43 protein-coding genes (1 of these 43 only partly in view) are annotated in these 57,671 nt (G+C 45.1%); 25 read left to right on the top strand and 18 right to left on the bottom strand.

The features are described from left to right. The first annotated feature begins 118 nt into the window (after nt 1-118). Both ACWPOD_RS04430 and ACWPOD_RS04425 read left to right on the top strand, forming a co-directional pair. Nucleotides 119-1,222 (top strand): NADH:flavin oxidoreductase, encoded by a 1,104-nt coding sequence (locus tag ACWPOD_RS04430; protein ID WP_456231587.1) that lies wholly within the window; start codon nt 119-121, stop codon nt 1,220-1,222. Between the two features lie 527 nt (nt 1,223-1,749). Beyond that, entirely contained in the window at nt 1,750-3,135 is a 1,386-nt protein-coding gene (locus ACWPOD_RS04425) for an FAD-binding oxidoreductase (RefSeq protein ID WP_301657436.1), read from the top strand. Nucleotides 3,136-3,240: 105 nt separating this feature from the next. Here the strand turns inward: ACWPOD_RS04425 and ACWPOD_RS04420 are convergent, their stop codons facing one another. Continuing rightward, nucleotides 3,241-4,131, bottom strand: coding sequence for a LysR family transcriptional regulator (locus ACWPOD_RS04420; protein ID WP_005390962.1), 891 nt, complete (start codon nt 4,129-4,131; stop codon nt 3,241-3,243). Nucleotides 4,132-4,286: 155 nt separating this feature from the next. On the opposite strand from ACWPOD_RS04420, the gene ACWPOD_RS04415 reads away from it, so the two are divergent. From ACWPOD_RS04415 to ACWPOD_RS04385, 7 genes are all read left to right on the top strand, one after another. Beyond that, nucleotides 4,287-4,685, top strand: a complete 399-nt coding sequence (locus ACWPOD_RS04415) for a RidA family protein (RefSeq protein WP_012842492.1) — start codon at nt 4,287-4,289, stop codon at nt 4,683-4,685. 72 nt (nt 4,686-4,757) lie between these two features. Beyond that, nucleotides 4,758-6,218 carry an aldehyde dehydrogenase family protein gene (locus tag ACWPOD_RS04410; RefSeq protein WP_456231586.1) on the top strand — a complete coding sequence of 487 codons (1,461 nt, stop codon included), beginning with the start codon at nt 4,758-4,760 and terminating at the stop codon, nt 6,216-6,218. 69 nt (nt 6,219-6,287) lie between these two features. Further along, complete coding sequence (locus ACWPOD_RS04405) at nt 6,288-7,277, top strand: membrane dipeptidase (protein WP_150918022.1); 990 nt, start codon at nt 6,288-6,290, stop codon at nt 7,275-7,277. Between the two features lie 109 nt (nt 7,278-7,386). Then, complete coding sequence (locus ACWPOD_RS04400) at nt 7,387-8,988, top strand: BCCT family transporter (RefSeq protein WP_145535298.1); 1,602 nt, start codon at nt 7,387-7,389, stop codon at nt 8,986-8,988. 101 nt (nt 8,989-9,089) lie between these two features. Next, entirely contained in the window at nt 9,090-10,826 is a 1,737-nt protein-coding gene (locus tag ACWPOD_RS04395) for a hypothetical protein (protein WP_258505126.1), read from the top strand. Next, the gene (locus ACWPOD_RS04390) at nt 10,823-11,554 is read left to right on the top strand and encodes a DUF3726 domain-containing protein (protein ID WP_085343646.1); all 732 of its coding nucleotides are present in this window, start codon (nt 10,823-10,825) and stop codon (nt 11,552-11,554) included. The genes ACWPOD_RS04395 and ACWPOD_RS04390 overlap by 4 nt, the downstream gene beginning before the upstream one ends. Nucleotides 11,555-11,698: 144 nt before the next feature. Then, complete coding sequence (locus ACWPOD_RS04385) at nt 11,699-12,076, top strand: nuclear transport factor 2 family protein (protein WP_048625191.1); 378 nt, start codon at nt 11,699-11,701, stop codon at nt 12,074-12,076. An 82-nt stretch (nt 12,077-12,158) separates the two neighbouring features. Here the strand turns inward: ACWPOD_RS04385 and ACWPOD_RS04380 are convergent, their stop codons facing one another. Further along, nucleotides 12,159-13,154 carry an ABC transporter substrate-binding protein gene (locus ACWPOD_RS04380; RefSeq protein ID WP_456231585.1) on the bottom strand — a complete coding sequence of 332 codons (996 nt, stop codon included), beginning with the start codon at nt 13,152-13,154 and terminating at the stop codon, nt 12,159-12,161. A gap of 141 nt (nt 13,155-13,295) precedes the next feature. After that, the gene (locus ACWPOD_RS04375; protein WP_167427587.1) at nt 13,296-15,530 is read right to left on the bottom strand and encodes a hypothetical protein; all 2,235 of its coding nucleotides are present in this window, start codon (nt 15,528-15,530) and stop codon (nt 13,296-13,298) included. Between the two features lie 426 nt (nt 15,531-15,956). Here ACWPOD_RS04375 and artP point away from each other — a divergent pair, with 426 nt between their 5' ends. The 5 genes from artP to ACWPOD_RS04350 all read left to right on the top strand — a co-directional run bounded on the left by artP (nt 15,957) and on the right by ACWPOD_RS04350 (nt 19,584). Beyond that, nucleotides 15,957-16,685, top strand: coding sequence for an arginine ABC transporter ATP-binding protein ArtP (gene artP / locus ACWPOD_RS04370; RefSeq protein WP_104970792.1), 729 nt, complete (start codon nt 15,957-15,959; stop codon nt 16,683-16,685). An 88-nt stretch (nt 16,686-16,773) separates the two neighbouring features. Then, nucleotides 16,774-17,517, top strand: a complete 744-nt coding sequence (locus ACWPOD_RS04365) for an arginine ABC transporter substrate-binding protein (protein WP_005390934.1) — start codon at nt 16,774-16,776, stop codon at nt 17,515-17,517. 1 nt (nt 17,518) lies between these two features. Beyond that, nucleotides 17,519-18,208, top strand: a complete 690-nt coding sequence (artQ, locus tag ACWPOD_RS04360) for an arginine ABC transporter permease ArtQ (protein ID WP_005388570.1) — start codon at nt 17,519-17,521, stop codon at nt 18,206-18,208. Beyond that, nucleotides 18,205-18,873 (top strand): arginine ABC transporter permease ArtM, encoded by a 669-nt coding sequence (gene artM / locus ACWPOD_RS04355; protein WP_167427585.1) that lies wholly within the window; start codon nt 18,205-18,207, stop codon nt 18,871-18,873. Before artQ ends, artM begins: the two co-directional genes overlap by 4 nt. Before the next feature lie 138 nt (nt 18,874-19,011). Further along, nucleotides 19,012-19,584, top strand: a complete 573-nt coding sequence (locus tag ACWPOD_RS04350) for a protocatechuate 3,4-dioxygenase (protein WP_167427584.1) — start codon at nt 19,012-19,014, stop codon at nt 19,582-19,584. Between the two features lie 74 nt (nt 19,585-19,658). On the opposite strand, the gene ACWPOD_RS04345 is transcribed toward ACWPOD_RS04350, so the two are convergent. The 3 genes from ACWPOD_RS04345 to ACWPOD_RS04335 all read right to left on the bottom strand — a co-directional run bounded on the left by ACWPOD_RS04345 (nt 19,659) and on the right by ACWPOD_RS04335 (nt 23,580). Then, the gene (locus tag ACWPOD_RS04345; RefSeq protein ID WP_167427583.1) at nt 19,659-21,314 is read right to left on the bottom strand and encodes an ABC transporter substrate-binding protein; all 1,656 of its coding nucleotides are present in this window, start codon (nt 21,312-21,314) and stop codon (nt 19,659-19,661) included. A gap of 329 nt (nt 21,315-21,643) precedes the next feature. Further along, complete coding sequence (locus tag ACWPOD_RS04340; protein ID WP_167427582.1) at nt 21,644-22,261, bottom strand: OmpA family protein; 618 nt, start codon at nt 22,259-22,261, stop codon at nt 21,644-21,646. Between the two features lie 5 nt (nt 22,262-22,266). Then, on the bottom strand, nt 22,267-23,580 hold the full coding sequence (locus ACWPOD_RS04335) for a TolC family outer membrane protein (RefSeq protein ID WP_005390923.1): 1,314 nt from the start codon (nt 23,578-23,580) through the stop codon (nt 22,267-22,269). 353 nt (nt 23,581-23,933) lie between these two features. On the opposite strand from ACWPOD_RS04335, the gene ACWPOD_RS04330 reads away from it, so the two are divergent. Beyond that, nucleotides 23,934-32,180 (top strand): VCBS domain-containing protein, encoded by an 8,247-nt coding sequence (locus tag ACWPOD_RS04330; protein WP_456231584.1) that lies wholly within the window; start codon nt 23,934-23,936, stop codon nt 32,178-32,180. 160 nt (nt 32,181-32,340) lie between these two features. Here ACWPOD_RS04330 and ACWPOD_RS04325 read toward each other — a convergent pair whose 3' ends face one another. Next, a complete protein-coding gene (locus tag ACWPOD_RS04325) occupies nt 32,341-34,002 on the bottom strand; it encodes an electron transfer flavoprotein-ubiquinone oxidoreductase (RefSeq protein WP_456231583.1) in 1,662 nt (553 codons plus the stop codon). Nucleotides 34,003-34,140: 138 nt separating this feature from the next. Between ACWPOD_RS04325 and ACWPOD_RS04320 the strand changes: the two genes are divergently transcribed. Further along, nucleotides 34,141-35,106: an electron transfer flavoprotein subunit alpha/FixB family protein gene (locus tag ACWPOD_RS04320; protein WP_167427579.1), complete on the top strand. Its 966-nt coding sequence runs from the start codon at nt 34,141-34,143 to the stop codon at nt 35,104-35,106. A 66-nt stretch (nt 35,107-35,172) separates the two neighbouring features. Here ACWPOD_RS04320 and ACWPOD_RS04315 read toward each other — a convergent pair whose 3' ends face one another. Genes ACWPOD_RS04315 through pdhA form a run of 3 tightly spaced genes read right to left on the bottom strand, consistent with a single transcriptional unit; the run spans nt 35,173 to nt 38,388 of the window. Then, a complete protein-coding gene (locus ACWPOD_RS04315; RefSeq protein WP_203342424.1) occupies nt 35,173-36,321 on the bottom strand; it encodes a dihydrolipoamide acetyltransferase family protein in 1,149 nt (382 codons plus the stop codon). Beyond that, nucleotides 36,318-37,301, bottom strand: coding sequence for an alpha-ketoacid dehydrogenase subunit beta (locus ACWPOD_RS04310; protein ID WP_005395620.1), 984 nt, complete (start codon nt 37,299-37,301; stop codon nt 36,318-36,320). The genes ACWPOD_RS04315 and ACWPOD_RS04310 overlap by 4 nt, the downstream gene beginning before the upstream one ends. Next, nucleotides 37,294-38,388, bottom strand: a complete 1,095-nt coding sequence (gene pdhA / locus ACWPOD_RS04305) for a pyruvate dehydrogenase (acetyl-transferring) E1 component subunit alpha (protein WP_256964636.1) — start codon at nt 38,386-38,388, stop codon at nt 37,294-37,296. Before pdhA ends, ACWPOD_RS04310 begins: the two co-directional genes overlap by 8 nt. 657 nt (nt 38,389-39,045) lie before the next feature. On the opposite strand from pdhA, the gene ACWPOD_RS04300 reads away from it, so the two are divergent. The 3 genes from ACWPOD_RS04300 to yegD all read left to right on the top strand — a co-directional run bounded on the left by ACWPOD_RS04300 (nt 39,046) and on the right by yegD (nt 41,780). Continuing rightward, a complete protein-coding gene (locus ACWPOD_RS04300) occupies nt 39,046-39,366 on the top strand; it encodes a DOPA 4,5-dioxygenase family protein (protein ID WP_005375836.1) in 321 nt (106 codons plus the stop codon). A gap of 325 nt (nt 39,367-39,691) precedes the next feature. Beyond that, complete coding sequence (locus ACWPOD_RS04295; protein ID WP_005395624.1) at nt 39,692-40,315, top strand: hypothetical protein; 624 nt, start codon at nt 39,692-39,694, stop codon at nt 40,313-40,315. A gap of 112 nt (nt 40,316-40,427) precedes the next feature. Beyond that, nucleotides 40,428-41,780 carry a molecular chaperone gene (gene yegD / locus ACWPOD_RS04290; protein WP_395197363.1) on the top strand — a complete coding sequence of 451 codons (1,353 nt, stop codon included), beginning with the start codon at nt 40,428-40,430 and terminating at the stop codon, nt 41,778-41,780. 166 nt (nt 41,781-41,946) lie between these two features. On the opposite strand, the gene ACWPOD_RS04285 is transcribed toward yegD, so the two are convergent. Together ACWPOD_RS04285 and ACWPOD_RS04280 are read right to left on the bottom strand one after the other, a co-directional pair. Further along, complete coding sequence (locus ACWPOD_RS04285; protein WP_167427575.1) at nt 41,947-42,420, bottom strand: copper chaperone PCu(A)C; 474 nt, start codon at nt 42,418-42,420, stop codon at nt 41,947-41,949. 93 nt (nt 42,421-42,513) lie between these two features. After that, complete coding sequence (locus ACWPOD_RS04280; RefSeq protein ID WP_167427574.1) at nt 42,514-42,975, bottom strand: hypothetical protein; 462 nt, start codon at nt 42,973-42,975, stop codon at nt 42,514-42,516. A gap of 485 nt (nt 42,976-43,460) precedes the next feature. Here ACWPOD_RS04280 and ACWPOD_RS04275 point away from each other — a divergent pair, with 485 nt between their 5' ends. Further along, nucleotides 43,461-44,510 (top strand): hypothetical protein, encoded by a 1,050-nt coding sequence (locus tag ACWPOD_RS04275; RefSeq protein ID WP_047009268.1) that lies wholly within the window; start codon nt 43,461-43,463, stop codon nt 44,508-44,510. A gap of 157 nt (nt 44,511-44,667) precedes the next feature. On the opposite strand, the gene ACWPOD_RS04270 is transcribed toward ACWPOD_RS04275, so the two are convergent. Further along, on the bottom strand, nt 44,668-45,867 hold the full coding sequence (locus ACWPOD_RS04270; RefSeq protein WP_167427573.1) for a DUF5666 domain-containing protein: 1,200 nt from the start codon (nt 45,865-45,867) through the stop codon (nt 44,668-44,670). A 101-nt stretch (nt 45,868-45,968) separates the two neighbouring features. On the opposite strand from ACWPOD_RS04270, the gene ACWPOD_RS04265 reads away from it, so the two are divergent. The 3 genes from ACWPOD_RS04265 (at nt 45,969) to ACWPOD_RS04255 (ending at nt 48,868) form a co-directional block, all read left to right on the top strand. Next, nucleotides 45,969-46,637 (top strand): response regulator transcription factor, encoded by a 669-nt coding sequence (locus ACWPOD_RS04265; RefSeq protein WP_005395631.1) that lies wholly within the window; start codon nt 45,969-45,971, stop codon nt 46,635-46,637. Beyond that, nucleotides 46,609-47,850: a sensor histidine kinase gene (locus ACWPOD_RS04260; protein WP_109169044.1), complete on the top strand. Its 1,242-nt coding sequence runs from the start codon at nt 46,609-46,611 to the stop codon at nt 47,848-47,850. The genes ACWPOD_RS04265 and ACWPOD_RS04260 overlap by 29 nt, the downstream gene beginning before the upstream one ends. An 88-nt stretch (nt 47,851-47,938) precedes the next feature. Beyond that, nucleotides 47,939-48,868 (top strand): SRPBCC family protein, encoded by a 930-nt coding sequence (locus ACWPOD_RS04255; RefSeq protein ID WP_167427572.1) that lies wholly within the window; start codon nt 47,939-47,941, stop codon nt 48,866-48,868. A gap of 147 nt (nt 48,869-49,015) precedes the next feature. Here the strand turns inward: ACWPOD_RS04255 and ACWPOD_RS04250 are convergent, their stop codons facing one another. The 5 genes from ACWPOD_RS04250 to ACWPOD_RS04230 form a co-directional block, all read right to left on the bottom strand. Next, on the bottom strand, nt 49,016-49,471 hold the full coding sequence (locus ACWPOD_RS04250; RefSeq protein ID WP_012842506.1) for a hypothetical protein: 456 nt from the start codon (nt 49,469-49,471) through the stop codon (nt 49,016-49,018). Between the two features lie 12 nt (nt 49,472-49,483). Then, complete coding sequence (locus tag ACWPOD_RS04245) at nt 49,484-51,262, bottom strand: S8 family peptidase (protein WP_167427571.1); 1,779 nt, start codon at nt 51,260-51,262, stop codon at nt 49,484-49,486. A 249-nt stretch (nt 51,263-51,511) separates the two neighbouring features. Next, a complete protein-coding gene (locus ACWPOD_RS04240; RefSeq protein WP_012842508.1) occupies nt 51,512-51,853 on the bottom strand; it encodes a hypothetical protein in 342 nt (113 codons plus the stop codon). 7 nt (nt 51,854-51,860) lie between these two features. Further along, the gene (locus ACWPOD_RS04235; RefSeq protein WP_084742268.1) at nt 51,861-53,774 is read right to left on the bottom strand and encodes a tetratricopeptide repeat-containing diguanylate cyclase; all 1,914 of its coding nucleotides are present in this window, start codon (nt 53,772-53,774) and stop codon (nt 51,861-51,863) included. A gap of 616 nt (nt 53,775-54,390) precedes the next feature. Further along, nucleotides 54,391-55,647, bottom strand: coding sequence for an aromatic amino acid transport family protein (locus ACWPOD_RS04230; RefSeq protein WP_167427570.1), 1,257 nt, complete (start codon nt 55,645-55,647; stop codon nt 54,391-54,393). Nucleotides 55,648-56,028: 381 nt separating this feature from the next. Between ACWPOD_RS04230 and ACWPOD_RS04225 the strand changes: the two genes are divergently transcribed. Beyond that, nucleotides 56,029-56,463 carry a GNAT family N-acetyltransferase gene (locus ACWPOD_RS04225; RefSeq protein WP_005395641.1) on the top strand — a complete coding sequence of 145 codons (435 nt, stop codon included), beginning with the start codon at nt 56,029-56,031 and terminating at the stop codon, nt 56,461-56,463. Nucleotides 56,464-56,755: 292 nt separating this feature from the next. Further along, on the top strand, nt 56,756-57,671 hold the 5' portion of the coding sequence (locus tag ACWPOD_RS04220) for a molybdopterin-dependent oxidoreductase (RefSeq protein ID WP_456231582.1). 1,730 nt of this gene lie beyond the right edge of the window; 916 of the gene's 2,646 nt are visible here — the first part of the coding sequence; its start codon is at nt 56,756-56,758; its stop codon lies beyond the right edge, outside the window.

Below are 57,671 nucleotides of genomic sequence, written 5' to 3'. Positions count from 1 at the left end.
TGCAGGTCTCACGGATTCAGAGAAGGAACAGCCATACGTTGTGTATCGCTGTTCCTTTTTTGTTCTTGGTTACTTGGGAAAAGATAGAACCATAAAGACAACATTAAGAGGACTGGTTTTGAGCATTTTGTTTTCCGAAGCCCGCATTGGCAACATGACCATAAAGAACCGTTTTGTGCGCAGCGCAACGTGGGAAAACATGGCGACTGAAAATGGCCACATGACGGATAAGCTTTACGATATTTACGAAGAGTTGGCGAAAGGTGAAGTGGGTTTAATTGTTACTGGTTATGCCAATATCGTGGAAGAAGAGAAACCCAACGCTGGGATGATGGGGATCTACAACGACTCTTTTATTGAAGAATACAAAAAGCTAACAGAGCTAGTACATCAACACGATTCTAAAATCGTAATGCAAATTGCTTACGGTGGAACCAAAACCACATACAACGTCGGTGAGCGTGTCATCTTTGCTCCGAGTGACGTGCCTGAGCGTGGCACGAATACGCAAGGCAAAGTGATGACTACGGACGAAATCGACTACATCGTAAAGGCATTCGCATTGGCGAGTAAACGTGCTCAAGACGCTGGTTTTGACGGCGTAGAGATTCATGCGGCGCACACTTATTTAATTAACCAGTTTTTAAGCCCGTACTATAATCGTCGCGAAGACGAATACGGTGGTGGCTTAGAAAATCGCATGCGTTTCCTTTTAGAAATTTTTTCTGAAACCAGAAAGGTGGTTGGGAATACTTTCCCAATCCTTGTGAAGCTTACCGCGACAGAATTCTTTGACGGCGGTTTAACGTTCGATGAAACTCGCGTCGTTTGTAAGAAACTCGAAGAAGTGGGCGTTGATGCGATCATCGTGTCTGGCAATATTCACGGCAAAGCAAACGAGCTTGTTGGTGAAACGTTCGATGGTTACACACTACAAGAAGAAGGCTATTTTCACGAATATGGGCATGTGATCAGTCAAGATGTGAGCATCCCGGTGATTACTGTCGGCGGATTGAGTGACATTGATGCGATCGAGAAAATTGCAGAAAACACAGATATCCAATTTTTCGCTGTGTCACGTCCTTTATTGGCTGAGCCTCAGTTAATAAAGCGCTGGAAAGAGGGTAATCGAGCGCCAGTGGATTGCGAGCGCTGCTCAAAATGCCGAACCAAACGTGGTAACTTTTGCGTGGTGTATAAGAACCGAAATCGTCGTAAATAACTCACCTTAAGTGGCGGTATATCATTGATAAATAGCGCAATAGTCTTCTAAAACACTAAGAAGGCTATTCAATTTAATTCAATATCACTGCCTCTAACGGCTATTCACTATTCGCAGTCCGAAATATTTTTATAATCCTATTTAATTGATAAATAAAGGTAATATAATTAATTATTAAAAATATTAATTATAAGACAAAGTTTCATATCTGAAACTAAATTGCATTCTAAACTTACAATGAACTTATTAATAATTAGGTGCGAGTGTCACACAGGGTAAAGAATACAGAAGGTGTTTTGAGGTGCGGTATTATTGCGATAACTATCTGATTTTTATAACTGTGTTTCAGCTTTATCGAACCCAAGAGAGTAAGGGAATTTGTGACCCTACGGTATAGTTAATGTGGGGCCTTGTTTATTTTCTGAAAATAGCTACTCAAACGTCACGTTTAATTGTGAGGGACTTGTATTAGCTTGTCGTTGCATTGTGCTTTGCAAGCCTCATGTAAAACGTGAGAGGCAACTAATATGAATAGTCTAGAAAATGCAACCATTGAACACTTCAAAAATCAATTTCAGGGTGATGTTGTTTTGCCCGGAGATCCTACGTACGACGAAGTTCGTCAAATCTGGAATGGCATGATAGATCGCAGTCCCGGTGTTATCGCTCGCTGCAAGTCTGCTGATGATGTCGTGATGGCGGTTAACTTTGCTCGGGATAACAATCAGCTACTTTCGGTCAGAGGTGGTGGGCATAATATTGCGGGTAATGCGGTTTGCGATCATGGTGTGATGATCGACTTGTCGCTTTTGAATCATGTTCAAGTGGATGAAAGCGAAAGAAGGGCTTTCGTTGAACCTGGCTGTACGTTGGCTGATGTCGATGAGGCCACACAAAAATATGGATTAGCAACGCCTGTCGGCATTAATTCAACCACGGGAATTTCGGGGTTAACGCTTGGTGGTGGTTTTGGTTGGTTGAGCCGAAAATATGGTATGACGATAGACAACTTGGTCTCTGCAAATGTCGTAACTGCAGATGGTCGTCAACTGCTCGCGAATGAGACAGAAAATGCCGATTTGTTCTGGGCGTTACGTGGGGGCGGCGGTAACTTTGGTATCGTTACGCGTTTTGAATTCCAGCTACATCCTGTCGGTCCAGAGGTGTTAAGTGGTCTCATTGTCTTTCCATTTGAGCAAGCGAAATCCATTATCACCCAGTTTGCGAAATTCACTGAGTCGGCCCCTGATGATCTAAGTGTCTGGATGGTGAGTCGGAAAGCGCCGCCACTCCCATTCTTACCTGAAAGCGTTCACGGAAAAGAAGTGGTTGTACTCGCGATATGTTATGCGGGTGACCCGGCTGAAGGTGAGAAGTTAATTGCACCGTTGAGAGAGTTTGGTGATGCACATGGTGAGCATGTTGGTGTACAGCCATTTGCGGCGTGGCAGCAAGCGTTTGATCCATTGCTTACTCCGGGCGCACGTAACTATTGGAAATCGCACAATTTTAATTCGCTAAGCGAAGGTGTGATTGATGCAGCGATAGAATACGCAGGTAAGTTACCATCGCCTCAGTGTGAGATTTTTATCGCCTCTCTTGGCTGCGCTGCTTCTAGACCTGAGCCTGAGTCTATGGCTTATTCTAGCCGTGATGCAAACTATGTATTAAATGTGCATGGAAGATGGGACTCCGCAGAAGATGACCAAGCTTGTATCGCTTGGGCGAGAGACTTTTTTGCCAAAACCAAACCGTATGCCAGTGGAGGTGCGTATATCAACTTCCTTACACAAGACGAAGCTGAACGTACAGAGTCTGCCTACGGTCCAACCTTTGCGCGTTTACAAGAAGTGAAGAAGAAGTTTGATCCAAATAATTTGTTCAGAATGAATCAGAATATCAAGCCAGAATAAGTGCAATAAGAGCGTCGTCATTTCATATGACCGGATCTGTCACTTAATATCAAATAACAGTGGCTCTAAAATCTAATGGAGCCACTGTTAGCTAAAACCTTCGAACTACGTTTCTTCATCTTGATAGTTTAGATAACGTACACACAAATCATGAAACGCTTTAGCTTGAGGCGAGATCGTGCGGTCGGTCAACGTAAAGATACCAATTTGCCTTTCAAGCGGTGGATCGATAAGTGGGATCCAAACCAAGCGTGTTTCATTGGTTGGGAAAGCAAGCTTAGGTAGGGTCGTGACACCAATCCCAAGTTCTAAGACAGAAAACAGCGAAGTGATATTCTCGACCGAATAGAGCGCTTGCTCACTCAGTGCTCTGGCTGGGGTTGGATCGAGAAGCGTACAGGTGCCGTTACGAATAAAAGGTTGTTCGAGCAAAGTTTGCCACTCGATTCCCTCTGTTTTATTGGCAATCGGGTTATCTTTTAAACACACCACGCCAATGGGGTCGGACAACAGCGGCGTAAAGTCAATGCCGCCCTCATCGAGGTGAGAGGGGTTACCGAGCGCTAAGTCAACCTCACCGGAGAGTAGGCGAGCCTCGACGCCCGCCGCGTTATCATCGATTAAGCTTACTTCTACATTTGGATACTGCTCGCAAAAGGCACCCAACACGCTCGGGATGAGTTTCGCTGCAACAGAAGGAACGCTCGCAATTCGCACTCTCCCTTGCTGTCCGGCCGCGGCAGCTTTGAGATCGTTGTCCAGCGCACTGTAGATATTGAGAAACTGAACCACCTTGGGCAAACAAATCTCACCAAAAGGCGTTAATTTGGTTTTGTTGCCGGGCTCAAACAGCGTTTGTCCTAGCATTTTCTCTAGCTCTTTTATCGACGTGGAGAGCGCAGCCTGAGATCGATTTGCACGATGTGAAGCGGCTCGAAAGCCCCCTTCCTCGACTACCATCACAAAATGCATTAATTGTTGAAGCTTAATACTCATCCCTAATGCCTCTTAATCCCTTTATTTACGTTATTCTCAATGAGGTGATAAGTTTTATTTATCAAATGTAAAAAATTTACCGTTAGATTTATCGCCTGTCAATGTGCATCATTTAACTGTATTGAAACAAAGTTGTTACAAAGGTTGAAAGGCACGTGAATACTTCTACTAAAAAACATCCAGTAAAAACCAGTCTATTTGCTTCTAAAGCGCCGCTTGAATGGGCGATTGTTAACAATGGAACTCTGTATACAGCACAAATTCCTATTGATGATACAGGCGCGGTTGTTGAAGGTGGCATCGAAGCACAAACACGTCAAACCTTTAACAATCTCATTCACACCCTGGAGTGTGCAGGGGAGTCTTTGGACTCTGTATTGCAGGTCCTGATTTACGTGACCGACAGAGAATACTTAAAAACCGTTAACCAAGTGTACGCGGAATATTTTGAAGCGCCGTACCCAAATCGCGCCGCCATGGTGGTTGCAGGGTTAGCACGAGAAGAAATGTTGGTGGAGTTTGTCGTCTACGCGTCGGCAAGCCAACCAGAATAAATCCAACAAGAATAATTGAGATCAGTGAGTGGGTGGCTTGCCATCACAAATCGGAAGAACAAGGAAAGAACCATGACTTTTATTAACAATGTTCAAGCAGAAAAATCCCTCTACATAGCAGGTGAATGGCAATCGGGCATGGACACCATCGCCAATATTAACCCTTCTGATATCAGCGAAAACATAGGCGATTTCGCACAAGCGAGTGTGTCGCAAGTAGAGCAAGCGATTCAAGCGGCTAAATCAGCGCAGCCAGATTGGGAAAAAACACCAATCGAGCGTAAACAAGCAGTGCTGCAAGCGATTGGTGATGAGCTCATTGCACGATGTGACGAATTGGGCACCTTGCTTTCGCGTGAAGAAGGCAAGCCATTTGCTGAAGGTCGAGGTGAGATTTACCGTGCTGGCCAATTCTTCCAATATTTTGCTGCTGAGGTACTGCGTCAAATTGGCGATAACGCTGCTTCCGTCCGTCCAGGTGTCTCCGTTGAAGTTACTCGCGAAGCCGTCGGCGTTATCGCCATTATCTCTCCTTGGAACTTCCCAACAGCAACAGCGGCTTGGAAAATCGCGCCAGCACTTGCGTTTGGCAACAGTGTCGTCTGGAAGCCTGCCAACCTAACTCCAGCAAGTGCCGTTGCACTGACTGAGATTATCCATCGCCAAGGTTTACCTGCTGGCACGTTTAACCTCGTTTTGGGTAGCGGTTCGCAAGTAGGTAATACCCTTATCAATTCGAAAGACGTGAACGGCGTGAGCTTCACTGGTTCTGTGGACACTGGCCGTAAAGTTGCAGCGGCTACGGCACCAAACTTTGTGCGTTGTCAGCTAGAGATGGGTAGTAAAAACGCGCTCGTAGTGGCAGATGATGCAGATATTCAAATTGCGGTCGAAGCAACAATCGCAGGCTCATTCTCGGGTGCAGGTCAAAAATGTACCGCGTCTTCTCGTCTTGTGGTTATGGACGGAATTCACGACGCGTATGTTGAAGCGCTAATCAAACGCATGAGCGAATTAAAAGTGGGTCACGCACTGGAAGAGGGCGTATTCATGGGCCCTGTTGTTGATGGTAACCAGCTGAATGCGAACTTTGAGTGGATTGAAAACGCTCGCCAAGCGGGCGCAGAGCTGGCTTTTGGTGGCGAGCGTCTGAGCCTAGAGCATGACGGGTACTACATGTCACCAACCCTGTTCTTGAACACACAAAACAGCTGGGAAGTGAACCAAGAAGAAGTCTTTGCACCAATGGCAAGCGTGATTCGCGTTTCTGATCTGGATGAGGCGATTGCGGTCGCGAACGATACGCGCTTTGGCCTGACAGGCGGCATTATCACGCGAAGCCTGCGCAATAGCGCGATCTTCAAACAGCAAGTCCAAACGGGCTGCGTCATGGTGAACTTGCCAACTGCGGGTACAGATTATCACGTCCCATTTGGTGGCCGTAAAGAATCTAGCTTTGGTCCTCGTGAGCAAGGTCAGTACGCCAAAGAGTTCTACACCGTGGTGAAAACCGCTTATCAGCGCCCTTACTAAGAACAGCAGGGTAGCTGATGGTGTCAGCTACCCGCACTGAAAGGCTAAGAAATTGTTTAAGGAGTGGTTATGTACCAACAACGGATTGTGATTGACGGATTGCAGTACTGCAATTGGGATCGAGAGTACTTCCAAACACTCAAGGCGAGTGGCATTACCGCCGTTCATGCCACCATCGTCTACCACGAAACTGCGCGCGAAACCTTAACGCGTTTTGCTGAGTGGAACTTGCGCTTCGAGCAAAATGCGGACCTCATCATGCCTATTTATTCAATGGCAGATGTAGAAAAAGCCAAAGCAGAAGGCAAAGTCGGCATCTTTTTCGGCGCGCAAAATTGCTCACCAATCGATGATGAAATTGGCCTGATTGAAGTGATGCGCCGCCAAGGTCTGCTGATCATGCAACTGACCTACAACAACCAAAGCTTACTAGCGACAGGTTGTTACGAACAAACCGACTCTGGCGTAACTCGCTTTGGTAAGCAAGCGATTGAAGAGATGAACCGAGTCGGGATGATCATTGATATGTCCCACAGCGCAGAGCGTTCAACGTTGGAAGCTATTGATCTTTCTTCGCGTCCAATTTGTATCAGCCATGCTAACCCGACATTTGCGCATGACGCACTGCGTAACAAGTCCAACACCGTGATCAAAGCGCTGACGGAGCGCGGTGGTTTAATTGGATTCAGTTTATATCCATTCCATTTGCCAAATGGCAGCCAGTGCACGCTGGATGATTTCTGCCAGATGGTTGCGAAAACCGCAGACATGTTTGGCGTTGACCATTTAGGTATCGGTAGCGATTTGTGCCTAAATCAGCCGCAACAAGTGTTGGAGTGGATGCGCAACGGTCGTTGGTCAAAAGCGATGGATTACGGCGAAGGTTCGGCAAGTAACTCGGGATGGCCAGATGCGCTGCCATGGTTCTGCGGCAGTGCAGGGATGGAGAACATCTACAACGGATTAATGCGTCACGGATTCAGTGAATCTGAGGCGGGAAAAATATTGGGTGAAAACTGGTTTAACTTCCTCAAAGAAGGATTAGAGCCTATTTCATAGTACTCCCAAAATTAGGAACTGCCTGCCTACATAACAACAATACGGCAGGCGTAAAACTCACATTTGTAGCCAGTCTTTGGCAGCTGCAAAGAACCTCTGGAGCCAGAGTATGTCTGATTTAACCAATAGCATGAAAGCTTCCACGATGAGCGTGTCATCGGGCAAGTCAAAAGCAACACACAACACATCAACAACAGAAAACACGACGGACAAATTAGGACTGAATAACCCGGCCTTTTGGTATAGCGGTGGTTTTATCGCGTTGTTCGTTGCTATTGCACTTTATGACGGCGAGCTATTATCTTCGATCGTTAACGCCGGATTTGGCTGGGCTGTGCAGGTGTTTGGTCCTTACTGGCAGTTACTGCTGCTTCTCACTTTTCTTATTGGTCTTGGCTTGGCTGCAGGGCGAACAGGCAAGGTGATGTTGGGCGGGATTGCTAAACCAGAAATGGATTCTTTCCGCTGGATGGCGATTATTTTCTGTACCTTATTGGCTGGTGGTGGTGTTTTCTGGGCCGCGGCTGAGCCTATCGCGCATTACGTTAGCCCACCCCCGTTGTACGGCGCGCAAGATAACCCGCAGCAAGGTGCGGTGAATGCGTTGTCGCAATCCTTTATGCACTGGGGCTTTCTGGCTTGGGCGATTGTAGGTAGCTTAACTTCCATCGTGGTGATGCACCTGCATTACGACAAAGGCTTACCGCTAAAACCCCGTATTTTGCTTTATCCAGTGTTGGGCGAACGAGCGCTTAAAGGCCAGCTCGGTGCATTGATTGACGCGTGCTGCATCATTGCGGTAGCCGCGGGCACCATAGGGCCAATTGGGTTTCTAGGCTTGCAGGTTAGCTACGCGTTAAATGCGCTGTTTGATATTCCTGATGGCTTTACCACTCAGCTTATCATCATCTTGTTTGCGATTGCGCTTTACACCTTGTCTGCACTCAGTGGATTAAGCCGAGGCATGCAACTGCTTAGTCGTTACAACGTGATTTTGGCAATGGCATTGATGGTTTACATCCTGTTTTTTGGCCCTACGAATTTTATCTTTAACGGATACATTCAAGGTGTAGGGAGCATGCTGGATAACTTTATCCCAATGGCGACCTATCGCGGTGACGAAGGTTGGCTAAGCTGGTGGACTGTATTTTTCTGGGGCTGGTTCCTTGGTTATGGTCCGATGATGGCAATCTTTATTGCGCGTATTTCTCGTGGTCGCACTATTCGCCAAGTTATTTCAACCATCAGTATTGTGGCTCCGCTCACCACCTGTTTTTGGTTCACGATTGTAGGCGGCTCTGGCCTAGCGTTTGAAATTGCTGAGCCGGGTAGTGTGAGTGCGGCGTTTGAAGGCTTTAACTTGCCAGGTGCTTTGCTTGCGGTGACTCAGCAACTACCAATGCCAATGCTGACTTCAATTCTATTTCTGATTTTAACCACGATCTTCATCGTCACGACGGGCGACTCAATGACCTACACAATCAGTGTCGTGATCAGTGGTGAAACGGAGCCGAATGCGATCATCCGTACCTTCTGGGGCGTAATGATGGGTGTGACAGCTCTGATCCTGATTTCGCTTGGCTCTGGTGGCATCTCTGCACTGCAATCTTTCATTGTGATTACCGCGGTTCCGGTTTCTCTGATTCTGTTGCCGTCACTTTGGAATGCACCGCAAATCGCAATCAAAATGGCGAAAGAGCAAGGGCTATAACAATTATCTAATTCAAACAACGTGGAGCTTGTGCGGGTGTTTTCCTCCTGCATCCGCACAAACCCTAGTATTCTTACAATAACAAATAGGTGGTGAGCAAAATGGATGCACATCGTTCTACTTATACGGAAGCAACTATGCGCGACGCAGCGATTGTCATGGCAGCCGAAAGGCTTGGCGCAATGCACCAAAACCGAATCAGCTTTGTTCGTAGTCTGATTCGTAATATGGCAAGCCAAAACTGGCAAGTAACCAAGCATGAGTGGCAACTTTGTCCGCGTGGTTATGGTCACGTTATTTACAAGTTGACCACGCCAGAGCACGTTTATCATTTGGTGGTGTTCTGTGATGAAATTGCTGATGACGAGCGTAATGACCGCGTCATTGCTGAAAAGTGGGACGTCACATTCGCACTGGTTCAAGGCGATGTTGATGTTACTTTGTTGGAAAGATTGCGAGCAAATGTACCGCTGCAAGAAGCGGGACGTAATCCAAACAACGTACTTGTTCTGGCTCGCGCAAACAAAAGCGTGCGCGTGTTTGAGCACATTGTTAGCGCTCTTTCTCAAGGCAAGCAGCCCGAGCCAAAAGAGCTGGCGGAAGTGGGTTATATCCTGCGCACCACAGCTGTTTATGGTAACGGAAAGTTTGGTATCGCCGATTTCAAACTGTTAGAGAATAACCCAGATTTCAGCCAGTCTTTTAGTGCGCAAATGTGTGCCGTATATATGTTGCGTGAATTCAGCCTGGATTGGGTGCACTACCTAGCACTTCAGCAAGGAGGCGACAACGCGGTGGCTTTGCATCGTGGCTTGCAGCGCTACCTTGGTGTCGGCAATGCTACTGGCTTAGGCATGGCTCCATACTTGATTAATCACCCGTGCATCGTTGACCAATGGATGACCTCTCGCGAGCGTGCGGTAGCGCGAGTCTTTGCGATGCCGTGTGAAGCGTCATTCCATGCTCCTTTGCAAGGATTACTACAAAAAGCACAGCGCCATCTAGAGCAAGTCATCACCATCAATGAACATCAAGACAGGCTCAATCATCAAGCGATAGCAGACATCAAACAACTGCTATCGGAGCTAACAACATTAATGGCATCACATCCTAACTGGGCGAGTTTGGTCGAGCAAAAGAAAACAATGAGTGTGGAAGCCCAAGAAATCCTCACCTCTTGCTTGATCGAACTGTACCCATCTTTGGTGGATGAATTTGCTAGCCAAATGAATACGGATGAAACGTTATCGATTCCGGGCGGGAAAAAGATCCAAGATTTACTTGAGGTGTTGCAAAGCAAATACCGCTGGGCGATTGATGCGGATTACTCACTAGCCGAGAACAACTACTGGTTCTGGTATCGTTCACAAGACAAAGAAGAACCAAGGCTTGGTGTTCGTGGTGAGGAAGCAGGAGAAGAAAAAGAGCTGCCGCTTGATATCGGCAGACAAGTGAATCGCTTGTACCATGCCTTGCTTGGTTGTGATGAAGAAATGTCCGTAGCAGAGTTTCTGTTGCAAAATCCGACTTACCGTTCGATCACACGTCGCGTATGGACGTTAGGCAACCGAGCAATGGGTGATATTCAAATGAACGTGCTGCGTAAAGATGCGTTACCAATGCACTTATTGCGCTGTAAGTTGGCGATCTTTGGTGCGACTAAGTTTGATCCGCGCTCGGATCGTTGGGTTCGAGTTACTTTCTTCCAAGGTGCGCCGCTGTTAGATGAAATTCACGATCCTAAACTGGCGGACACATGGATTTTCCCGAGCATGCCGGAACGAGAAGAAATTGCGCAAAGTGACAATCAAAAAATCAACGGAGGATTTGCATTATGATCGTCTCTCACAACGAATTGGTGGCCGCGGTTAATAAGGCATTTCTTGGCATGCGCCGTCACTGTGGTGAGGCGGATGTCATTGCGAACATGGTGGCGGACTTGCAAATGGTTGGCTTGCACGGGGTGCGTCACTTTAATAACGCCAGCCTGTTTCTTGGGTTAGATTCGGACTGCGCCGTATCGGTGACCAACAGCACGCCATCGAGTATCGAGATGGATTTGCACAATGGCAGTGTGGCGTGCCACTTACCCGCCGTGTTGGATTTCGCACTTGAGAAAATGATCAACAGCAAGTCGATTAATATCACATTGAAACAGTGCCATAACCGTTGGCTAGGTTTTAGTGAGTTGTTGAAGCTCTCTGCAAAAGGCATCGCGTGCCGTGCACAATGGGTCAATGGCTCTAGTCCAAAACGAACGCTTTATGTGTTAAACCGTGGACGAATCGCGCCAGAAGTCTTTTTCTCGGATCAGTTTGATGGGCATGATACGAATTTGCATAGTATGGTTATCGAACTCTCTGTGAACGATTTCGATATCGAGAAAAGCGCACAGGGATACACCATTCACATTGAAGGCGATGAGTTAAGCAACACGCAACAAGCCTCTTGGCAAAATGGTATTTTTGTCGAAGACCAAGAGTGGGAAACATTGAAACAAACCGCAACCGCGTTGCTGGTGGAGAACAGTGAGCGTTCCATGCAGGGCGCTGGTGGTGTGGTTTAAGCTCTGAAGGGACAGTGATTCCAAGTTTCAAGTGATGAAGGCTGCGGTTTAGCGGCCTTTTTTGTGCGCGATGTTCGGTCACTTCTTAGGTTCTAAGGCTATGATTATCGTTAAATACCAAGTAGAGCGACATAGGGAAGAAAAATGGACCTGCAAGAGAACAAAAGAAATGCCATTGCGTTTTACGAAACCGCCTATCGAGGTAATCCAAAAAAGGCAGTTGAAGACTACGTTGGCGATGAGTACATTCAGCACAATCCATTAGTTGGAAATGGCCCCGAGGCTTTTATCGAGTATTTTGAGCGGATGCAAAACGAGTATCCCAATAAAGACATTACGTTTGTGCGAGCCATTGCTGAGGGGAATTTGGTGGCACTACACACTCACCAAACATGGCCTAATGATATTGAATACGTGACGATGGATTTCTTTCGTTTTGATCATAATGGGAAAATCGTCGAACATTGGGACGCTCTGCAAGAGATTCCTAAAGAAACATTGAATGGTCACACCATGTATTAACGAATCGTTGATTAGTCTCCCATGCCGTTTATTCAAACGGTATGGGAGGTTAAATGATTTGTGGCACTTTAAGTATTAATCATCAAAGCGCTTTTTCGATTCTCACCGCTACGTCTTCAGATACCCAACCTTTCCATAAGTCAGGATAGGTATTAAAGAAGTAAAACATCGCTTCTTCACCATCTGCGTAGTTATCTTCCATCCAGGCCAGCATTTCACTCATTTGCTCGTTGGTAAATCCGCGTTTCTGCAAGTACGCGAATGCTTGGGGTTCTTTGTTCGCAAATGCCTCAGTTGTTACTGTGCGAACTGGAGAAGGTGGGTACATTGTTACTTTTGGTGAAGCACAATCAGGCTGGGTGGTACAGTTGCGATACTCTTCCAGATCCGTTCCGCTACCAAAATCCACTTTGACCATATCATACTTGCCCAATACGGGTGTTGGTGACCAGTAGTAACCAAACCAAGGCATTTTGCGATCATAGGCTTTGGCGATGGTGCCAGCTAATGCTGCGCCAGAGCCTGGGTCAACCATCTCAAAGCCGTGCTCACTTAACCCTAATGCATTAAACAAGTGACCGGAGGTGATTTGGCATGTCCAACCAGCAGGGCAGCTATAAAAGGCGAACTTGTCATCATCCTCAGGGTGTTCAAACAGCTTGGCGTGTTTAATGACGCCTTCTATCGTCGCGAGCTCTGGATACTGTTTTACCAGATAGGCGGGAACCCAAAAGCCTTCTTCACCGCCATTGACAAGCGACTCACCAGCGATGCGCAAGCGTTTATCCGCAATCCCTTTATCAAGTGCTTCTTTAATACCGTTTGTCCATAACTCTGGCGCAACGTCAGGCTGCCCCTTTTCAATCATAGAGGTGCCCGTAGGAACGCTATCACCAGGGATCAATTCCGCATCGCACTGGTAGCCTTCATTTAAGACAAATTGGTCGATGTGCGCCATTAAGCTGGCCGAATTCCAATTCATATCCGCGATGGTTATTTTTCCACATTCATCCGCATTTGCATGAGTTGATAATGCTGAGAGCAGCAGAACAGAGAGCATTGAAAGTGTCGTCTTCATGTGACTGAATTTCCTTGTCGTTGTCATTTACTTCAGTATATACATCGGTTTATAAAGATTCAGTGAACAAGGTTTTTTCAGTGACGTTAAGCATAAAAACGGCGATTTATGAAGCGTTTAGTGAGAGTGGTTGAAAGGGAGTTAATACAGCAAGAACACCCCTTCGTAGCCGCCGATCTCAATGTGAGAAACATAGTCGCCGATGTTACCGTCTTGATCTACAGGTCGCATAGGCTCTGGAAGTGCGATAGTTATCTTCGGTGAGGAGAAGTAATCGATATTCTTGCCAAAGAAATCAGTCCGATACAGCACTCGGCCTTTGGTGAATTCTCGGGCTAACACCATCTCCGTAGGGCCATGCATCACTACCGTATCTTCTGAGCGATACGCAAAGTACGTATGGGTTGGTAACAATTCGATAGCGCCATTAGGCAAGTCAGGATGAGCCACTTTGCTCATAGAAGCATCTCCAATCACCGTGTAATCGGCGGAATAGGGCGTGCTGGTGGACATCATTACCGGAGTCGCCTGATACCCCTCTGGGGTTTGATTGGCTGGTGTACCTAAATCAACGGCAAGCAAGGTGCTAGGTTGATAAGCAATATTCTTTGGTACGCCTGCCTTCCAGAAGTTGTCACCTGTTGTGTTATTACTTCCATATAAGTAGCCATTGTTCCACTGATTAAAGTAACTGCGCTCAGGGTGATAGTTTAAGTAGAACACCGCTAGTGCAGAGTATTGGTCCTGTTTCCAATTGTCTTCTGTGTTACCAAAGTATTGAACGCGACCATAACGCGTTGTCGCTTGATAAATCACTTTCTGGCCAACTTTGGCGAGAGCAGAGTTATCCCAAAACTTAGCCAAGCCAGCATAGCCACTAAAGCCAGTGGAAGGGAAAAGGTAGTGCTCGCGCAAGTACAAGGAGCCAGCATCAACCAAGTGGTTTTGGCCGTTACGACCGAATAAGTTGGCCGTGCCTATGTTGAGGCCAATTAACGCATCCGCATCCAGCGTCGCCAATTTGTTTAAGAACGCCGAGAATTGCGCTTTGTATGCATCATCAGCGGCTTGGCTTCCCGCCAACAAACCAAGCTCATCCACCCCACCACCGGAATAAACGTAGAACTGATTTTCTCCGAGTAACTTATTCGTATCGTCGTTGTACGCACCGTTTAAACCTTGTTTCGCCCATTCAGCTTGATAATAGTGGCGCATTGTATTGGCAAAATCGGGATTGCCGAGATTAGTCAATGCCCAAGAAGAGGTTTGATTCCACATGCGACCAAATGGAATAACGCGTGACTCCCAACGAAATCGTGCTGTTGCATTCTTATTTGAGCGGTTCTTGAACTCTTGCCAAGAAAGATAATTATCTTGGTTTCGATCAGCTGATTCGTCAAAACCTCGAATTTGTCGCCAGCGCTGAATGGTTTGACCTTCAGGTGTCTCCGTTGGTGCTCCTAAGACATTGACGACAGGGAAGCTATCTTTGAGTTGAATGTTTTCGAGGCGTGGGCGGTTTTCTATGTTGTCGTCATGCCAAGTAATTTTCGCAACGTAAAGGCGGCCGCCGTCGCGTAAAAAAGTGGACCCAAAATACTGACCGCCACCATAGGTTTGTCCGCTACCATCGTGTGTCGTAGCGCGAACCCAATCCGAAGGAACAGACCAGTTTACCGTTTGGTTTTTAGTCATGTTCTCAGTCTTGTCTTTTTTAATTGCGAAGCTTTTCCATTCTGTTACCAGACCGAATGAATCGATGGCAGAAGGGTATTCAATTATGAAGTTGCCACCTTGAGCAAACTGGGAAAACGTAAGGGTTAAGCGGTCGAACTTCTCTGAGTGATAAACATAGAGGGCACCACCATTATTCGTCTGACCGAATACATCAGCATCCCATGGCGGTGGTTGATATAGCCAAAAACCGGCGTGGTCAGCACTAGCCGTATAACCAACAATCATCGGTTTTCGATTGAGTAGAGTATTCTCGCCATGGCTTGAGTCGACTTCAGCTAGGATAGTGTCTTCCGAAAAATGAAGAAAAAAGTCCTCATAATCGATGTTATTTATTTCTGCTTGGTTACGTATATCGTTTTCCAGCCAACCTGAGTTAAGTTCCAGCTTTTGGTTGTACATGTAACCAAGCGCTTTTACACGCTCGTTATCACTCTTATTTTCGTAAGCTCCAAACACGATATCGGCATTATCCAACTCCCATTCAAGTGCAGCCGCAGCAGAGATAGGCTTATCTTGAAGATCAATACCCTGTTCATGCAATCCAGGTAACACGATTGCTGTTCTACTCCAAACGCCGGGTATAGAAAGCAAGCTCAGAGAAGCGAGTGTAACGAGAGAAAAACAATGCGACTTCAACATGGAGTTATCCCATTAATACTTAGATGACTCAAATTAAGAGTCAGATACAAAGAGAAATTATAGTCCATTCGCGAAGTCGTAATCAGGCCCCTACCATAGAGGACTTTACAGGAAAACTAACAGGGGATGCTGTGCAAAAATGAGCGGGTGTACTTGGAATAGATCATCCTCATAGACTCAAAACTTCCTCTACACGTCAGCACAAAAATAACCACCATTTTAACCTTGTTTCGGTCGTCACCATGTTGTTGGGTTTTCTTCAACAAATTCAGTTAAAACTAACTCTTCAAACCAGTCAGATACTCTGTCTTGGTGGTTGCAGATCATACAAAAAATTAACAAATTAAATTTTTATACATTTTTATTGCATAAAAAGTCCAGTTGAGTAATATAAATACCAAGTGACAATTAATGCGGTATGTCAGCATGACTATTCAGGTAAGCGGAATCAATAAATCCTACGGTGAGACACAAGTGCTTCACGATGTCAGCTTTAAGTGTGAAAGCGGGGAAACACTGGTGTTACTTGGTCCAAGTGGCGCAGGTAAGAGCTCTCTACTGCGTGTTCTTAACCTTCTTGAAGGGGCGGATAACGGCAAGCTAAACATCGCAAATGATGTTTTTGATTTCTCTACTGAAATCAAAGAGAAACAAGGTTTAGCACTTCGTCGTAAAGTAGGCATGGTGTTCCAGCAGTACAACTTATGGCCGCATATGACAGTAATGGAGAACCTGATTGAGGCTCCGGTAAAAGTATCTGGCATGGATAAAGAAGAAGCGAAGAACCAAGCAATGCAAATTCTCGCAACACTGCATTTGGCAGACAAAGCGGATGCATGGCCGATGCAGCTTTCTGGTGGTCAGCAACAACGTGTGGCGATTGCTCGTGCATTGATGATGAAACCGGAAGTCTTGCTTTTTGATGAACCGACCGCAGCGCTTGATCCGGAAATTACTAACCAAGTCGTTAAGATTATTAAAGATTTAAGCGAAACTGGCATCACCCAAGTCGTAGTAACGCATGAGGTCGATTTTGCTAAGAAAATCGCTAGCCACGTACTGTATCTAGAAAAAGGACACATCGTCGAGCACGGCACAAATGATTCGTTTTCTAACCCGCAAACCGCCCAGTTTGCTGACTACCTAAATCACTAAATTACGTTTTTAAAGTTCAGTCTATTTAACAGATAAGCTCGGCTGTCATTGCGAGTGTCAGCCCACTAAGTACACACGGAGTATTGCAATGAAAAAGATTCTACTGGCTTCACTAATCGGCCTTTCTTCTGCAACTATGGCAGCAAACGCAGCAGCACAAGAAGAGATCAAATTCGCGATGGAAGCGACGTACGCCCCATTCGAATACATGGATGAAAATAACCAAATCCAAGGTTTTGACGTGGATCTGGCGAACGCACTATGTAAAGAAATGGAAGCCAAATGTACCTTCCATAACCAATCTTTTGACAGCCTGATCCCTGCATTAAAATTCAAACGTTACGATGCGGCTATCTCTGCAATGGATATTACTGAGGCGCGTTTGGAGCAAGTGAATTTCACGAATGCATACTATGAAAACTCAGCAGCGTTTGTTTCTATCAAAGAAAAAGTTGCTGATCAAAAAGCACTAGAAGGTAAGCGCGTTGGTGTTCAAAACGGTTCAACACACCAAAGTTACCTGATTGAGCAAATGCCGGGCGTAACAGCGGTTCCTTACTCTAGCTACCAAGACGCATTCATCGATATGAAGAACGGTCGTATTGATTCTGTATTCGGCGATACAGCTGTCGTAGCCGAATGGTTCAAGAAAGAAGACAATCTAGCATACGTGGGCGAGCACGTAACCAACCCTAAATATTTCGGTAACGGTTTCGGTATCGCAGTAAACAAAGGTAACGATGAGCTAGTGAACAAGCTGAACACGGCACTGAAAACAGTGAAAGCGAACGGCGAATACGACGTAATCTACAACAAGTACTTCGGTAAGTAATATGGCACTAACGGGTTACTCTTTATCGCTTGTTCAAGCTAGTTGGATGACTGTCCAGCTAGCCTTCACAAGCCTTTTAGTCGGTTTGATTCTGGCAGTGGTATTCGCCAGTGGTGAAATGTCTCGCCGCGTTTTTGTTAAATGGCCAATGACGGCATTTGTGACGATTGTGCGTGGCTTGCCAGAAATCCTTGTCGTGTTGTTCATATATTTTGGTTCGACGCAGGTTCTGTTTTTAATCACCGGCGACTTTATTGAAGTTAGCCCGTTCTTGTCTGGCGTGGTGGCGTTGTCATTGATCTTCGCTTCTTATGCTTCTCAAACTCTACGTGGCGCGTTAAAAGCCGTTGGAAGAGGGCAGAGAGAAGCAGCAAGTGCTCTCGGCATCAGTCAGGCACATGCTTTTGTTCGCATTGTTTTGCCACAAGCAGTAAGACACGCGCTACCAGGTTTAACTAACCAATGGTTGGTTCTGTTGAAAGATACCGCGCTTGTATCACTGATTGGCGTAACGGATTTGTTGAAACAAGCGCAGCTAACGTCTGCAGCGACGCATGAAGCGTTTACATGGTACGCAACCGCTGCAGCGATTTACCTAGGCATTACTTTGATTACGCAACGTGCCGTAAAACTGATTGATAAGAAGTTCTCAATTCAAGGCATGAGTATGGGACAGGAGGCTACCGCATGAACGAACAACACGTTTGGCAAATGCTGGATGGCTTGGGCACTAGCCTTCAATTGACCGCCGCCTCCTTGATTGTCGGCTGCCTCTTAGCTTTGATGATGACGCTGACTCTGATCCTACGTACTCCGGGTTTGCATTGGGTAAGCCGTGGCATCATCACCTTGTTTACTGGTACGCCTTTGTTGGTACAGATCTTCTTGGTTTACTACGGTCCGGGTCAGTTTGATGCAGTGAGAGAAAGTGTTTTTTGGACATGGTTCAGCCAACCTTGGTTCTGTGCGATGTTAGCGTTAGCGCTTAATACCGCGGCGTACAGCACTCAGCTGTTTAAAGGGGCGTTTAACGCGATTCCTTCTGGTCAATGGCAAGCGTGTCGTGCTCTGGGGATGAACAAAACCGCAACGCTAAAAGTGCTGCTGCCATACGCCATTCGTCGTGCCGTTCCTGCTTACTCAAACGAAGTGATTTTGGTCTTCAAAGGGACGTCACTAGCAAGCACGATTACGATCATGGATCTGATGGGTTACGCGCAGCGCATTAACGCACAAACTTACGATACGTTGACGGTATTTGGTATTGCGGGTGCATTTTATTTAACCGTAAATGGTTTGCTCACTCTTATCTTCCGTCAGGTAGAGAAGAAAGCACTAGCCTTTGAAGCCATTTAATTATTAGTAGCTAATTTGTAAATGCCTCTGTTCAGCGTTGCCCTGAACAGAGGCATGTTTGTTTTAGTGTACTGCTACGCTGGAAAAATCATCAAGAATCACCAAACTTAAGTAAGGTAAACAATCACTGGTGATGATATGGAACGTCGACACTTCTTAGCTTTATGGTCGCTAATATTTGCGCCTTCGCTAAAATCCGCTAGCCCAATGAAGCCGACACCGCCTCAAACGGAAGGGCCATTCTATCCCGTGGTTCCAGTGCCACTTTGTCAAAATTTGATTTTGCAGTCGAAAGGTCTTATTGGTGAGCCCATTTTTCTTCAGGGTAAGGTAATGGATACAGCAGGAAACCCATTGTCTGAAATGAAAATAGAAATATGGCAATGTGATGGACAAGGCATCTATGATCACCCGAATCAACCTAACAATAATAAGTTTGATCCTCACTTTGCAGGCTTTGGTGCAGTTTTAACTGACGAAGATGGGAATTACCTTTTTCAAACGTTATTTCCGGTTCCATATAGCTCTCGACCTCCCCACATCCACGTAAAATTGTGGCGTGGAGAGAAAGAGCTGTTAACGACTCAGCTTTATTTGAAAGGGCGAACTGGTAACGAGTGGTGGGGTGGAAAAGCCCGTGATTATTTGCAGTTTGAGCCTGTCAACATTGATGGTCGTGTGGTCGGTGAGTTCAATTTTGTGCTCGCTTAGTGTGATTAAGCATTATTTTGAAAACTCACATCGTAGATTACAAAAGTAATTAGTAAACAGAAGCTTCAAACAGATTAGTCTTGTCCGGCCCTGACTCTTAGTTTGTAGAAATCACTGTACCCAGATTTACGGAGTTGAACACCGCTTACACCTTTCGCTCTGGTGATTTTTTCTTGCCCCCAGAACAATGGTAAGATTGTTGTATCATCTCTGAGCTCTGAGAGTATTCCCTCCAAACGTTTTTCAGGAGTGGGATCTGAGACTGCATCGTGTACGTGATTAACATGCTGTTCAAATTCATCAAAGTGAAGAGCAAATCGAATACCTGTACCTGTTAATAGCCACTCATAAATTCCATAGGTTAAAGGTGGCTCAATGACATCTTCGACAAAGAGCAAGTCGGCTTGTTCTTTTACAAGTTGAGGATTACTAGCGTCAGTTAGCTCCACAAATTCTACATGCAACCCAGTTTTACGGATTAAATCTACGATCCATTGGTTCGCTTTACTTAAATAATCAATCGTCCACTTTGGATGGGTTATGACCAACGTTCCCTCAAGCTGAGGAACATTCTCGTTGTGAGAGTTATCATCGAGAATGTGCATCGTTTCCAAGCCATTCGCTTTGGCAAATTCAAATCTACGACTCTCGATAAAAGAAAATAGGCGCTGCCAAGTTTGCTCGCTTAGTGAGCACTCGGCGCGACGATTACGTGCTAGAAAAGAAAATGCCTGAATCATATAACATTCGGTATCGTCAGTTTCCTGATTATAACTGATGTATTGATCCAGCTCAGTCCCTTGATGAGAGAGCGTGATTTGCTCCAATAATGCCTTTTTTGCGAAATAGTTATGATGTTTCTTCAGTACTATTTTGTCGGTATCCCAATGCCTAAGTACAAATGGGCCAGTACCTATTGTGATACTGCGACCTTTAAAGCTCTTCTGACGTCGAGTAGTGATAGACGCATTTGCGGTTGCTAAGCAGTAAATGAATAAGTTATTAGGCTGCTTTAAGTCAATACGTATAGCTTGTTTGGCATTATCGAAGCTGATACGAGTGACTTGCTGAAGTAATTTTTGGACGGGGCCATCTGTTGTAACGAGCTTATTTAAAGAGTGTACGACATCTTCTGCTTGTAATGTTAGCCCATCGTGACAGTAGATATCAGGGCGGAGCCAAATATATATACAACTGCCTTCATTTTTGTATTCACAAGCGAGGTGATTTTTTAATTGACCGTAGTGATCAACGGTAAATAGGGTGTCATACAAGCTGCGTATTACCTGCAGTTCTGAAAAGCGATAAGTCAGTGAAGGGGTTAGCTCATCTACCCAAGGATACTGGCTGACGATGAGTGTATTTGAATCTTTGTTTTCTTCTGAAACTTCTGCGAGTGCTTGGCTAAGTGCGCTTACAGCAGTGCTACGGTAATGCTCAAGTAACCTCGAGATGACGTCAAAGCTACCATTGTTGATTTCATTACGAATCGTAAAGTATAGGGCTTGATGTATTGTTACCGTCACTTTTAGTGTGCTGGCTTTCCCACGGCCACGACCTGGCTCCCAGTGGATCCAATTGTAGCTGTCAAGTATTCTCAGTATATTAGATATGTTGCGTCTAGAAGTTGAAAAAACCAGTTCTAAATCGTCGAGGTTTACCTGATACGTTTGAGAGTGTTTGTAATGTTTTAATAACTGGCTCAATCTACGAAGACATGTTTCTGTCATGTTTTATTATGTTTCCTCAATAGATGATTGATTTATTAAAGCTATATAATAAATTGATTTCATATTGTGGTGAAGAAAGGTGATTGCTTAAACCCCTCAGTGTTATTGATTGGCTTATCTTCTTCCCATTTAAAAGTATTGGTGGTTTTCATTTTGACTCTAATATATTACTACTAATATAGAGTAAAGGCTCACTTTTTAATTTTTGCCATAATATTAGTGAGTTATGATTAATGTTAGTGTTTGTTTTATTAGTTGTGTCTAATTAGTTAGGCGTAATGACATGAAAATACCCCCACTCATCTATGCAAATAAGCAGGGGTATAAGTTTATTTTACTTCTGGGAAGGTAGTGAATATCGTCCACTCATCTTTAACCATCCCTTGCTGGCCGACAACAGTGGCAGTAACGCGGCGGTTTAATGCGTGGCTGACACGATCCATACCCGGCTCTGCTAACTGTGTGTCGCCAAAAGCAATAATTGCGAGGCGGTCACCCGGGATTCCTTTTTTTATCAATAGATTGCGTACATTCTCTGCACGATGGCGAGATAGGTTTAAATTGTATTCTGCGCGTCCTACCTTACTTGCGTATCCTTGTATCTCTATAGAAGTAGTTGGATACTTTTTAAGAAATGCAGCCAACTCATCTATCTTGTTTTTAAAAATTTGGTTAATAAGAGCAGAGTCATTATCAAACAAAATCTTAAGTTGGTATTGCTCTTCTTTATGCAAATAGGTTTCACAACCATCATTGTCTACTTCTGCCCCTATTGGAGTACCTGCGCAAAGATCACGAGCGTTTATCACACCATCTTTATCCAAGTCGTTTAGGTCAGCAATCTGATTCGCCTTTGGTATAGGAATGTACGTCAGCTCATCTTTTGCGTATGCACTATGATGACTCATTATGACCAAAGCCAGAGTGATTAGAAGATTCTTTTTCATTGTATTTAGTACTCCACCGATTGAGTCCACGCTTCCGGTATGTCGACGCGCAATGCGTCTAAAAGCTGCCCGGTTGAAGTCAGGGTCCGATATTGTGCGTATTGCTGTGCAAATTGTGTTTCTAAGTAGTTTTTGCGTGATTCAAACAACTCGTTTTCAGTGTTCAGCAGATCAAGTAAGGTGCGCTTTCCAATACGATATTGTTTTTGGTATGCAATAACGGTGTTTGACATGGAATCAACGTGTTGTATTAAAAAAGACTTTTGTTGTTTAGTCAGTTCAAGAGCGCTCCACGAAAGGCGGAGCTCTTGCTCCACACTTCGGTATGCTCGCTCTCTGAGGTCTTTCGCTTTATTGAGTTGATAGGCCATACTGTCACTGTTTGCAGAGTCTCGGCCACCGTTGTAAAGGTTGTATCGGACACGAAGCATTGCTTGTGTTTCAGAGTTGAGACCATTTACTCCTCCTACATCATCGTTCCAGCTTTGTTTCGCTTCAAATGAGATGACTGGGAAATAGTTTGCATCCGCTTGTTTATATTGGAACCTGGCAGAATCGACATCTGCGAGTGCTATTTTTATGACAGGATGATTGTCAAAAGCCTGCGATTGGGCCTCGTCTAGAGAATTGGGGATAAAGTTTTGGTCTGCGTGCGGAAAAATAAGGTTAGTTGGTGCCTCACCAACTAAGCGAAAGAATGCTGTTTGAGCGTCTTTATGGTTATTTTGTGCAGCTAAAACATTACTTTGAGCTTTTGCTAAACGAGCTTTAACCTGGTTAAGGTCGGCAACTGAGCCAATTCCTGACTCTGTACGCTTTTTAATATCAGTATAAATTCGCTTATGTGTGTTTAGGTTGCTAGTGGAAAGCGCAGTCAGCTTTTGTGTTTTTACTACATCCAAATAAGCTTTGATGACTTCTAACGCAACATTTTGGGCATCTGCAAGTAACTGATAACGCACAGACTCTGCATCTGCAGAGGTACGATCAATGTCATATAGGGTTTTTGAACCATCCCAGATCAACTGGGTAAGAGTAATTGCCATATCTTTACGGGTCATCTCGGTATCACTCTTACCAGTAGAGTCGGAAGGGTGAATGCTCTCGTAACCGATACCCGCGTCAATATCGAGACTAGGTTTATATGCTCCACGTGATTTATCGATAATATAACGACTACTCATATACTCGTTAAACGCACTTTTGATATCAGGGTTCGTTGCAAATGTTGTCGCTATTGCTTGTTCTAAAGTTTGTGCGCTAGAAACCAGTGGTATTAGCAAACCAAAACACGCGATACTAATATTACTTAGCTTCACTAAAATCTCCCCAAATAATTTAACGCCAGTTATTTTTCAAAAATAAATATTAAAGATTACTAATATTACCCAAGGCAAACGTTTCCTTTTGCTTGCTTTTTTGGAATGTAAGCTGCTATTTCAATGAAAATTTAATGACAAGTTTAAAGAATATTAAAAATAGGTCGCATAACATATGTTTTTACGGTGCAAAATAAAACAAATTTAAAACATGAAAATTATTGATAGGATAATTGCGTGTTTTAGATGGGTTAATTGATGCTAGCTTACGCCCAATTGTGTATATCGCTTCTTGAAAATAAGTCTTATTACTTTCTTAGTTTTATGGACTTTGAGATTTTTGTATTTACTAAATGAGGTATAAGCTCTTGGTTGGACCATCAAAATTAACCGCACAAACCTATGTTGTAATCGGCCTAGATGGTCAAATTAAAGCTTTTGCGTCTAAAGAAAACTTGTTACCGGGAGAAGTGGTCGTTGAATTAGTAGAGGGGAAGATCCAACCTCAGCATGTATATATTGCTGACACAGAAGGTGAAGCTCAAACTGATTCTACCGACAAGCTTGCGAAAATATTAGAGGCCATCGAAAAAGGACAAGACCCGAGTGAACTAGGTGATGAATATGCTACTGAAGCTGGTGAAGTTACGGGTTCAAGTTTAACTGCCTCTGGTACTGTTGAACGAACGGGGGCAGAAGTACTAGCAAGTACTTTTTTTGAAACCGCCGGCGTGACGACAGAGCAAAGTACAACGCTATTTAATATTTCTCGATTCACAACCTCAGAGCTTGGTGAAACTGAAGCGTTGATTGATGGTGAAGATAGAGGTGCCGTTCAAGAAGACGTGACGCTTGGAACTTCTGGCAACCTCAGTGTTACTGATCCAAATACAGGTGAAGCGTTATTCCAATCACAGAGTGAGGTTCAAGATAGTTATTGGGGAGTCTTCTCAATTGATGCTTTCGGTAACTGGAATTATCAGCTGAATAATGAGCACGAAGAAGTGCAGGCTTTGGATCATGACAGTGACCCAGTCATCAGAAGTATTACCGTTTTATCTGTAGATGGCACTGAGCATGAAGTTGTGATCTCTATTACGGGCACCGAAGACGCGCCAGTCGTGACGGGCACGTTCACGGGCAAGGTGACCGAAGGCAATCTCGGTGATGTCGTGACCGCAACAGGCACCATCACCATCTCTGATGTTGATAACGGCGACGATCCGATTGTTACAAACACCACCGTTACGGGCACCTATGGTGAGTTGGTATTGGTGGATGGGAAGTGGACGTATACGCTGGACCAAAGCCAGGTTCAACAGCTGGACGAGGGTGACCAGGTGCAAGACACCGTCACCCTGACGGCAACCGATGGCACCCAACGAAACATCGTGATTGATATTACGGGCACCGAAGACGCGCCAGTCGTGACGGGCACGTTCACCGGCAAGGTGACCGAAGGTAATCTCGGTGATGTCGCGACCGCAACAGGCTCCATTGTTATTACTGATGTTGATAATGGCGACGATCCGATTTTCGCAAACACTACCGTTACGGGCACCTACGGTGAGCTAGCATTGGTGGATGGGAAGTGGACGTATACGTTGAACCAAAGTCTGGTTCAAGAGTTAGATGAGGGTGAGCAGGTGCAAGACACCATCACTCTCACTGCAACCGATGGTACCCAACAAAACATCGTGATTGATATTACGGGCACCGAAGACGCGCCTATTGTTGACGGTGCGTTCACCGGCAAGGTGACTGAAGGTAATCTCGGTGATGTTGCGACCGCAACCGGCACCATTACTATCTCTGATGTTGATAATGGCGACGATCCGATTTTTGCAAACACCACCGTTACGGGCACCTATGGTGAGCTGGTATTGGTGGATGGGCAGTGGACGTATACGCTGGACCAAAGCCAGGTTCAACAGCTGGACGAGGGTGATCAGGTAAAAGACACCATCACCCTGACGGCAACCGATGGCACCCAACAAAACATCGTGATTGATATTACGGGCACCGAAGACGCACCAGTCGTGACGGGCACGTTCACCGGCAAGGTGACCGAAGGTAATCTCGGTGATGTCGCGACCGCAACAGGCTCCATTGTTATTACTGATGTTGATAATGGCGACGATCCGATTTTCGCAAACACTACCGTTACGGGCACCTACGGTGAGCTAGCATTGGTGGATGGGAAGTGGACGTATACGTTGAACCAAAGTCTGGTTCAAGAGTTAGATGAGGGTGAGCAGGTGCAAGACACCATCACTCTCACTGCAACCGATGGTACCCAACAAAACATCGTGATTGATATTACGGGCACCGAAGACGCGCCTATTGTTGACGGTGCGTTCACCGGCAAGGTGACTGAAGGTAATCTCGGTGATGTTGCGACCGCAACCGGCACCATTACTATCTCTGATGTTGATAATGGCGACGATCCGATTTTTGCAAACACCACCGTTACGGGCACCTATGGTGAGCTGGTATTGGTGGATGGGCAATGGACGTATACGCTGGACCAAAGCCTGGTTCAGCAGTTGGACGAGGGTGAAAAAGTACAAGACACCATCACTCTCACGGCGACCGATGGGACCCAACAAAACATCGTGATTGATATTACGGGCACCGAAGACGCGCCAGCCGTGACGGGCACGTTCACCGGCAAGGTGACCGAAGGCAATCTCGGGGATGTCGCGACCGCAACAGGCACCATCACTATCTCTGATGTTGATAATGGTGACGCTCCGATTTTTGCAAACACCACCGTTACGGGCACCTACGGTGAGCTAGCATTGGTGGACGGGAAGTGGACGTATACGCTGGACCAAAGCCAGGTTCAACAGCTGGACGAGGGTGACCAGGTGCAAGACACCATCACCCTGACGGCAACCGATGGCACCCAACAAAACATCGTGATTGATATTACGGGCACCGAAGACAAGCCTATTGTTGACGGTACGTTTACTGGCAAGGTGACCGAAGGCAACCTCGGTGATGTTGTGACCGCAGCAGGTACCATTACTATCTATGATGTTGATAATGGCGACGATCCGATTTTTGCAAACACCACCGTTACGGGTACTTACGGCGAGCTAGTATTGGTGGACGGGCAGTGGACGTATACGCTGGACCAAAGCCAGGTTCAACAGCTGGACGAGGGTGACCAGGTACAAGACACCATCACCCTGACGGCAACCGATGGCACCCAACAAAACATCGTGATTGATATTACGGGCACCGAAGACAAGCCAGTCGTGACGGGTACGTTCACCAGCAAGGTGATCGAAGGCAATCTCGGTGATGTCGCGACCGCAACCGGCACCCTTGCTATCTCTGATGTTGATAATGGTGATGAGCCAGTGTTCAGCAACACTACCGTTACGGGCACCTATGGTGAGCTAGCATTGGTGGATGGGAAGTGGACGTATACGCTGGACCAAAGCCAGGTTCAACAGCTGGACGAGGGTGAGCAGGTGCAAGACACCATCACCCTGACGGCAACCGATGGCACCCAACAAAAGATCGTGATTGATATTACGGGCACCGAAGACACGCCTATTGTTGACGGTACGTTTACTGGCAAGGTGAGCGAAGGCAACCTCGGTGATGTCGCGACCGCAACAGGCACCATCACTATCTCTGATGTTGATAATGGCGATGAGCCAGTGTTCAGCAACACTACCGTTACGGGCACCTACGGTGAGCTAGTATTGGCGGATGGAAAGTGGACGTATACGCTGGATCAAAGCCAGGTTCAACAGTTGGACGAGGGTGACCAGGTGCAAGACATCATCACTCTCACGGCGACCGATGGCACCCAACAAAAGATCGTGATTGATATTACGGGCACTAATGATGCTCCTGAATTTGTTAGTGGGAGTAATGACAACTTTGGTCTGGATGCTCAAGGTAAAACCGACATCGATAGTTACCAGTTTAGCGTTGATGAAAACAGTCAATCGGGTGTAATTGGAAAAGTAAATGCATTCGATGTCGATCAGGACAGTCAGATAACCTATCACTTAAACGGTCATAGCGAACTGTTTGAAATCAACAGTCTTACCGGTGAGATCAGTGTCAAAAATGGTGCAAATCTGGACCATGAATCTATCGATAACTACCAGCTAGAAGTGGAAGCTCGTGACCAGTTTGGCGGTAAAGACACCGCTCAGGTCGAAGTGTTGGTTCGCGATATTAATGAAGCCCCTATTGCTGAAGATGATAAGGGCATTGAAAAAATAACCAAGACAATTGACCAGAGCAACTGGGATGACAGTGCTGATATCACAGTTGATTATTATGTGATTGATACTCGATCTGGAAACAAGGTTTCTGATGCATCGAAAGCTGATTATGTTGGTGACGGCGACCACAAATATGGCGTTAGTTCTGCGCTAGACAGCGGCTCAGACCGGGTTCAAGATGGTCAGATTCGATATGATGATGCAACTGGACAAAGTGAAGCAATGCGCTTCTCCTTCGCTAATGGTCAGGTTGCCGATCATGCTGAAGTTGAAGTGAAAAACCTATGGACAGACACTTCGAACGGTAGCTGGGAGCCTGGTATTGAGCGCGGTGTTTGGAAGGCTTACTACAAAGGTGACTTGGTTGCGACAGGTGTGTTTGAAGGTACCCGTGGTGGTAATCAAGTAGTCAACATCAATGCAGATGGGCGTTTCTTCGATAGTATTGAAATGTCTACTACCAGCTATAAAGATGGTGTCATTGATCCTAAAGGCTCAGAGTACTTTATTACTCAGGTATCAGCGGACCTGACGACCTTTGATGACGCTTACCAGACCAACGGCTCAGGCACTTTAGAGCTGGATGTTCTAGCGAATGACAGCGACCCAGATGGTGACGCTCTGACTATTATCGACTATCCATCAGAAAGTTTCCTTAGTCTGCAAGATGGTAAGTTGGTCTTTGATGCGGCCAAGTACCTAGAGTCACTGCCAGCTGATCAACAAACCCTGAAAACGGGTGAAGTGAAAGATTATACCTTCGAATACATCATCCGTGATGACGACGGTCTGACTGATAAAGCAGAAGTTACCGTTAGTGTGATGGGTGAGCCTATGTCGCTCAGTGATGCGCACGCAGCATTGGATGAATCTCAAGTTGGTACGGATACTGGCGTACATGCTGAAGGCAACTTTATCGTAAACCTCGGGTCTGCAACGGAGGCTGAATATCACTTCAACGCCGATCAAAACCTAGGTGGTTTCACCAGCGATGGTAAAGAGGTCGTGTTTGAAGTGAGTGCAGATCAGAGCACTCTAACTGGTTATACTGGAACAGGTGCCGACCGCATCAAAGTGGTTCAAGCCAACATAGATAGCAAAACGGGTCATTTCACAGTTGATCAACATATGCCTCTTGATCATGCGGAGCAGGGGGCGGACATGCTGGATATCCGCGCTAGCGTAGAGGTGGATGCCGGAGGTCAGTCTGAGAGTGCCACCTTGCATCTGAATGTAACGGATTCATTACCGTCATCGTCTTCAGCTCACTACGAAATAAATGATGTTGATTCACAAAGTAATAGTGTTGTGATTGCACTTGATGCGTCAGAATCAATGCTCGACTGGGTAACAGATGCAGACGGACAATATGTTACTCGCTGGCAACTTGCTCAAGACTCTATTAAGTCAATGTTTGAGCAATACCAAGATTTGGGTCCAGTAAGTTTTAGAATTGCAACTTACAGCGGACAACCATCTGGCCAGATTTCTGAGTGGCTAGATTCTGCCGAGGCCATTGATGCCTTTATCTCTGGTATACATCCATATGCATCGACGCCATATAACCAGGCCGTTGACCAAATAAATGAAATGCTTAGTGATCCAGAAGATGACGCATTGCTTAGTAATACCGATACCCAGCTTTACTTTATCTCAGATGGTCGACCTTCCGATTTTACCTATTGGACAAATCAAACGAACGTGGGAGAAATTCAAACCCGTGAAAACTTGATTAAGTGGTCAACATCAGATGATTTTGAAAGTGAACAGCGTTATCAGGACATAGTGAATGGTCGGGTTCAGCCTACTTCTGAAGAAGAGGGCATCATTCTGCAAAATGCGATGGAAAATAGCATCAGCAGTAGCGGTCAGGATGTTGAAAATATCTGGTCTGTTGGTATTGGTAATGGAGCGTCTCTGGAACATCTGGAGTCGATCGCTACAGATAAAGGCAGTGCTATTGTCGTTGTAGATGATTCTCAAATTGTGGATTTGCTTAGCAAAACGGTCTCAGGCCAGTTGCAAGGTAACCTTCTGGATGACAATGGCGGTGATTCTCAGTGGGTAGATCACATCACTATCGATGGCGAGATATATTACTACAACAAAATAAACGGTGATGTCACTACCAGCGATGGCACGAAAATATCGGATCATTCTCTGGCGCAAATTGATACCAACCACGGCAAGCTGACCATTAACTTTGAAAATGGCCACTACGACTATCAAGCGAGCAATGTTGTAGGTCATCAACAAGAGAAGCTTGACGTTACGGTTATCGATGCTGACGGTGATACTACAAATAGTGAAGTTACCATTGATATCCGAGATCGCGCACCAGAATTCATCAGTGTCGGTGATGCAGATCAAACCCACGGCACCGATGCCAACGGTATGCCAACAGAAGATACAGCAAGCTTTGACGTCGCTGAGCAAGAAGTTGGGGTATTAGTCGGCCAGGTGGAAGCGTTTGATCCGGATGGCAGTGACACCATAAAGTATGAATTGAGTGGTGGTGATGCTGATCTATTCCGTGTTGACTCTAATAGTGGTGAGATTTGGCTGAAAGATGGTGTAAAACTGGATCACTCGACTCAGCAAACGTATCAGTTGGAAGTGTCTGCAAGCGATGGTGTGGATACCGATACAACTCAGGTTATCCTGAATGTCACTGAGAACCATGCCCCAACCTCATCTCCAGTTCAGGGCTATGCTCAGATGGAAGACCTACCGATCAATAAAGTGACGGTAGTGTTCGATCATTCGAACAGCATGACCCGTACCTTTGACGGTGAAAATACCGTGGGTCGTGATGCAACAGCACCGAAAACTGAATCGAGAGCTTACAAAGCAGCTGCTGCGTTACATTCCATGGTTGAAAACATGATTGCCGATGGAGGAGAATCAAACACCTATATCCGCCTGGTACGTTTCGACGGTGATACATCCACACATAGCTGGCTGACTTTGAGTGAAGTTGAGTTGATGACACGCCCACCAGAGATGAATGGCCGTGATCCAAACGATTTAAGTTTCCAAAATGAAGTTTCAGAATATGTGCGCAACTGGTGTGACGTAGAATACGGTACCAATACGGATTACGATAAAGCTTTAGAGGCTGTAATGGAGCCTGGTGAGGCAAGTAATGCCGTTTACCCTTGGCAGGATGGTTGGGACTATTTCGGTCCAGAAAAACCGTCTGAGAGTAAGGACACCATATTCTTTATCTCAGATGGCGAACCCAACCCTAGCGAGGGCGCTGTTACTTCTCCTGATCTAGCCGAGCGCTGGGAAGATTACAAACAGACTCATGACGCCAAGGTATATGGGATTGGTATTGCTCTCTCTGATAATGTCAAAGCAGCAGAGGCTCTAGATGAGCTTAGCGACAAAGTGGTGTTTATCGACTCAGGTGAAGACTTGGGGCAGTACCTAAACCAGTTCTCTCCCGATCCAATTGCCGGTGAGTTACTGGCGGGAAGCCAGGACGCTGATGGTGATAGCATGACCGTTTCTTTGGCAGAAGGCGATTTCACTCTGCTGGGCGCAGATCTGCACGGTGTAACTGTAAATCAGCCGTTAGTTTCTTCATCCAGTGACGTAGATGGTCAGCTTCATATCCAGACAGCGTTCGGCACTTTGGAAGTGTCATCCAATGGCAGTTATAGCTTTACTCAAAGCGATGAGCTTACTCTACAGGGAGACCAGCAGGCGGATTTGCATTTCTTGTTTAAAGTGTCTGATGGTAAAGGTGGCATAAGTGAAAACGTCTTTACACTTACATTGAACGATTCTGGCACCGATATTGTGCAAACTGAGCGCCATGCGTCGGTGGGAGATGAGTTTGCGAATAGCATCACTGGTGGCGAAAGCATTGATATTTTGCTAGGTCAAGCAGGTGAAGATACGTTGAATGGTGGCGCAGGCGATGACATTCTGGTTGGTGGGCTTGGAAACGATATCCTGATGGGAGGCCTAGGCAGTGACATCTTGACAGGTGGAGAGGGTATTGACACCTTCACCTTTACTCAAGAATCACTGGACATGACGTCATCAAGAGATGTGATTAAAGACTTTAGGCTGGATGAAGACAAGCTGGATTTGAGTGACATTCTTGAGTTTGTCGGTGACGACACAACGGATATGGATAACTTGTTGGAACACGTAAGCGCAGACTACGATAGTGCCCAAGATACTCTGAATTTGACGATTACTGGAGAAGGCAGCAACACAATGTCCGTGGCATTAGAGAACTTTGATTTATCAGGGTTGGAGTTAGGGTCGTCAGCGACATCTCATGAAATCGTTGATCAGCTGTTCCATCACCAAGTTTTTAGCGTGGATTAATATTACCTGAAGATTAAGTTATTTTAGTAAACAGCACCTGATTGAATCATCAGGTGCTGTTTTTCTTTTCTGCCGCTGTTAGCTACCGACTTTTTGCTTAATCATTTTAAAAATTAGCAGTAGTAAATGCACTGCTTCTGCACTTTAAGTGGTTCTTTGATTACATGTTTTGATAGCTTGGTCCGCCACCACCTTCTGGCGCTTTCCATGTGATGTTCTGTGAAGGATCTTTGATGTCACAGGTTTTGCAATGCACGCAGTTGGCGGCATTTATCTGAAACTTCAACTTACTCTCAACTTCCACCACTTCGTAAACCCCTGCAGGGCAATAGCGCTGGCTCGGCTCGTCATACATACCCAAATTCACATCAATTGGAATGTGAGGATAAGTCAGAACAAGGTGGCAAGGTTGGTTCTCTTCGTGCTGTGTTCCTGATAAAAATACCGACGAAGGCTTATCAAAACTGATTTCACCATCTGGTTTTGGGTATGCAATTGGTTGGCACTCTTGTTTAGGTTTTAACTGTTCGTGATCGTACGAATAGTCCTTGATAGTCCAAGGTAACGGCTTCTTAACCAGTGGTTGCCATAGGTTATGCTCAAAGGTCGAAAGTGCACCGCCCAGTATGCTGCCAAACTTGTGGATGTTCGCACCAAAGTTACGTGTTTCGGCGAGCTCGTCATACAACCATGATGATTCAAACAACGACTGGTAGTCTGGCTCAGAAGCTCTAGTTTGTCGGGCCGTATGTACCGCTTCTGCTGCAATGATTCCGGATTTCATCGCAGTATGGCTGCCTTTGATCTTAGCGACGTTCAAAGTCCCCGCATCACAACCAATCAATAAACCGCCGGGGAATTGCTGTTTCGGCAGAGAAGAAAGTCCACCTTTTGCAATGGCTCTTGCACCATATGCGATACGTTGGGCACCTTTTAGGTGTTGCTTGATAGCTGGATGATGCTTAAAGCGTTGAAACTCGTCAAACGGGCTTAAGTAAGGGTTGCTGTAGTTTAAATCTACGATCAAACCGACCGCGATTTGGTTGTTCTCCATGTGATAGAGAAAACCGCCGCCAGTGGTATTTGTTTCGCTCAAGGGCCAACCAGCGGAGTGGATAACACTTCCAGATACATCCTTACTGTCAGTGGGTAATTCCCATATCTCTTTTAGGCCAAGCGCGTAGTGCTGAGGTTGCTTGCCTGCGTCTAGGTCGAACCTTTGAATAAGTTCTTTACCCAGATGTCCGCGACAACCTTCAGCAAAAAGGGTGTATTTTGCCTTTAGCTCGATACCTGGCTCAAAGTTAGGTTTGGCTTGGCCGTTCTTATCTAGTCCCATGTCGCTCGTATTAATGCCTGTCACGGCGCCAGTCTGATCATAATTGATGTTTGCAGCGGCAAAGCCAGGAAAAACTTCCACCCCAAGGCTTTCTGCTTGGTTAGCGAGCCAACGGCAAAGGTTGGCAAGGCTAATTACATAATTATTTTCGCCATTTATCATTGGACGTGGCGTAAGGAAATGAGGGACGCGAATATGGTTTTGCTCAGTAGTAAGATAAAGGAAATGGTCTTGCTGAACTGAGGCTGATAGCGGGGCATCCATTTCTTTCCAATCGGGGAAAAGTTCATCCAAGGCATTGGTTTCAAAAACAGCGCCAGATAAAATATGTGCGCCCACTTCTGAGCCTTTTTCTACAACGCAAATTGAAAGTGCGTCACCTTCACTATCTTGGTTGAGTTGAGCTAGGCGACAAGCGGCACTTAAGCCCGCAGGTCCGGCTCCCACGATCACGACATCAAACTCCATGTATTCTCGTTCCATCTATCTGCTTCCTTTCTATTATCGTCATCTGCGTGACAGGTTTTTGGTTTCTATACAGAAAACTATAGCTCAGTTGACGTTAACGTGAAGTGAACTAAGCTCAAGTAATGGATCTGACGTGTTATACGAGGCATGACCATGGACGACCGACCATTTGCAACACTTGTCATTGCGGAACATGACAACCAGTCGTTGGCTGTAGGGACGCTGTGTGCAATTAAAGCGGCATTTGATATCAAGGATGATGCTAAATCGCTTCCTATTTCTGTATTGCTTATTGGTTATCAGTGCCAATCGGTTTTGGATGAGTTGAAGTGCGTTAAGGGCGTTGCAGAAATTATCTGGGTTGACGCGAAGGAATACGAGCATGGGTTAGCGGAAAATATCGCGTCTTTGATCTCACAAGTAGCCAAAAATTACTCACACATTCTTTCTCCTGCTAGTACATTTGGTAAGAATGTGATGCCTCGCGTGGCGGCGTTACTCGATGTAGGGCAACTTTCGGACGTGATGACAATCGAGTCTATCGATACGGTGATTCGTCCCATTTATGCCGGGAATGCATTGGCGAGAGTCACGTCGAACGACCCCTTTAAAGTGATGACCATACGAAGTACGGCTTTTGATGCCGTAGAGCTGTCAGACACGCCAGTTGTCCCTAAGGTTACTCAAGTCGATACGGTGATTATCAACAAACTTAGTGAGTTTATTTCGCAGCAAACGCCAGAAAGTGAGCGACCAGAATTGCCAGCGGCTAGAGTGGTGGTATCGGGTGGTCGTGCATTCGGGAGTAAAGAGAAGTTTGCTTTAGTCGAACAATTGGCTGACAAGCTAGGTGGAGCGGTAGGAGCGTCCCGAGCTGCGGTTGATGCGGGGTATGTGTCTAATGACCATCAAGTCGGGCAAACTGGTAAAATTGTTGCACCTGAATTATACATTGCCGTCGGAATTTCTGGTGCTATTCAACATTTAGCGGGAATGAAAGACTCAAAGGTGATTGTCGCAATTAACAGCGATCCCGATGCGCCTATTTTTGACATCGCTGACTATGGGTTGGTCGGCGATTTATTTGAGGTGATGCCGGAGTTGCTAGAGAAGCTGTAGATATAATCTGTTCTCTCAAACAAAAGGCTTCCGAACTGGAAGCCTTTATCATTTGGTTTTTACCAGTTACTTTTCGCTCGGGCGTTGCAGGTGTTCTGCAAGCACTTTAGTAAACCTTGCTGCTTCACCACCAGTACAAGCGCGATGATCAAACGTTACTGATAGCGGCATTGCTTTCACCGAAATTGCTTGACCATTTCTTATCACCACTCGGTCGAGTATTCGACCAGCACCAACAATAGCGACTTGCGGAGGTGTGACGACAGGTGTCGCGTAAATGCCGGCAATCGCTCCAAAGTTGGAAAGCGTAATCGTCGCGTGCTGTAATTGCTCTCGACCGATTTTTCTCTCTCTGATCCCTTCAACAGTTTGATCGAGCCAACGACGAACATCCTGTGGCTCGTATTCATCTGCGTGGCGCAATACGGGTACGTACAAGCCATGACGGCTATCTACAGCAATACCAAGGTTAACTGTATTGTGCACGCAACGCGTCATGGTTTCTGCATCAAACCAAGCATTTAAAGCGGGCTCTTCCTGACACGCATGAACAATCGCTTGAACTAGACGGATACTGATGTCTTCGTTCGGCAGCCAGTCTTCCAGCAACGCTTCTTCTGTAATGGTCACGGCAGCAACGTGCTCGTGTGACTCAGTCATCGACGACACCATGGTGCGTCGAGCGCCTTTCAATACTTCTGTGCCCGGACGCTGTTTTCCGGCTTCGTCGTAAATGTCGGCATCAACGATAAGACCGTTTGGACCACTGCCTGACACGAGATTAAGATCTACCCCAAGTTTTTGTGCCAATAGACGAGCCGACGGTAGAGCAGTAACTAGATTACTCTCTGTCGTGTTGTGATTGCCTCCAATCCAGAAGTCATCGACGTTAACGTGATGCGCTTGATGAGAAACGTTGCCGACAACGGTCGCGGCGTCAGCAGTCTCTTTTTTCTCTACCGTAGCCCCGCGCTCTGCGCCAGTTTCGTCAATTTCGAGTAGCAATGCGCCAATATTGACGATATCACCTTCTTCCCCATGGCGGTTGACTACACGGCCCGAGTAGGGGGCGGGAACGTCGACCGTCGCTTTTGCTGTCTCGACAGTTAAGATCACTTGATCCAACTTAACCATGTCACCGACATTAACGTGCCATTTTACAATTTCTGATTCAGCGAGGCCTTCGCCGAGATCGGGTAAGTTAAACGTCTTCATTTCCAATCCTCCACGAGTTCGCGCGCTGCGGTCACAATGTCTTCTTCCTGAACCATGAAATAATCTTCGTTACGGTAATAAGGCATAATGGTGTCCATTCCAGTTACTCGTTTAGGTGGGGCTTTTAGTAAGCACATGGCGTGTTCGGCTGTTCGAGCTAAAAGCTCAGAGCCCACACCACAAGTTTTACTCGCTTCATGAACAACGAGTAAACGTCCGGTTTTTTCTAGTGAGCTGAAAATCGTTGCGGTATCAATTGGCTTAATGCTCGCCAAATCAATCACCTCGACTTCAATTCCTTGACTAGATAAGGTCTGTGCGGCTTGAAGTGACTCTACGACGCATGCGCCCCAAGTAACAAGCGTGATATCTCGCCCCTTACGTAAGGTGAAGCAGGTGTCGAGTGGAAGTGCTTCGCCATTATCAACGACTTCAGATTTTACGGTTCGATAAATGCGTTTCGGTTCGAAGAACATGACAGGATCATTACTTCGAATCGCGGCGAGAAGCAGGCCGTATGCGCGTTGAGGTGAAGAAGGAATCACTACTTTAAAGCCAGCAGTGTGCGCAAATAGCGCCTCTACACTTTCTGAGTGGTGCTCTGGAGCGTGAATACCGCCACCAAATGGCGCACGAAAAACCGCAGGGCAAGTGAGGCGACCGCGAGTTCGGTTACGCATGCGTGCCGCGTGGCACATTAAGTGCTCCATTGCCGGAAAAACAAAACCTTGAAATTGAAATTCGGCGACAGGTCGTAATCCTTGCGTTGCCATGCCGACCGCAACACCGCCGATTAACGCTTCAGCGAGGGGCGTATCGATCACTCGTTTGAGACCAAACTCTTGTTTGAGCCCTACGGTGGCACGGAATACGCCACCATTATCACCTACGTCCTCACCTAACACGACAACATTTTGGTCTTGTTGCATTTCGTGGTGCAGAGCGAGGTTTACTGCTTCAACTAACGTTAGCTCAGCCATGTTTGCCTCCCTGCATTCGCATTGCTTTGTTGATGAGTTCATCTCTTTGAGCGTGAAGCTCTTGGGGAAGCGATTCATACAAATAATCGAACCCAGTTTCTGGTGCTTGTGACGGTAAGCTGAGGTAGCGTTCAACTGCCAGTTCCACTTGTTCCTTGCAGTATTCTAGCCATTGTTGCTCTTGTTCATCGCTCCAAGCACCTTGATTAAGGAGATACGTTTTAAGACGTGCTATAGGTTCGTATTGCCATGCGGTTTGAACATCGTCCTCTTTACGATAACGAGTCGCATCATCGGCAGTAGTGTGGTCACTTAATCGGTAACTGACCGCTTCGATGAGTGTTGCGCCTTTCCCTTTTCTCGCTCTCTCAAGTGCGGTCTTGGTTGCATCATAAACGGCGACGACATCGTTACCATCTACCGTAATGCCCGGTATACCAGCGCCTTGCGCTTTTTCTGATAAGAAATCGGCAGCACATTGAAGGCTACGCGGCACTGAAATTGCCCACTGGTTGTTATTCACGACGAAAACAAGTGGAATATTCCAAGTACCCGCACAGTTTATTGACTCTAGAAAATCCCCTTTGGATGTACCGCCATCGCCACACATGACTAGCGCAGCTTCATGGTTACCTTGAATTTTCAATGCGGAAGCCACCCCGACAGCGTGCGTACATTGCGTCGCAATGGGGACACAGAATGGAAGATCTCGGCTAGGAATTGGGCTGCCCTCTGGAGCAAAATCACTACCGCGCTCATCACCGCCCCAGTATTGAAGATTCTTCTCCATGCCAATACCACGACACCACATTGCAGGCATATCGCGATAATAAGGGACAAATACATCATCGGCTTTCAGCGCTCTGCCGACCGCAATGCCGATGGCTTCAGCACCTAGGTGCGAAGGGTAGGTCCCTAACTTGCCGGTGCGTTGCAACGCAACGGCTTTGTTGTCGTAAGTGCGAGTCAATACCATGTCTCGGTAAAACCCGACCAAAGTTTCAGTGTCAGCCCAGTTGGGTAGTTGGCCGACTAGGTCCCCATGATGGTCGATAAACCGATGCATGGGTAATGCCTGAACGTTCATCTCAAGCTCCTTTTGACGCTGCGTGTCTTTTGGACTGCAGCTGTTCATATCAAACCAGAGTTTGTATGGGTACTCAAACTCTGATATCAGCGCAAAGGCCATACCTAAGGTTGCTTGTGTTTTCTATAGCTGTAGGCATCTGTACGTCCTTTAAACTATTTTCCGATAACACCGCTGCGGCTATTTCATCGCAAGACACAGAGAAACATTTTTTCTGCATCTAACCCTCTAACTAAATCGTGGTATAGCCAGATACAATAAGTGTAAACAAATTGTTAAATTGTGCTTCATTTTGACTTTCGCCCAGTAGTAAAGTTTTGCTTACACCTTGATTTGGCAGAGTAATATGCTGTTATTTTGTTGGTGGTATTTTTAAATTCGAATTTAATTACTGGTTAATGAAACATATTTGCAACAAAATTTGGCTGTAAAATTTGACAAAGTGAGTCATTATTAATGAATCAACTCAAGTAGTTGTTATGTGTTGTATTGAGATTTTTTGTTGTGCCCGAAACTCCGGCCTTATGAGAATACATAACTTCTTCCCAACAGAGTGGAATCAAGGTAGGGTGACGGCATTACAAATGTATACCCTCGGCGGTCCTTGAGCTTATCAGCAGTAGATGGCGCTCAAGTCGAAGTGATTATGGAGAAATTATGTATCACGCTCATGTTTATTTTCCTTTAAGAGAACAAGATAAAGCGCAAGCCTTGAACGAGATCATCCGTCAAGAGCGTCAAGATGTGCTGCGTGTGTTTCCTTTGGTTGGAAGATTGGTTGGCCCACATAAAATGCCGATGTTTGAAATTCATCTAGAGTCATTGAGTGAAGAGTTTTTGGCTTGGCTCGATACAATTCGAGGTGATTTTTCTGTGCTTATCCATCCTGTGAGTGAAGAAGAGTTGCTCGATCATACGGAACGCGCGATTTGGCTGGGTAGAGAGATTGGTGTATTTGAAGAGAAGCTAGAGAAATAGCTGTTCCTCCCGCATGTATGACCGCTTTGAATGCTTCTCCCCTCATCGCGGTCACCGTAGCAAGTTAGCGTTTTCATGTTCGTTAATAAGTCGCGATTTCCTTTTCTCCATTCTGCAGGCCCTGTTTTTGTGTGCTAAACCTACAAGTAGGTTTTTGAGCTTAAGCATCAAGTGAGACCATGTTTCTGTTTAGCATGTCGTTAAATAAGTTTTGGCAGCAATAAAATAATAAGTTCAGATAAATGAAATAGGTATAGCAGGGAAGTGCAGTTTACGACCCCAACGCCATTGGCAGTGGAGCTGATAATTTCTGAGGGGGAAGGGTATGTTTTCGATACTCTTGGTCATACTTTCACTGTATATATTTTGGTTGTTGTTTCGCAACGGACCTGCATTCGCCGAACGCGTCGCTCATCAAAAACGTAACTGGGTTGGACCTACCGCCAACAAAGAAGAATGGCGAGGATATTGTACGGATGTATTTCAGCCGTTCAGCTCTCAAACGACTTTTTACGCCATCGCTTATTTTGCGAATTATATTGCAGCAGCAAATGCGATATCTTGGTCAACAGTATATGAAGGGGATTACCCGATCATCATAAGCCGATTTGGTAGCTACTTTATTTTAAATACTCACGATTCACTAGTGGTTGCAGGGTTTATTGCGCTTGCTTTCTTTATCATCAATTGGCAGCTTGCCATGCACTGTTCTGGTATTCTTAGTCAGTATCTAGTGCGGATTCTTATTATCAATCGAACTCGCTTTGTTGCGATTAGCTTAGTGTTTTGCAGTTACTTTGCGTATCTCTTGACTGTTGGTATTTTCTGGTTGTTCCATGACGGTTATTCGATCTGGCACGGGTTAACGCTTACTCCTGTATTCTTATTATTAGCGTTATTGGTTGCGGTTGTTTTGCCATCTATGAAAAAAGAGAGCAATAAACCTTAGATAGACTTGCCACGTTAAATTACACACGATTTTAGGATAGTAATTCCTATGCCATTAAGTTAGCATTGCCGGCTTTTTAACGGTCTACAGGCCCTTATTAGTGGGAGGAACTATGTTTATCGGCTTTGACTATGGCACTGCAAACTGTTCAGTGGCAAAAATGGAATCGGGTGAGCCAGTAATGCTTAACCTAGAAGGGAGCAGTCCATTTATTCCTTCCACCCTTGCTGCACCGACTCGTGAATCGGTATCCGAGCACTTATTTCGCCATCGAGATATTAAACCATTAGATCAAGTTGGTGAGCAGGTTTTACGCCGGGCAATCAATTTAAACAGAGAAGAAAGTATTGATCTCGAATCTGACGACATTGCATTTGGTCAGGCGGCGCTTAATCTCTATTTGGAAGATCCTCGTGATATCTATTACGTAAAGTCGCCGAAGTCTTTTCTTGGCGCTTCTGGCTTGCGTGACGTGCAATTGGCTTTCTTCGAAGATCTTGTCTGCGCGATGATGGACAATATTAAGTCGCAAGCCGAAAACGATGCGCAGCAAAGTATTACCGATGCTGTTATCGGCCGGCCAATTAACTTCCATGGGCGTGGCGGTGAAACGGCTAACATTCAGGCTGAAAGCATTTTGTTGCGGGCAGCGAAACGTGCGGGCTTCCAAAATGTGGAGTTTCAGTTTGAGCCTGTCGCGGCGGGCCTAGAGTATGAAGCGACACTCAGCGAAGACAAAACCATTCTAGTGGTCGATATTGGCGGTGGTACAACGGACTGCTCGTTGATTCAAATGGGGCCGTCTTGGCGTGGCAAAGCGGATAGGACCGCAAGCTTGTTAGCTCATAGTGGCCAGCGCGTCGGCGGGAATGATCTTGATATTGCGTTAGCATTTAAGCAGCTCATGTTCCCGTTTGGCATGGAAAGCAAAATGGAGTCAGGTATTGTGATGCCGACCACCCAATTTTGGAACCCGATAGCAATCAACAATGTAGAAGCGCAGAGTGATTTCTATTCGCGAGAGAACCTATTCGCGTTGAAGTTGCTTCAAAAGCAGGCTCAAGAGCCAGAAAAGCTTGCTCGTTTGCTAGAGGTGTATCATGAGTCTTTAGGCTACAACATTGTTCGCCGTGCCGAAGAAGCGAAAGTGGCGCTTTCAGAACAAGCTTCTTACCGAACTGGCATCAACTTACTGTCAGAACTGATTGAAGTCGATGTGCAACGAGACGAAATGATCGAGGCGATTCAGTCGCCGAAGAATAAAATGACAGCGTTGGTGACAGAAGCGGTAGAGCAAGCTGGGGTGAAACCCGATGCTATCTTTATGACTGGTGGTTCGGCACGCTCGCCAATCTTGCGCGATGCGGTGCAAACTGTACTGCCAAATATTCCGGTTGTCAGTGGAAATTATTTTGGCTCGGTCACTGCTGGCCTAGCTCGTTGGGCTGAGGTCTGTTTCAAGTAGAAAGAAAACTAATTGCGCTATGGGCATTGTTACCAAATTTATGACTTCGTCTCGCGAAGCGCTGCTATTCTTCTGAAGAATCGGGTTATGATCTATCGGAATAATGATTTTTACTAAGCTGAAATAAAAATGCCCGCTAAATCAGCGGGCATTTTTGTTTACGTCATTAATGGTGCATGTGTTTTTCCATGTGTCCTTGTTTTTCAACCGCCATTTCTACTTCCACTTTACCCGCGTTTTTGAATGTTAACGTCATAGGGAAGCGGTCACCTTCTTTGAGCGCTTGTGTTGGATTGAAAATCATTAAATGGAAGCTGCCTGGCTTAAACAACACTGAGTCATTGGCTGGAACGTGCACTTCGTCAATCTTAATCATTTTCATCACACCATCTTCTTTCTTATGCGTGTGAATTTCGACATGTCCTGCGATTGGGCTTTCTGCTGCGATCAATGCATCTTCACTGTCACCGTGGTTGGTTAATTGAAAAAAACCACCGATAACAGGTGCGTTTGGTGGCGCTTCGCGGCTCCATGGATGGTCGATATGAATTTTTCCTGCTTCATAATCGTGCGCTAAACTCAGTGGGCTAGCGATGACAGCAATAAGCGCGATAGCGGCGGTTTTTAATGATTTAAGCATGTGTTTTTCCTTTTGAATGAATAGCTTCTCTGAATGGACAACAAACAGAGTCATCGTTATTTTTTAATAAAGTTGTCAATGATTAGATGCCTGTTAGGCAGGAAAAACACTCGGCGGAGAATGCTTAGGCGCGATATGTTTGTAAACGAGCTTATCGCATTTTGAAAATCGGTAAAGCGTCAGAACTTTCTTGACTCGGCGTAGCCAATGGATGGTAGTCAGGTATAGCCCAATCGCAACCAAAAGAAAGAATTGAACCGCTTGAAGAAGCGGACACTCAAACTGAAAGCCTTCATGTAAATTAAGATCTTGAATGAGCGTAGAAGAAGGTTGAGCGTTAGCTTCAATCAGCGTATTGATATCCACCCATTTGAAACCATCTGCGGTACACAGTAAGACCTTTTCACTTTGAACTTTGTTAAGCCAGGTTGTGCTGTGAACTTGTGTTGGGTTAAGAGTCGCTGTGGACGCTAAATACAACTGAAACAACACCGCGATAATAACCGCAATAGCGTGCAAGCGGTGGTGTTTATGCTGTATTAGAGTGTTTTCCATACAATTGAGTGCTTATCTTCTTCGGCGCGGGATACTAACAAATTAACCAAACAATGTAATTATCAGTTTACTAAAAGGTGATGCAAGTGTGCATTATTTGTTTTATTGCCTATTTTTAACGCTTTAATAGCTTGGCTCTTTACGATTTAAAGCAACGTGTTACGGCAGATGGCATGTCTTGATTAGGCTGGAATTCATAACCTCCAATTCAGTTTGTCTGTCTTGCCTAGTCGCTTTTGAAGATATTGAATAAATCTCTCTTATATGTCACTGAAGCTTCGGTTAGTGGGTGTCGTGGTGGTGTTTTTACGTGCTAGATTTGGCTGATATCGATTCAAAGTGCACACCGAATCTTCACTTGTTTTCCATTAACGGAATTATGACAGTAATTTAATAAAGGATACGGTATTCTGCGCTCCTTTGTACATGCCAGAACGTCCGTCCTACTTAGTCGGAGGGGCGATTAATCTTAAGAAATTTCTCAAATGAAATACGAACAACAGATTGGATATCGATACCCTAAAGGTCGATTTGCCATGGTGAGTGTATACGCATTCACTGGTGCTGCGATTTTAGCATCGACTATTTTTTCTCTATTGCTGTTTTTGTCGATCGACGAAAACCCGATGATGCAAACCTTATTTGGTGGTTTAGCGATTATTTTTGAAGCGGGTAAGTTCTACGCTTGGTATGAATACGGTGAGCGCCGAGCCCATCGCAACTATACAGGGGCGGCAACCGCTCTCGTGTTTTATTTAGTCTTAGCTGCGATCTCCATTGGCGGTAGTATTGGTGGCATTAACAGTGCAACAAACAGCGCACAAAGCCATATTTCGGTAGAGCAGGCGAAAGTGGAAGCGTTTAATCGCCAAATTGCGGCAATCGATAAACAGATTGAGCTCAACAATATGGCAGCGCAGAAATACATCGAGATGGAGCGTATCGCGACTGGTGTAACTCGCATTCAGGAGCAAAACAAAACCTTACGCGAAGAGCAGCAACGCTTGGCTATGGAACGTGATAGTTTGCCACCGGTCACGCAAGGCTCAGTTATTGGTTTGATTGATAGCCTGGCCAACGCATTTGGTACCACCTCTCAGCAAGCTCAGCTTGGCTTGGTTGTATTTCTTTCGATTCTGTTGGATTTCTTTGCTGCATTTTTTGTCGGCCTGATTGGTGAAGAGCAACGGTTCAGACATTTCTATCGCCGAAATGAGGGCATGATACTGAAAACGGTTCGCGATATCGATCCAGAGCCAGCGGGGTATCTTCCTCATATCAAAGAGGAAGAAGAGCAAGAAATACCAGTAACGCCGGAGCCTGAAGAGCCAAAAGAACCGAAAACTTTGTTAGAGCAAGTGAGCGATGCACTTAAAACGCATCAAATTACGTGCACTAAAAAAGCCGTTGCAAAACAATTTAGGCTATCTGCGGAAGAGGTAGACAAGGTGTTTGAGGAATTGGCAGAGCTCGGTTTAGTGGGTAAAAAAGCCAACCACCATTATCATTGGATAGGTCAGACAGAGGCCGCATAATTGGTTATCAATTAGAGATCGAAAAGAGCGTCAATCGGCGCTCTTTTTTTACTGTAAGGTTTCGCTACTAAAGTGAGCCAAAAGAAGAGAGAGGATTTAAAATAGAAAAACAAAAAAGTGCCACCGAAGTGACACTTTTTCTTTAGCGTAGAAGGTATCAGTTGTCGTAAACGTCCAACTCCACTTCACGGGCAATATTTTGGTCGTTGATGATTACACCATCGACTTCGACACGAGCACCATTTAGGTTAAGTTCTTCGATGCCTTGGAAGCGTGTTTGTACATCAATCACAACGGTAGTGTTGTTTAGCAATTGATCTGCGTCGTTTTCGCAACGCTCGATGTCAAATGTTCTTGCTTCAGCATCGTAGTTTGATACGTATCCTTCACATTCAAATTCTTTACCTTGCCATTGGTTGTTATCGTCAAAGTCTGGTTGCTCAAACTCAATAACGGTAGCGATGCGTTTGCCATTTTTCATGACAGACGTTACTTCCACTTCTTGACCTTGTTTTAGGTTCGCTTTGCTGCCATCTTCAAATCGTGTTGCGTTATCGATGAAGAATGCACCTCGGTAGTTTAATGAAAACTCACTGTAATCATTTGCAACCCAAGTCACGATGCCTTCCACATCGCTGTCATTGCTTATGACGTCGTAGCCTTCAACTTCTACCTCATTTGCCATGAAGACGCCGTTTTGCATTTCACCTTCTACTTCCACCCATTGGCCGATGCTAAGTTGGCTAATGTTGTCGTAAGATACGGTTATATTTGTACCAAGCTCAAACGTGCCAGCATTTTCATCGATACTTGTAATGCGACCTTCCAGTTCGTAGTAGCTTCCAAGGGCTGGGTAATCGTTATCTACGTCGATCTCGACCACAGACAACACTCGATAACCTGCATCAGCAGTCGGCAAGGATGACACCATCACCCAGTCGTTGATCTCTATATCATCACTTAAACCGTCAAACTGCAGATCTACGCCGTTTACCGTAAATGTTTTCTTCACATAATCAATTGCTGTAACACGTCCGGTAATGGTTGGCTCAAGTGTTACTAAGAAGCCATCGTCAGACGCTTTACGAACATCTGTTCCTACTTGAACCATCATTTTGGGTTCTACATCGGCCAATTGCATTGATGTATCGCTATAAACCACCCCAGACACATGGTATGTATATCCATTGACGGTTAACGTGTTTTCTTCAGCGTTGACCGCTTCAACAGAGCCAATCGCTACACTTGGTTTCACTACTGGTTGAGTTGGTGTGCTATCGCTATTGCTGCCACCACCTGAACCACCACAACCAGACAATGCCAAACCTACTACAGAAATAAGAGCGAGTTTTTTCATTGTATTAACCTCAATTTACGAGCTAGTTTAGGAAATTGCCTGTATCTTATTGGGCATATCGTGAAGAGATCGTGAAGAGATCGTGAAGAAATGTGATTTTTATGAAAATTTTAATTGTAGATGACAACCACAATGTCTCGGAGACGATTGCGGACTATCTTGAGCTTGAAGGCATGATTATCGATTGTGCGTATCATGGTGAGGCCGCACTGAAGCTAATCGAGGATAATCATTACGATGTAATCATCATGGATATCATGATGCCTAAGCTCGATGGCATTAGTACGGTACAGAAACTTCGACAAGATCAGCTCTGTGGAACGCCAATCCTCTTCCTAACCGCAAAAGATACGTTAGATGACAAAATCGCGGCATTTAAAGCGGGAGGCGATGACTATTTAATGAAGCCATTTGCGATGGAAGAGCTTAGTTTGCGTGTTCATGCTTTGGCTAATCGCGGTCCAAGGCAAGATATTGGCACGCTCAAGTTTGCGGACATTTGTTTAGATGCACGCACAGGCAAAGTGACGAGAAAAGACAAAGAAATTAAGCTGAGCCGAATTCAAACCAAGATTTTAAAGTTACTTCTCCAACGTGCTCCAGCATCGGTTTCGCGCACAGAAGTGATCGATAGTGTGTGGGGAGACGAACCACCCGGAAGTGATGCACTTCGTAGCCATATTTATGGTTTAAGAACCGCGTTAGACAAAGGTTTTGAAGAATCACGATTAGAGACTATTCATGGACAAGGTTACCGACTTAAAGCATAACGAATATCCAAGTATTTATCGCAAGATCCGTTGGGGTTTTGGGGTGATGACGCTTGTGATGTTTACTCTTTTTTGGTCGCTGATTTATGTGGCAGAAAACAAACTTGAAGTGCTGAGTTTACATCACTGGCTTGATACTGAAGCTGCGCTTTATAGTGAGAATTTCGAGAAACAGGGCTGGGATGCGCCATTGCCAAACGTATTGGAGTTCAACTCATATTGGAGTGAAGCACCGACACCGGATTGGTTGCTCTCTTTTACTTCGCCCGGTTTTTACGAATATCTGCTTGGTGAAGAAGACAAACACTTTGTCGTATTGAAACACCCCTCAGGGAAGGGGCTTATGTACATTGTGTTTCAAGATGACTCCGATGATTACCTCGACGAATACGAAAGCTCGCTGCATCAGTTTACGCTACTGCTCGGTGGCTTATTTTCATTTGTTATGGTCGGGTATGGCATTTATATGGTGCGAATATTGTCTCGACCACTAGCGCAAATCGAAGACAAAATCAGCCAAATGTCACCGGATCAACCCGCTTTCCAAGTTGAAACAAAGTTCAGCGAGACACGCCAGATAGAGCAAACTTTGCTGGATAATAAAAACGATATCGCGGGCTATTTCAAACGAGAACAAGAATTTAGTCGTTTTGCATCGCATGAGTTGAGAACGCCAATCATGGTGATCAAAGGCTCAACAGACATTCTAACGCGTATTCCAGAACAACCTCGAGTCGCGCAAAAAGCCATCGCGAGAATGCAGTCAGCTTGTGAAGACATGCGCGTACTGACAGAAGCGTTTCTCTTGCTCGGTAAAGAGAAAATAGAGCCTCAGCATTACGGAGAGCATCAGCTTCTTACTTGTCTACAAAAACAACTGGAAGAGCTGGCTCCTTTATTTGCAAAGCAAGATTCGAATTATTCTTTGCACGAACAACATAGTGGTGTCGTGAATGCACCAGAGAGTTTTGTGACCATTGTTATCAACAATCTGATTAAAAACGCCTTTAGCTATAGTGTGGGAGATATTGAGATTGAGTTGGATGGTCATGCTCTTAAGATCCTGAATCGTCACGATGGTAACGAGACGTACAACGCCGGCTACGGTTGTGGGCTTGTTATCGTACAACGCATATGTGAACGGATGGGATGGGCGTTAATACTGGACGATGATGGTGTTCGATTTAGTGCGAAAGTGGAATTCCGTTCCTAGCTTTGTGCGTCTAACCCACAGTCAAACAAGAAAAAACTGGAATTTGAATTAGACTGAAGTTAGTGACGCGGAAACTTGAGGAACCGTTATGCTTTCTTATCAGGTCAGCAGAAGTATTGAAATTAATAAGAATCAAAGCGAGATTATTGGCTATCTCAAGGATTTTAATAACTGGCCTGATTGGTCACCTTGGATCATTCTTGAACCAAGCTGCGAGCTGACATTCAGCGATAATCAAGGTCACGTTGGAGCTGGTTACCAATGGAATGGTCAGCGTATTGGGACTGGTGCCATTGTATTGGAAAGCACTCAAGAACATCGGTTAGATATGGAGCTTCATTTCTTTCGCCCAATCAAGAGTCACGGAAAGGTAACTCTAATTGTGACGCCGTCACAAGATGGTTGTTTAGTCGAATGGCAAATGCAATCACGCGTTCCTTGGTATCTGTTCTTTTTGAAAAGTATGTTTAAGTCGATGATAGAGATGGATTATCAACGTGGGCTACGCATGCTCAAAAGCAAACTTGAAACCGGACAAGTGCTCTCAGACTTGGTTGAAATTGGTAATCGAACCCAGCCTCAGGTTCATTACATCGGAATAAAAGGCGAGGCCAGCATTCCAGAATTAGGTCCGGTAATAGAAGAACAAGTTCACAAGTTAAAGCAGATAGTTGATGACAAGGGCTTATCTGTGAACGGCGAGTTATTTTGTTATTACCAGTCGATGGATATGCAGAAAGGTATGTTTGAGTTTATCACTTGCTTACCACTTGATAACGCGGTAAGTGCGCCAGAGGGGGCGGTTACTGGTACCATACCTGAGAGTGAAACATTTGTCGTCGAGCACCGTGGGGAATATCAGTTTTTGGGAAATGCATGGGCTTTAGCGATGAACTTGGTTCGCCAGAGTGGTATGAAAGCCAAAACCAGTCCATTAGGGATTGAGCGCTACTTAGATAACCCGCAAGAAACCACGCAGGATAAACTAAGAACCGAAGTTATTTTATTTAAGAAATGACAGGCGTTGCCGGACACGCTCCCCTAAATATCATGCTAGTTCCGTAGTAATCTACAAAAGAAAAAGAGGGTCTCTATACCCATCTATAAAAATGCCTCAGCAATCGCTGAGGCATGGTTTTATCAGCCAACTTCTCTTGCTAGAGAATTATTGTGCACGGTACTTACCGCTGTTTAGTTCAATTTTAGACGCTTTTACCCGGCTGTCTGCGTTTAGATAGTCGCTAATGCTCAGTAGATCTTGATCTTGAGATGCTTTTAACACCGCAGATTCTCCCTCTGCGAAGACAACTTCCAGCTTTAGCTCTTTGGCGACCGCTTTCGCTTCGTTAGGGTTGTTTACCGTGATGTAAACCAGTCCAGTGGCCTTGGATACATTGCTAAATGCATTCTTAAACACTTCATCACCGGCTTGAAGCTTTACTTCTTCGGATAGGCTCCTAGCTGTACCCGTTTGCACCTTGCGATAATCTTGGCCATTAATCTCAACCGCTTCTGAAGGCACGAACAGTTCAGGTGCGGGTTGTTGAGAGAGTTGTTGCTCAGCGTATGCGCTAGCCGTCATCATAGAAAGAGCCAGCATAGAAAATGATATGTATTTCATGTAATTGACTCCTTAGTGTCCAAAGATGCGCATCGACCAGTTCTTAATAACACCTGGCTGAGCGTTGTTTGCCATCGGAACGTCATAGATGGTTGAAGAGTTAAAATATGCAACGTAAGAAAAGACTTCGTCGCCATTCGTATCGATTGCTCGTAATGTCCATTCGCCTTTTGCATCTTCGCCATAGAACTGGTTAGACAACATTAGTTGGTCTTTGTAGCCAGTAATCGTTGGGTCAAGAGATTGACCAACAAGACCATTACGTGGTGTTTGCAAAACGGAACGAGTCCCTGATGGCGAAACGAGCTCGATAGCTAAGTCGGGCAGGCGAGAGTGGTCTAATGTCAATTTCACTTGAACGGATTCTACCTTCAGATCATCGGCAATGGCGATACTTGATGAACCGCCAGCCAAACTCGCATCGGGTACACTTACTTCTTTAGTATTGTTAACCCAAGGCGTAATAACTTGAGGCGGTAAAACACGATTCGTCATGCGAGCACGTTGCATTGCTTCATCCAAATCGACAGCTCCGAAGCCATAAAAAGTATGGAAATCTACGCCTGCAGCGTTTTTCTGCCAAGGAGAAATGGCCTCGTAGATAACCTGTTCACCTTTGTGGTTAGTAAATTCAAGTCGTACGCCTGGATGCGTTTTATCCGTTACTTTTGCTGTTTCCGCTAGTAAAGCACGTACATCACGAGCAGAAAGTGCATGATTCGTGGACATGATTGCCGCGATGGCACCGGACGTGTTTGGCGCAGCAGACGAGGTTCCGTTCATTGTACTGGTATAGTTACAGTTCGGGTCTAGCTCCGTTCCGCCGTGTAAGCCATTGATACCAAGTCCGTCGCTGGTATTTTGCCCTTCTTCACAACCCATCAAATCGGTGGTGACCATGGCAGGGAAGTCTTGCCCATATTCACCTGCTGGTGCGGCAACCCATACGTTAGATCCCACCGATGAGTAACTCGCTCGCGTGCCATCCGCACGTAGTGCACTGGTGATTAAATTAAAATAGTTGGCGTTGTCATAAGACTGATTGGAGTTGTGCATCGGCAAGCCTTGGTTGTCTCCACCAGCAAAGAAGTTACTTGGTAATACGAAGAATCTTCCCGCATTGAAATAGCGATAACCATTGCCGGCCGACTTAACAAATACAGCACCGCGTCCCCATGAGTTACTCTCACTGACATTTTTTATCACGTCCATTTCAAGTTTAAGTTGAGGATCGCTTTCATCAAAAGTTATTGGGTTGATCGGGCTGAAACCATAGCTTTGGTTAAATACACGAACATCGCGTGTGGCTGGGTCCATGCCGTGAGAGATTAGCCAGCCTTCTAATGTCTGGTTGGCTAACCAGTTAAAACCAATAAGAGAAGAGTGAGAAGCAACACCGCGTCCACCTTCACCATTGTTGCCGACTGCGCTGATCAAACCGGCTACAGCAGTGCCGTGACCATTGGTATCAACCGGATAACTTAATGGGAAAGAAGAGTCTTCGACGAAGTTTCTGCTACCTGTAACTATATTACCTGCAAGATCTGGGTGATCGATCTGCACTCCAGAATCAATGACCGCGACTTTTACACCGATACCCGCAATACCCATTGCTTGAGTGAGCTTGGTGTTTAGGTCGTTCCCAGCAACAGCTGGGTTAGCTGCAAAAGCAGTTTGCCCTGTGTTGTCTAAGTGCCATTGTTCAGAATAGAGTGGATCAAACGCCGAGACGGCAGGTGCAATGCCTACTGCCAACATAGCAGCAAATAGGCGGTTAATGCGTATTTCCATTTTTGACCTCATGTCTTTGTTTGGAATTTTTTAGCTCCTGTTTCATATTCCTCTAACAGGAATAAACAAAGCTAACGACAAAGAATAAGGACGAAAACCATTTACAACTTGTTTACATCAAAAGTTCGACGAACAACATGAGTCAGTGTTAATTCACTGAAATTATAGGGTTTTTTAATGTCGAATAGCGCACGCATGAAAAGTGAAAAGCAGAAAATACGGTCGTACTGTCTGCTTTGAGAGGAAGGATTATTTAGTTGAAGCGGGTTGAATTGTCGCCATTGGTTTCTTCGGTTTGGCCTTTTCTTTGGGTAACACGTTATCAATCCACTTTTTGATGTATAGCTTATTGAACTCACTATCACACCACTTCTTGTTTAAACCACGTCGGTTAAACTCAGCGCCAATCGCAACTTTGGTTTGGTTGGTTGCACGGTTGTAGTAGAGGGTCTCGCACAACTGAGTGTTACTCATTTGTTGGGCATATACGTTAACACTGCTGCTGCGCATTCCCAGTTGAGAGGCTTGATGGTTACTACACGCAGTGAGAAGTGCAGGCGCAAAAATAGCGATGGTTAGGATTTTTTTCATTTTGCTCTTATGACGTCGGGTGAATAACGAAGCGATTTCTTCCTGCTTGCTTTGCGTCATACAAAGCTTGATCTGCGAAGAAAAACCATTGATCCCATTCTTGTTGAATAGTTTTTACGGACAGTCTGTCGACAGCCCCGAGAGAAATTGTCGCGTTTAATGACTTAGAGTCAACCACTAGTGGCGTGTTTTCCACGATATATCTCAATCGATCCAAGAATTTAGCGCAATCTTCAGTTCTGTTTACTTCAAATAATAAGACAAACTCCTCTCCACCCCAACGGATGAGTAGGTCCCCAGAGCGAGTCGATTCATTAAATAACCTGGCAATATGAATTAACATCTTGTCGCCAATATCATGCCCATATTCATCGTTAAACGTTTTAAAATGATCGATATCTAATACGGCTAAGGCAAACGTTCTATCTGGGCTTCTACGAGCCATTTTATCCAGCCAAATGGGAAGGTAGCGACGGTTGTGCAATTGAGTTAATGGATCGGTAGTATTTTCTTGAGTGAGTGCCTTATTAATACGCCTAACGCGCAGTACGTAACGAAAGCCAACGACACCAATCGCTGCGATAGCGATAAAGTAGAACATTTCTCTATAGCGTTGTGAGCGCAGCTCTGAGGCTTGCAACGCATTTTTCGTTTCTAGTAGCTTGAGTTCTTTCTGAGCTAACTTAGCTTCGAGGTCAAACTTAATGTTAATCATCTCTTCGCCGTGAATATGATGAGAAAATTCAGCTTCTAGCTCTCTTAATTGAGTTAAGTAACGAAAAGCCGCTTCAAAATTATTAAGGGTTTGATTCGCGTTTACTAGGACCGACAGCATATCAATGCGCTGTCGTATTTCTAGCTCATCGGTTGATTTAGTTTGCTCAAGTACGTTGATAGCTGTCGAAATAGCTTTATCGTATTGTTCATCTGCGAGGTATGCTTCTGCATATGCTTCATAACAAGGCATTTTCTTCGCCTCTACGTTTCCCGTGATAGGGAGAGCTACGCAACGTTGTGCAACCATCAACGCTTCATCAATTTTCCCTATCGAACTTAACATTTGTGAGAAGCTGGATAATGAATAGTGTTTGATGACGTCTGACCCCGTTTGCATTGAGAGTCGGATTGCTTCATTAAAATAGTATTCTGCCTTTTCGCTATCTCCACTGCTTAAGTGAACAATACTTAAGTTTGCGTAGATAACCCCAATGAAAAGGCTGTTGTCATATTGATATTTGCTGTTTAAATAGGTATCGAGTGCTTGCGTAAGGTAGCTACTGGCGCGAGCCCAATCGGATGCATCGATATAGACGGTACCGATGTTATTCAGCGTCATGGCAACTTGCATTTCAAATACGGTTCTCTCTAACAACTCATAGGCGGTTCGGTAATACTTGAGTCCGCTACGTAGTTGATTCCGTGAAACCTCTAAGTTCCCTAGCCAGCGATATGCTCTTCCTTCTAGCGCTAAGTAGCCGAGATCGCGGGCTTCAGCGATGATGTCATGGAGTACAAGTTCTGCATTCCAATTATCGTCTAGTTCAATCATGGTTACCGCTTTATTAAGCTGTGCTTCAGCGACTACCCATGGTAAATGATGCTCTGTCCCAAACTCAATTAAATCAGGCATATCTTTGGGCAGCGGAACGCCTTCGTAGCGCTTTAGGTAAAGGCGCGCAAAGTAATAAAGGGCAAGAGATTCCGCTGACGCATTCTGTGGCGCAACTAATTCATCTTCTTCAATTGAGCGCGGCTTACCCATTGAACGAAAATAGAGATTGAGCATGGAGCTGCTTTGAGGAGAAATGTGTTCTTCCAGGTAGCTCTGTTTTTCTGTGTTGGCAAGTACATGGGTTGGATGGAAGAAGAATCCAAGTACTGAGAACAGCGCGCAAGTTAGCGTTTTAATCGGAAAGTGCATGAGCTTATTAATAAAATGTGATCTCGTTTAACCCTAATACTAGGTAAGTCTATCACTTCTTATTGGCTAAGTGCGGATGGATTCCGAGTTACAAACGGCTTGTGAAGAAAGTTTTGCGAAAGGTGAGGCTAATATTATGATTTATAATGATAAATCTGTTCAAAAGTGGAAAGATTGATTTAACGACAAGATAAACAGTGCGACGAATCTAGTGTGTCGAACATTGTTAGTGGTGTAAATTTCATCATTTAGTCGGTGCGATTCGCATCTCGAAAGATGGCTGGTTCGCTAAAAAATTATCTTTCTGTCATAAATATTTAATGTTTGTATGGGTTGTTAAAAAACTCGATATTAGACATAGTGTTATTAAGCCAATAAAAAATGGCTTTTATAATAAACAGGAGATTAACTATGCATAATGAAATGATTCAACCTTCACACTTCGGTATTATTGGCCGCACTTGTATCGCTTCAGTACTTATGATTGCGGGCGTTTTTGCTCTTATCTAAGAGTCAATGGTAACGATGGTTACCCGCTTAAAAGTAAGAAAATTCAGGGAATCACCTTAATCTCGTATAAGGTATTCCCCTGAAAATCCAACCTAATAACTACTTTTTAGCTGAAGAAGCTAAAAACCAATGCACTTACCGCTACAATGCCCGCAGTTAAAACAAAGTAAGTTGAGCCATTCCCACGATATTGTTTCAATGCATCGATTTTGTATACCGCTAACATTGGCATAATAAATAAGATCATCGCGATAACAGGCCCTGACAACGCTTCCATCATACCAAGAATGCTTGGGTTCATGATTGCTGCTGCCCAGATTGAAAAGAAAAGTACTGCAACGCTGATACGATCAACTCGCTTTTCAGACAGTTTAGAGTGTTTAGTAATTAAACCATTTAAGCTTTCGCGTGCACCTAAAAAGTGCCCAAGAAAAGAGGAAGTGATAGCAACAAAAGCCACCAAAGGACCAAGCGTTGCGATAAATGGGTTGTCTGTTGCATTGGCTAAATAAGACAGCACCGACACGTTTTGTTCTTTAGCTTGAGCCAATTGCTCTGGTGACAGTGCTAATACACACGAAAAGACAAAAATAAGCACAAACGCAATTAACATGATGCTAGTGCGTCGAAGAATTACTTCGGATTTCGCATCCGCTTGATCGCCATAATGGCGACGTTGCACATTTGCAAAGCTTGAAATCGCAGCCGCGTGACTAAACGAGAAAATAACCACAGGAACCGCTAACCACATAGTGCTAGCAAAAGCAGACGCTTCAGGGGCGTCCATGACTGGCATGGTCCAGTTTGGTATCAAGTAAAATGAAAGAAAGGCAAGAATAGCCACTAATGGGTAAACCATAATGGCAAAAGCCCGTAGCATGACTTTTTCGCCCGCCATCATAATGGCAATTAATGCAAACACTAGTGCACCTGAAAGCAGAGGGCGAGGCAAAGAAGCCATATCAGCTTGGTTAACCATAAAACTGTCTACGGTATTGGTAATACCGACGCCGTAAATTAACAGGATCGGGAAGATCGAAAGAAAATACAGCAGTGAAATAGAGCGACCCGCTTTTGCGCCAAAGTGCTCTTCCACTACATCAGTAAAGTCTGCATTTTTGATCTTAGAAGACAGTACAAAGCGAGCTAAACCACGGTGGGCAAGATAAGTCATTGGGAAAGCAAGCACAGCCATTGCGACTAACGGCCAAAACCCGCCAATACCAAGGTTGATCGGCAGAAATAGAATGCCTGCACCAACGGCTGTTCCAAACAGACTAAGGACCCAATGTGTATCGTGTTTTGACCAAGATGTTGTTGTGTTTAATTCACTGGAATTTAACGCATTTCGAGATTCTTTCACTTAAAACTCGCTTTTATAAAAATAATAATGCGGAGAATGGTATAGGTTTTGGTGTTTGTTATCACATCGGAAGTGTGGTGAATCATGCTGAATATAAGGGGTGGTTGTAACTTATCAAACTATGAATTTTTTTAAAAACTAGAATTTTAATCTAAAATTTAAGTAATAAATTGGTGTTATATTTCAAATTTTTACTAATGGGTGGTTTTTGATTTTGTGGTTAAAACTTAATCATGGATGTATATGCTAAAGAAGCTTGCTCTTACTTAATGTCCCATGGTGCATATTGGAGAGTTAGCAAGTGTCAGGTCTATGAGTCCTGCATTTAGATGAGTTTTAGGTATATACTGCCGCCACAAATGTTAAAGGAGGAATTATTGAATGGACATTCTGTCTGCACATAAAGACGACTTATTGGCTGTGTATACGCTTGAAAATACTTTATTTGGAGAACATGCCTATCCTCAATTTTTCTTTCGGCAAGCTTTTGATTGTTGGGGGGAAAGCTTACTAGTGGCGAAAGAGGGGGAGCAAGTCGCAGGGTATATTTTGCTGACGACAAGCACAAATGCACAGCAATATTGGATCATGTCACTGGCTGTCGATACTCAACATCGTGGTAAGGGTATTGCGCGTTCTCTGATTGAAAGTGCCATCGCGCCGTTGAAGTTGGGCTCAAGTGTGAAGTTGACGGTCGATCCGAATAATCAGCCTGCATTGTCTTTGTACCTGTCCCTTGGCTTCAAAGTCTTAAAAGAAGAAGCGCATTATTTCGGTGACGAAGAGTCTAGATTGGTCATGGAATTAGTAAAGTAACCCTGCACGATAATGAACGAAACTTGCACTCAATCAGTGCGCGGTATTACTTTGCAATAGTTGTTTACATTCTAACGTTTTGTAAATTAAAGATTTTCAATCTTGGCACCTCGTTTGCTTTGAGATAAATGTTCATCGTTAACTCGATGCGCCGCTCTCTATAGTAGGCGAGAGCGGGATAGGGTATTACTTTTGAAAATGTACTAACAGCGTTAAAGGCATTGCTGCCTCTCTCGATTCGGGAGAGGCTTTTTTTTGCCTGTAATTTAGGATTAGTCGCGCAGGAGGCGTTATGTCACAAGGGTGTAGAAAGACAACTTGTCCGTATTGCGGAGTAGGCTGCGGAATTGAAATCAGCAATAACAAGATTATTGGAGATGCGCTTCATCCGGCCAATTCCGGTTCACTGTGTGTAAAGGGTGTCGCATTAGCAGAAAGCTTAAAAATGCCTTCAAGGTTGCTCTACCCCAAGCTAAGGGAAAAAGAAGTGTCATGGCAGTCGGTCACAGACTTAATTGCACAAGAGATCCATCAAGCGAAAGCGGAGTTTGGACCAGATTCTGTCGCGATGTATGTTTCAGGGCAGTTGCTTACTGAAGATTACTACGTCGCGAACAAACTCATGAAAGGTTACGTGGGTAGCGCGAACATCGATACCAATTCCCGTTTGTGTATGTCTTCGGCGGTTGCGGCTCATGTACGAGCATTTGGCGAAGATGTGGTTCCTGTTAATTACGACGACATTGATAATACCGAGTTGTTAGTCATCTGCGGTGCGAATACTGCTTGGACGCATCCTGTTTTATTTCGACGTATTCAACAAGCGAGAGAGAACAACCCTAATCTCAAACTGGTGGTCATTGACCCTCGTGAAACGGTCACAGCACAACAAGCGGATTTGCATTTACCGATTAAAAACGATGGTGATGTGTCACTTTTTAATGGGCTGATCAAGTTTCTTATCGAGCAGCAATGTATTGATTCTGAATACATAAATTCCCATACCGACGGGTTTGATGCGCTTGCAGAAGAAGTTTCTGATTTGCGTTACGATGTCACTAATTTAACGTCTTCCATTGGTATTTCAGAAGAAAAACTCACGACATTCTTCCAATGGTTTGCACAAAGCCCAAGCGCAATCACGCTGTTTTGCCAAGGGGTTAACCAAGCCGAAAATGGTGTTGATAAAGGCAATGCCATTATTAATG

The sequence above is a fragment of the Vibrio sp. JZG120 genome (genome assembly GCF_053890955.1).
The sequence above is the reverse complement of the archived record's forward strand: the minus strand, read 5'-3'. Positions and strand labels throughout refer to the sequence as shown.

Coding starts and splice junctions, on each gene's coding strand:
- ACWPOD_RS04425 (WP_301657436.1), top strand. CDS start 1,750: ATGAATAGTCTAGAAAATGCAACCATTGAACACTTCAAAAATCAATTT.
- ACWPOD_RS04420 (WP_005390962.1), bottom strand. CDS start 4,131: ATGAGTATTAAGCTTCAACAATTAATGCATTTTGTGATGGTAGTCGAG.
- ACWPOD_RS04410 (WP_456231586.1), top strand. CDS start 4,758: ATGACTTTTATTAACAATGTTCAAGCAGAAAAATCCCTCTACATAGCA.
- ACWPOD_RS04405 (WP_150918022.1), top strand. CDS start 6,288: ATGTACCAACAACGGATTGTGATTGACGGATTGCAGTACTGCAATTGG.
- ACWPOD_RS04400 (WP_145535298.1), top strand. CDS start 7,387: ATGTCTGATTTAACCAATAGCATGAAAGCTTCCACGATGAGCGTGTCA.
- ACWPOD_RS04395 (WP_258505126.1), top strand. CDS start 9,090: ATGGATGCACATCGTTCTACTTATACGGAAGCAACTATGCGCGACGCA.
- ACWPOD_RS04390 (WP_085343646.1), top strand. CDS start 10,823: ATGATCGTCTCTCACAACGAATTGGTGGCCGCGGTTAATAAGGCATTT.
- ACWPOD_RS04385 (WP_048625191.1), top strand. CDS start 11,699: ATGGACCTGCAAGAGAACAAAAGAAATGCCATTGCGTTTTACGAAACC.
- ACWPOD_RS04380 (WP_456231585.1), bottom strand. CDS start 13,154: ATGAAGACGACACTTTCAATGCTCTCTGTTCTGCTGCTCTCAGCATTA.
- ACWPOD_RS04375 (WP_167427587.1), bottom strand. CDS start 15,530: ATGTTGAAGTCGCATTGTTTTTCTCTCGTTACACTCGCTTCTCTGAGC.
- artP (WP_104970792.1), top strand. CDS start 15,957: ATGACTATTCAGGTAAGCGGAATCAATAAATCCTACGGTGAGACACAA.
- ACWPOD_RS04365 (WP_005390934.1), top strand. CDS start 16,774: ATGAAAAAGATTCTACTGGCTTCACTAATCGGCCTTTCTTCTGCAACT.
- artQ (WP_005388570.1), top strand. CDS start 17,519: ATGGCACTAACGGGTTACTCTTTATCGCTTGTTCAAGCTAGTTGGATG.
- artM (WP_167427585.1), top strand. CDS start 18,205: ATGAACGAACAACACGTTTGGCAAATGCTGGATGGCTTGGGCACTAGC.
- ACWPOD_RS04350 (WP_167427584.1), top strand. CDS start 19,012: ATGGAACGTCGACACTTCTTAGCTTTATGGTCGCTAATATTTGCGCCT.
- ACWPOD_RS04345 (WP_167427583.1), bottom strand. CDS start 21,314: ATGACAGAAACATGTCTTCGTAGATTGAGCCAGTTATTAAAACATTAC.
- ACWPOD_RS04340 (WP_167427582.1), bottom strand. CDS start 22,261: ATGAAAAAGAATCTTCTAATCACTCTGGCTTTGGTCATAATGAGTCAT.
- ACWPOD_RS04330 (WP_456231584.1), top strand. CDS start 23,934: ATGAGGTATAAGCTCTTGGTTGGACCATCAAAATTAACCGCACAAACC.
- ACWPOD_RS04325 (WP_456231583.1), bottom strand. CDS start 34,002: ATGGAACGAGAATACATGGAGTTTGATGTCGTGATCGTGGGAGCCGGA.
- ACWPOD_RS04320 (WP_167427579.1), top strand. CDS start 34,141: ATGGACGACCGACCATTTGCAACACTTGTCATTGCGGAACATGACAAC.
- ACWPOD_RS04315 (WP_203342424.1), bottom strand. CDS start 36,321: ATGAAGACGTTTAACTTACCCGATCTCGGCGAAGGCCTCGCTGAATCA.
- ACWPOD_RS04310 (WP_005395620.1), bottom strand. CDS start 37,301: ATGGCTGAGCTAACGTTAGTTGAAGCAGTAAACCTCGCTCTGCACCAC.
- pdhA (WP_256964636.1), bottom strand. CDS start 38,388: ATGAACGTTCAGGCATTACCCATGCATCGGTTTATCGACCATCATGGG.
- ACWPOD_RS04300 (WP_005375836.1), top strand. CDS start 39,046: ATGTATCACGCTCATGTTTATTTTCCTTTAAGAGAACAAGATAAAGCG.
- ACWPOD_RS04295 (WP_005395624.1), top strand. CDS start 39,692: ATGTTTTCGATACTCTTGGTCATACTTTCACTGTATATATTTTGGTTG.
- yegD (WP_395197363.1), top strand. CDS start 40,428: ATGTTTATCGGCTTTGACTATGGCACTGCAAACTGTTCAGTGGCAAAA.
- ACWPOD_RS04285 (WP_167427575.1), bottom strand. CDS start 42,420: ATGCTTAAATCATTAAAAACCGCCGCTATCGCGCTTATTGCTGTCATC.
- ACWPOD_RS04280 (WP_167427574.1), bottom strand. CDS start 42,975: ATGGAAAACACTCTAATACAGCATAAACACCACCGCTTGCACGCTATT.
- ACWPOD_RS04275 (WP_047009268.1), top strand. CDS start 43,461: ATGAAATACGAACAACAGATTGGATATCGATACCCTAAAGGTCGATTT.
- ACWPOD_RS04270 (WP_167427573.1), bottom strand. CDS start 45,867: ATGAAAAAACTCGCTCTTATTTCTGTAGTAGGTTTGGCATTGTCTGGT.
- ACWPOD_RS04265 (WP_005395631.1), top strand. CDS start 45,969: ATGAAAATTTTAATTGTAGATGACAACCACAATGTCTCGGAGACGATT.
- ACWPOD_RS04260 (WP_109169044.1), top strand. CDS start 46,609: ATGGACAAGGTTACCGACTTAAAGCATAACGAATATCCAAGTATTTAT.
- ACWPOD_RS04255 (WP_167427572.1), top strand. CDS start 47,939: ATGCTTTCTTATCAGGTCAGCAGAAGTATTGAAATTAATAAGAATCAA.
- ACWPOD_RS04250 (WP_012842506.1), bottom strand. CDS start 49,471: ATGAAATACATATCATTTTCTATGCTGGCTCTTTCTATGATGACGGCT.
- ACWPOD_RS04245 (WP_167427571.1), bottom strand. CDS start 51,262: ATGGAAATACGCATTAACCGCCTATTTGCTGCTATGTTGGCAGTAGGC.
- ACWPOD_RS04240 (WP_012842508.1), bottom strand. CDS start 51,853: ATGAAAAAAATCCTAACCATCGCTATTTTTGCGCCTGCACTTCTCACT.
- ACWPOD_RS04235 (WP_084742268.1), bottom strand. CDS start 53,774: ATGCACTTTCCGATTAAAACGCTAACTTGCGCGCTGTTCTCAGTACTT.
- ACWPOD_RS04225 (WP_005395641.1), top strand. CDS start 56,029: ATGGACATTCTGTCTGCACATAAAGACGACTTATTGGCTGTGTATACG.